Source organism: Oceanimonas doudoroffii, from assembly GCF_002242685.1.
Classification (GTDB): Bacteria; Pseudomonadota; Gammaproteobacteria; order Enterobacterales; family Aeromonadaceae; genus Oceanimonas; species Oceanimonas doudoroffii.
In genome coordinates this window covers 1-57502 of sequence record NZ_NBIM01000005.1, presented here as the reverse complement: position 1 = coordinate 57502, position 57502 = coordinate 1, and the positions used below count along the sequence as shown (strand labels likewise).

Here is a 57502-nt window from a genome sequence, read left to right as displayed (position 1 = left end):
TCTTGTTGTCAAAGGCCAGCTGGCGTTTGAGCTCCTGCTCCATCTGACTGGGCAGGGCGTCGGGGCCAAAACCGAGCAGGGCGATGTCTACCTGGCTGTGAGGAGAGGGCTCGTAAAGCACCTGTACGCCCCATTCCCGCAGCAGGGCGCTGGTGGCCCGGCGGCTGAAGCTGTCTTCCTCCAAATAGAGCACCGTCTTGTCGGCCAGCTCCGCCAGGGGCAGGGGCTCGGCCAGGGGCAGGGCGGCCTTGTCCAGCTCCAGGGTAAAACTGAACACCGATCCCGAGCCCGGCTCGGAATAAAGTTCGATATCGCCCGCCATTTGATGCACCAGCTTCTGGGTGATCACCAGGCCCAGGCCGGTGCCGCCGTAGCGCCGGGAAATGCTGGAGTCGGCCTGATTAAAGGCCTGGAACAGCTGACGGCGCTGGCTTTCGGAAATACCGATGCCGGTGTCCTGCACATGAACGCACAGCCCGGAGCGCTCCGGCTGGCCGGCGGGGCGGGCATCCACCCGCACATCCACGTTGCCCTGCTCGGTAAACTTGATGGCATTGCCCACCAGGTTGTTGAGCACCTGCTGCAGTCGCAGCGGATCCCCCACCAGGCTGTCATGCACGGCGGCGTCCACCCGCAGCGACAGCTCCAGGCCCTTGTCGTGGGCACTGGGGGCGAGCAGGGTCATCACCTCCTGCAGGGTATCGCGCAGGGAGAAGGGGATCTGCTCCATCTTCAGTTTGCCTGCCTCCAGCTTGGAGAAGTCGAGAATGTCGTTGATGATGCCGAGCAGGTTGCGCGCCGACTTTTCAATGGTTTTAAGGTAGTCGAGCTGGCTGCTGGTGAGTTTGGTTTTCTGCAGCTGGCGGGCAAAGCCGATAACGCCGTTGAGCGGCGTGCGCAGCTCATGGGACATGTTGGCCAAAAACTCGGTTTTGACCCGAGCCGCCTCCTGGGCACGTTTCTTGGCCATGTCCAGCTCGATGTTCTGAATCTCGATCTGCTCCAGGGTTTCCCGCAGATCCGAGGTGGCCTGGTCGATGTTCTGCTGCATCTCGTCGTGGTATTCCGACAGCGACTTGGCCATGGCGTTGATGCCGTTCTTGAGCATTTCCAGCTCGCCGGTGAACTCGCCGCTGACGCGAGTATCGAGCCGGCCTTCCCGAATCTTGTAGACGGCGCTCACCATGTCGGTGATGGGCTGGGACACCCCCTTGATCAGGCGTACCCCGAACAGGGCGCTGAGGCAGACGCCGAGCAACACGATAAGGCCGGCAAAGAAGGTATCGCGATAGTGCAGCAGCATGGCCGAGTCGTCGGTAAGCTGCATGGCGACATAGCCGATGGGGCGGGCCGAGGATTCTTCCCACGGGGCATCGGCCTGGGGCGCATCGGTGATCACCGGGGTGCGTAGCACGATGCCGTCGTCCCCGGTCTCGACCCGAGTGAGCAGGGGAATGGGGCTGTCCTTGGCCAGCCGCAGCCGGTCGAGGTTGCGGTGATAGTTGGAGGTCACCAGCAGCCGGCCTTCGTCGTCAAACAGGGCGATGGCGCTGACCAGGGGGCTGTTGTTACGGTGAATGCTGCTGAGCAGGCGGTTAAGGGCTTCCCGGTTGCGGCTGGAAAGGGCCAGCTCGCTGGCCAGGGCCAGGGGTTCGATGACGTTGACCCCTTCCTGAATCAGGGCGTCTTCCAGCTGCTGGTAGCGATTTACGGAAAAATAGCTCGCCAGCAGAATGCCGATAACCAGGGTCGGAATGATGGTAAAGGCCAGTACCCGGGCTCGCAGGCCGTATTTGGTCATAGTAGGCTTATGTGGGACAATGCGCATTCGGTAAACAGTAGACTTATGATGACATAGCCGGTTCGAGGGCTCCACGTTTTATGGTTCAGTTCTTCAAGGTTAAAAAGCCCGCGACGCCGGCGAAAGTGCCGCTGGATGTGCAGATTCTGGAACTCAATGGTCACGGCATGGGCGTGGCCCGCCACGGCGGCAAGCCATTGTTTGTGGCCGGTGTCCTGGCCGGCGAGCAGGTGCGGGTCAGGCTCACCGCCCAGAACAGCCGCTACGCCACCGCCACCCTGCTCAAGGTCCTCAAGGCCTCACCCGATCGGGTCAAGCCCTTTTGCTCCCATGTTTTCGACTGCGGCGGCTGCAACCTGCAGCATGCGCCCCTTGCCCTGCAGCGGGAACTGAAACAACGGGCGGTGCAGCAGCTGTTTGGCCGCCACGGTATGGCCGATCTGCCCGAGCCGGAGTGGCTGCAGGGCGCCGGTGAAGGCTACCGCCGGGTGGCGCGGCTGGCCATTCGCCGCGACGGCAAGGGCGTGGCCCTGGGCTTTCGTCGCTCCCAGTCTCACGAGTTGGTAGAGGTGTCCCGCTGCGGCGTGCTCAGACCGGCGCTGTCGGCCCTGGTGGAGCCGCTGCGGCAGCTGCTGAACCGGCTGCAGGGCCAGCGTCTGCTCGGGCACCTGGAGCTGTACGATGCCGAAGAAGGAGTGGCCCTGCTGCTGCGCCACAAGGACAGCCTGTCGGCAACGGATCTGGATGCGCTGCTGGCCTTTGCCCAGCAGCAAAACCTGGCGCTGTTTTTGCAAGATGATACCAAGCGACGCCCTTTACATGTTCCATTTTCGCTTTATTATCAGGTAGATAATGTAAGGGTGTCGTTTACGCCTGGGGACTTTATTCAGGTCAACGGTGCCCTTAATGAGGGCATGGTGCACCAGGCCATTGACTGGCTGGCCCCGAATCCTGGCCAGCCGGTGCTGGATCTGTTCTGTGGCGTGGGCAATTTCAGCCTGCCCCTGGCCGCCGCCGGCCATCCTGTGGTGGGCGTGGAAGGGGTCATGGAAATGGTGGAGCAGGCCAGGGGTAATGCCGAAGACAACCGGCTGACAGCGGCCCGCTTCTACCGGGCCGATCTGGCCGCCGACTTTACCGGCGAGCCCTGGGCGGCGGAAGGCTTTGACCGCGTGTTGATCGATCCGGGCCGGGCTGGTGCCGAACGGGTCATGCCCTACCTGGCAAAACTCGCACCACAGCGGCTGTTGTATGTCTCGTGCAATCCGGCCACCCTGGCCCGGGACAGTGAAGTGCTGCTGGCCGCCGGCTATCGCATCACGCGGCTGGGGTTGATCGACATGTTCCCCCACACCGCACACTGTGAGGCGATGGCCTTGTTTGAACTCAGTTAAGGGACATTTATGGTTGCCGTGCGCGATACCCATCTCAAGTCGACCTTTTGCCTGCAGGAGTGGGCCGAGGGGCTGCCGCTGGACGCCAATGAGCGGACGCGGCTGAAAGCGGTTTATGAATACTGCCAGCGACTGGAGCTGTGTGAGCAGGCCTGTACCCGGTTGCAGGCCCAGGGAGTAGAAATGGTCGGCATTCTGCTGACCCTGAGCATGGACACCGACACCCTAAAATCCGCACTGCTCTATCCCTTTCATGAATACGGCGCGCTCGGCGGCGAACGGGTGCGGGAAGACTTTGGCGATGACATTGCGCGGCTGCTGCAGGGGGTGGCCGACATGGAAGCCATTCGCTCCCTGCAGCACCTGCACGGCGACAAGGACAACGAAGCCCAGGTCGACAAGGTACGGCGCATGCTGCTGGCCATGGTGGAAGACGTGCGTGCCGTGGTGATCAAGCTGGCCGAGCGCATCACCTGCCTGCGTGAGGTCAAGGGCGCCGACGAAGAAACCCGCGTGCTGGTAGCCAAGGAAATCGCCAACATCTACGCGCCCCTGGCCAACCGGCTGGGCATCGGCCAGCTCAAATGGGAGCTGGAAGACCTGTCGTTCCGTTATCTGCACCCGGACACCTATAAGCGCATTGCCCGGCTGCTGGACGAAAAACGGCTGGCGCGGGAAGCCTATATCAGCGACTTTGTTGCCAGCCTGCGCCATGCCCTGCATGAGGCCGGGGTCGAGGCCGAGGTCTATGGCCGGCCCAAGCACATCTACAGCATCTGGCGCAAAATGCAGAAGAAGAACCTCGACTTCGACGAGCTGTTCGACGTGCGCGCGGTGCGGGTGGTGACCCACCGGCTGCAGGACTGCTATGCGGCCTTGGGCATAGTGCACACCCAGTGGCGCCACATTCCGCGGGAATTCGACGACTATGTCGCCAATCCCAAACCCAACGGCTATCAGTCCATTCATACCGTGGTGCTGGGGCCGGAAGGCAAAACCGTGGAAATTCAGATCCGCACCGAGCAGATGCACCAGGATGCCGAGCTGGGCGTGGCGGCCCACTGGAAATACAAGGAAGGCGCCGCCGGCGGCAAGCAGGGCGGCTACGAGGAAAAGATCGCCTGGCTCAGAAAACTGCTGGCCTGGCAGGAAGACATGGCCGAAAGCGGCTCCCTGGTGGACGAACTGCGCAGCCAGGTGTTTGAAGACAGGGTCTATGTGTTCACTCCCAGGGGGGACGTGGTCGACATGCCCGCCGGCGCCACCCCCCTCGACTTTGCCTACTATGTGCACAGCCAGGTCGGGCATCGTTGCATCGGTGCCAAGGTCGACGGCCGCATCGTGCCTTTTACCTATCAGCTGCAGACCGGCGATCAGGTTGAAATCATTACCCAGAAGCAACCCAACCCCAGCCGTGACTGGATGAACCCCAGCCAGGGTTTTCTGCGCACCAGCCGGGCCCGCTCCAAGGTGGCGACCTGGTTCAAGAAGCAGGACAGGGACAAGAACATTCATGCCGGTCGCGAGCTGCTCGACAAGGAGCTGGAACGGCTGGGGCTGACCTTCTCCCAGGTCGACAAAAAGGCGCTGGAGCGCTTCAATGTCACCAGCCTGGACGATCTGCTGGCGGGCCTGGGGGGCGGCGACCTGCGCATCAACCAGTTGCTCAACCACCTGCAAAGCCAGCACAACAAGCCCACCAGCGCCGAGCAGGACGAGCAGGTGCTGCGGGAGCTGGAACAAAAGGCGGCGAAAAAGCCCCAGGACAACAAGCCGCGGGGCCACATTGTGGTGCAGGGGGTGGGCAACCTGCTCACCAATACCGCCCGTTGTTGCCAGCCCATTCCCGGGGACGAGATCATCGGCTTTATTACCCAGGGGCGGGGCATTTCGATACACAGGGCCGACTGCGACCAGCTCAAGGAGCTGGCCGCCCAGCACCCGGAGCGCATGGTGGAAGCGGTGTGGGGCGAAGACAACGGCGGCGGTTACCAGCTGACCATGCGAGTGGTGGCCAATGATCGTTCCGGCCTGCTGCGCGACATCACCACCATACTGGCCAATGAAAAAATCAATGTGATGGGAGTCAACAGTCGCTCCAACCGCCGGCAGCAGACCGCCACCATCGACATGGAGCTGGAAGTCTACAATATCGATACCCTGAGCCGCACCCTGGCCCGAATCAGCCAGTTGCCGGATATTCTGGAAGCCCGGCGACTGTAGGGGCCGGCTTCACCCAGCCGGCACCGGCGCACATTTTTAAGGGAAACGCATGGAACAACATCAATATTCGCTGGCCGATCTGCTGACCATAATGGCGGCGCTCAGGGATCCGGAAAGTGGCTGCCCCTGGGATCTGAAGCAAGACTTCGCCAGCATAGTGCCGCACACCCTGGAAGAAGCCTATGAGGTGGCCGACACCATTGCCCGCCAGGCCTGGGAGGAGCTGCCCGGCGAGCTCGGTGACCTGCTGTTTCAGGTGGTGTTTTACGCCCGTCTGGGGGAAGAGCAGGCCCGCTTCAATTTTGCCGATGTGGTGCAGGCGGTCAGCGAGAAGCTGGTCAGCCGCCATCCCCATGTGTTTGGTCAGGCCCGTTTTGACGACGAGGCCGCCATCAAGGCCAACTGGGAAGCCACCAAGGCCGCAGAGCGCAAGGAACGAGATGCCTCGGCCACCAGTGCCCTCGACGACATTCCCCTGGCGCTGCCGGCGCTAACCCGGGCCCACAAAATGCAAAAGCGCTGCGCCGCCGTGGGCTTTGACTGGCGCGAGCTGCCACCGGTGGTAGACAAGATTCGGGAAGAGCTGGACGAGGTGATGGAGGAAGTGAACCGGCCCGAGCACGATGCGGATCGCATCGCCGACGAGCTGGGGGATCTGCTGTTTGCCACCGTCAACCTGGTACGCCACCTCAAGCAGGAGCCTGAAAGTGTGTTGCGCCGTGCCAACGACAAGTTCGAGCGCCGCTTTCGTGGCGTGGAGCAGCTGCTTGCCGCCGATGGCAGGAGCAGCCGAGATTGCTCCCTGGAGGAGTTGGACGGCTACTGGAACCGGGTTAAGCGCGGCGAGGCCTGATTTCGCTCAATCTTTGGCACTGCCGGCCGATAACCGCCAGAGAGAGGAGGTGCCATGAAATATTTGCCCCTGTTGCTGTTGTGTGGCTGCCTGTCGGTCACTGCCGAGGAAGCCGTACCTGCGGCCGCTGCCACCGAGCTGCACGCGCTTCAGGCCGTGCCCCTGTACGAGGAAAGCGAGCTGATCACCCTGATCAACCACAATCGCCATCTGCAGCGGGTGCGGGATCAGGACGACTGCCAGCTGGTACAGGACATTGAGGCCAGGGCCGAGGTGTTACGGCTGCCGTCCTACCAGTTTCTGTGGGGCGACATGCTGGCCTGGGGAGTGTGTGTGCCCTCGGAGCCGCGCCGGGGCATCGACATGATGTGGGCGGCGGCTCGTCAGGGCCTGCCGGCGGCGTTGGAGCAACTGGGCCGTTACTATTATGAAGGCACCCTGGTACAACAAAACCGGGGACGGGCAGCGCCCCTGATGCAGGAAGCCGCCAGCCTGGGCTTTGAAAAGGCCCAGTTCATCTGGGCTGCCTGGCTGCTGGAGGGGGCCGGCAGCCCGCTAGATTATCCTCAGGCCTACCTCTGGCTGAAACAAATCGTGACCGACGATCAGGGCAAATACCGTCGGGCCGAGCAACTGAGTGCGGGGCTCGCCAAACGCATGCCGCCGGCCCGAGTGCGGGAGCTGGAGGCCCAGTTGCTGTACTGAGCCGGGCGTCATGACATTTAATGTCAGCCGGTCCATGAATGTGTATCATGTATATATATTCGCCCCCTGAATTCGGACTCGACCATGAAGCTGACCACCTATACCGATTTTGGCCTGCGGGCCCTGATGTACCTGGCTACCCTGCCAAGGGGAGAACTCACCAGCGTGGCCAGGGTATCGGCGCTCTATGATGTGTCCCGCAACCATATGGTCAAGGTGATCAATCAGCTGGCCCGGGAAGGGTATGTGGAGGCGTTGCGGGGCAAAAACGGCGGCATTCGGCTGGCGCGCGCGCCCAGGGACATCAATGCGGGCAAGGTCATTCGGCTGCTGGAGCACAATCTCAGGGGCATTGACTGTGGCAGTCCGGCCTGCCCGCTGGTGCCGGCCTGCCGGCTGCGCGATGCCCTGGCCGAGGCCATGGAAGCCTTTTTGCAGGTGATGGAAGGCTACACCCTGGCGGATCTGGTCGATAACCGCAAGGAGCTGATGGTGATCTTCAGTACACTGGAAGCGGACCGCCGGCCCGGTGAGCCGGCCGCCTGAGCCGCAGGCTCAGGGCTGGTAGTAACTCGGTTGCACCCGTACCTGCTTGATCACGTTATTTTCCACTTCCAGAATTTCAATCGGATAGCCCGCCACCCTTAGGCCGATATTGGCCTCGGGAATGTCTTCCAGGTATTCCAGTATCAGGCCGTTAAGGGAACGGGGGCCGTCGGTGGGGAGATTCCAGTTCAGCTCCTTGTTCAGATCCCGAATGCTGGCCGAGCCTTCAATCAGGTAGGAGCCATCGTCCTGGGGCTTGATCTCGTCGCTCAGGGTAGGGCTGATGGTGGTGGTGAAGTCACCCACAATCTCTTCCAGAATGTCATCCAGGGTGATTAGGCCCTGAATATCGCCGTATTCGTCGACGATAAGACCGATGCGTTCCTTGTTGCGCTGAAACTTGAGCAGCTGCACGTTCAGGGGGGTGGCCTCGGGAATGAAATACACCTCCCGCGCCGCCCGCATCAGGCTGGGCTTACTCAGCTCTTCCCGGCCCAGCAGGCGCAGGGCGTCCCGGGCGTGAATAAAGCCCAGGGCGTCGTCGATGTTGTCCCGGTACAGCAGCACCTTGGTATGCGGGCTCTGCAACAGGCGGCGGTTGATGCTCTTCCAGTCCTGGGTGATGTCGATGCCGTAGATTTCGTTGCGCGGAACCATGATGTCGTCCACCGTCACCTTTTCCAGGTCCAGGATCGACACCAGCATGTCCTGGTGGCGCCTGGGGATCAGGGCGCCGGCCTCGTTGACGATGGTGCGCAATTCTTCCGAGCTGATGGCGGTGTCTTCCCCGCCCTGAGGATTGATACGGAACAACGCCAGCAGGCCGTTGGAAATGGCGTTGATGGCCCACACCGCCGGATAGAGCAGCACCATCAGCGGCCGCAGAATAATGGAGGCGGGAAAGGCAACCTTTTCCGGATAGAGCGCGGCCAGGGTCTTGGGGGTGACTTCCGAAAAGATCAGCACCGCCAGGGTCAGGCCTATGGTGGCCACGGCCACGCCATAGTCACCAAACAGCCGAATGGCCAGCAGGGTGGCGATGGCCGAGGCCAGAATGTTGACCAGGTTGTTGCCGATAAGGATAAGGCCAATCAGGCGATCCGGGCGCGACAGCAGCCGCTCCACCCGGGTGGCGGCCTTGTGACGGCTTTGTACCAGGTGCCGCAACCGGTAACGGTTGAGCGACATCATGCCGGTTTCGGAGCTGGAGAAAAAGGCGGAAACAAACAGCAATGCAATCAGGATGCCGGTAAGCGCACCCGTCGATATGTCGTCCAAACAGACCGTCCTGTGTAAAAAACCTGATCAATTTCTACGAGTTTGCCGAAAGCCTGTCAAGAACCGAGCAGGACTTCCCGCACGAAGCGACTGCCGAAATAGGCCAGGGTCAGCAGCAGGCTGCCGGCCACACTGGTCCAGATCACCTTGCGGCCACGCCAGCCCAGACGGTGGTGGCCCCACAGCAGCCCCACGTACACACACCAGGCAATAATGGTGAGTACCGCCTTGTGTACCTTACCCGGACCAAACATTTCCTGCAGAAAGAACAGGCCGCTGGAGATGGACAGGGTCAGCAATACCACGCCGGCAAAGATCAGCCGGAACAGGTGGCGTTCCAGGGTCATCAGCGGCGGCATGGCGGGCAGGTTGGTGAGCTTGTGTTTTTTCAGTCGGTGATCGAGAAAGCCGAGCAAAATGGCCAGCAGGCAGGCGATCACCAGCAGCGAGTAGGACATCAACCCCAGGCCGATATGCACCACCACTTCCGGACGGGTTTCCAGATACATGCTGTAATGACCCGGCAGCAGGGTATCGGCCACCAGCAACAGAAAGGCAAAGCCGTAGACCACCGGCATCAGCAGCCAGACGTTGAAGCGGGTCACCAGTAGCGACATCAGGCCGGCAATGATCAGGCTGACCAGTGAGGCCACATTCAGCATGCTCAGGTTCTGGCCCGGCACCAGAATGACGGTATCGACCAGCCAGGTGCCGTGCAACAACAGGGCGAACACCGCGGCCAGCAGGCCATAACGGCGGCCATGATTGTGCGGGTTAAACAGGTTGTGCACACAGGCAAAGGCCGCCAACAGGTAAAATGCCATCGCCAGAACAGCAAGCAATTCCATAATGAATGTCAGCCATTTATCGGAAATATAAAAGGAAAGGGCAGTATACCCTCAAGGACTCGCCCATCGCTAGCGGGGTTCGCTTAAGTTCGGCGCGCAACTTGGTTATACTGGTCGCAATTTTCGCCATTTGCGGACGCAGTTCATGTTTGAGAATCTCACCGAAAGACTGTCGCGCACGCTGAAGAACATCAGTGGTCGCGGACGCCTGACCGAAGACAACATCAAGGAAACCCTGCGCGAAGTGCGCATGGCCCTGCTCGAGGCCGACGTGGCCCTGCCGGTGGTGCGCGAGTTCGTCAACCGGGTCAAGGAGCGGGCGGTGGGCCAGGAGGTCTCCAAGTCCCTGAGCCCGGGCCAGGCCTTTATCAAGATCGTCAACGCCGAGCTGGTGGCGGTGATGGGCGAGGCCAACGAGGCCCTCGATCTGGCGGTGAGTCCGCCGGCGGTGGTGCTGATGGCGGGCCTGCAGGGTGCCGGTAAAACCACCTCGGTGGGCAAGCTGGCCAAATACCTGAAGGAGCGCCACAAGAAAAAGGTGCTGGTGGTCAGTGCCGACGTCTACCGCCCGGCGGCGATCAAGCAGCTCGAGACCCTGGCGGCGGATCTGGAGGTGGAATGCTTCCCCAGTGATGTCAGCCAGAAGCCGGTGGATATTGGCCGCAACGCGGTGGAGCACGCCCGCAAGAAATTCTTTGACGTGGTGCTGGTGGATACCGCCGGCCGCCTGCATGTCGACGAAGACATGATGGCCGAGATCCAGCAGCTGCACGCCGCCGTCGATCCGGTGGAAACCCTGTTCGTGGTCGACGCCATGACCGGTCAGGACGCCGCCAACACCGCCAAGGCCTTCAGCGAGGCGCTGCCGCTTACCGGCGTCATTCTTACCAAGGCCGACGGTGACGCCCGGGGCGGTGCCGCCCTGTCGGTGCGTCATATTACCGGCAAGCCAATCAAGTTCATCGGTATGGGCGAAAAGGTCGATGCCCTCGAGCCTTTCCACCCGGACCGGGTGGCCTCACGCATTCTGGGTATGGGCGACGTGTTGTCGCTGATCGATCAGATGGAACGCTCGGTGGACAAGGACAAGGCCGCCGAGATGGCCCAGAAGCTCAAGAAGGGCAAGGGCTTTGATCTGGAAGACTTCCGTGACCAGCTGGTGCAGATGCGCAGCATGGGCGGTATGATGAGCCTGATGGACAAGCTGCCGGGCATGAATCAGCTGCCCGACAACGTCAAGGATCAGGTCAACGACAAGCTCACCGTGCGCATGGAAGCCATCATCAATTCTATGACGCCCAAGGAGCGTCGCCATCCCGAGTTGATCAAGGGCAGTCGCAAGCGCCGTATCGCCCTGGGCTCCGGCACCGAGGTGCAGGAAGTGAACAAGCTGCTCAAGCAGTTCACCCAGATGCAGAAAATGATGAAGAAAATGTCCGGCAAGGGCGGCATGCGCAAGATGATGAGCCAGATGCAGGGCATGATGGGGCCGGGCGGCATGGGCGGCATGGGCGGCGGCGGCCGTCGCGGCCCGTTCTGAGCCACCACGAATTTGTCGCCGGCCTGGCCGGTGGCAAACACGGGTCGCGCACCCCTTTTGGTTGCATTCTCACCTGATCGGAGTACAATTGCGCGGCTTATTTTAAGCCGGGGTTCGCATTGTTCGCGAACCTTGTTTGTTTCAAGTGAATAGAGGACGGTATGGTAACCATTCGTTTACAACGTGGTGGCGCGAAAAAGCGTCCGTTCTACCAAGTAGTAGTTGCTGACAGCCGCTACGCTCGCGATGGTCGTTTCATCGAGAAAGTAGGCTTCTTCAACCCGATCGCCGCTGGTCAGGCAGAAAAACTGCGTCTGGACCTGGAGCGCATCAACCACTGGGTAGCCCAGGGTGCAAGCCTTTCCGAGCGCGTGGCCAAACTGGTCAAAGACGCTTCCAAAGCCGCTGCCTGAGCCGGCCGGGCGAGGAGTGTAAGGTGAGTGAACCTGTCATAGTAGGCCGCCTGGGCGCCGTTTACGGCATCAAGGGCTGGTTGAAAGTCAACTCCTTTACCGAACAGCCCGATGGCATTTTCGATTATCAGCCCTGGCTGGTAAGAGATGGCAAAGGCTGGCGTGAAATTCAGGTTTCTGGATGGAAGCGCCACAACAAGAGCCTGATTTGCAAACTGGCCGATATCGACCAGCGCGAACAGGCCCAGGCACTGACCGGTGCCGACATCGCAGTCAGCGCCGAGGCTCTGCCCTCGCTGCCGGCGGATGAATTTTACTGGCGCGATCTGGTCGGTTGTCGTGTGAGCAACACTCGGGGTTACGACTTCGGTGTGGTGTCTCAGCTGATGGAAACCGGCTCCAACGACGTGCTGGTGGTCAAAGCCAATGCCAACGATGCATTTGGTCAACGGGAACGGTTGATTCCGTTTCTGGAGCAACAGGTGATCAAGTCCGTGAACATTCAGGACAGGATCATTGAAGTAGAGTGGGATCCGGATTTTTAATCCCGGTAGCCCTGCACGGAGAGAATCATGTGGATAGGGGTCGTCAGCCTCTTCCCGGAGATGTTCCGGGCAGTCAGTGACTACGGGGTCACCGGTAGGGCCGTGAAAGAAGGCCTGCTGACATTTGAAAGCTGGAATCCACGGGATTTCACCCGGGACAAACACCGCACTGTCGACGACAGACCCTACGGGGGCGGACCGGGCATGCTGATGATGGTGCAACCATTGCGCGACGCCATAGCGGCGGCGCGGGCAGCGGCGGGCGAGGGCGCCAAGGTGATTTACCTTTCCCCCCAGGGCCGCAAGCTGGATCAGCAGGGTGTATGCGAACTGGCACAACAGGAAAAATTGATCCTGGTGGCCGGACGTTATGAAGGTGTGGACGAGCGCGTCATTGAAGCCGATATCGACGAAGAATGGTCGGTGGGCGACTACGTGCTCAGTGGCGGCGAATTGCCGGCCATGGTGCTGATTGATGCGGTGGCCCGTCTGGTGCCCGGCGTATTGGGTGACATGGCCAGTGCGGAGCAGGATTCCTTCAGTGAAGGTTTGCTGGATCATCCTCACTACACGCGTCCCGAGCAACTGGAGGGAATGGCCGTTCCCAACGTGTTGCTCAGTGGCAACCACGCAGACATAGCGCGCTGGAGAATGCAGCAGTCATTGGGCCGTACCTGGTCGAGAAGGCCGGAACTGCTTCACAACCTAGCTCTGACTGACGAGCAAGAACAGCTTCTTGCCCAATTTGTCCGCGAACAGCAGGACAAGCAGTAGAGTTTTCAGTTTACCCTAGGTAAGGAAATATCATGAGCAACATCATCAAGCAGCTTGAAGAAGAACAACTGCGCAGCGACATTCCCGACTTTGGTCCGGGTGACACCGTGCGCGTACAGGTACGTGTAGTTGAAGGCGGCAAAGAGCGTCTTCAGGCTTACGAAGGCGTAGTCATCGCCAAGCGTAACCGCGGTCTGCACTCTTCTTTCACCGTACGTAAAATCTCCAGCGGTGAAGGCGTTGAGCGTACCTTCCAGACTCACAGCCCGCTGATCGGCAGCGTGGAAGTGAAGCGTCGTGGCGCCGTGCGTCGCGCCAAGCTTTACTACCTGCGCGACCGCTCCGGCAAGTCTGCTCGTATCAAAGAGCGTCTCGCCACCAAATAAGCCGAACCGGCTGTCGACAAAGGCCCGCATTTGCGGGCCTTTTTGTTTTTTAACCCGTCCTCGTTTCCTGCATTTGATGCTACCTCTGGTTTCCTTTCCGCCAACCTTGCCTTTTGCTTTAGGGCGGAGTGGAGTAAGGTATTTCAATTGTTGCTAATGTAAAAAAGGATTTATTATGCCGATCACCGTATGGGGGCTGGCCATTGCCCAGGCGTTGCTGGCGTCGGGCAATATTCTGCTGGTGTCGGTGTCGGCACTGATCGGTCAGCAGCTGGCCGAACAGGCCTGGCAGATCACCCTGCCGGTGGCCTGCCAGTTCGCCGGCCTGATTGCCGCCACCCTGCCGGCGGCGCATTTGATGCAGCGGCTGGGGCGCAAGGCGGGCTTTGTGCTGGGCAACCTGTTTGGCCTGCTCGGCGCCTGGGTGGCGCTGCAGGGACTGCTGTCGACCAGCCTGGGGCTGTTTGCCGCCGGTACCTTTCTTACCGGGATCGCCATCGGGGTAGGTCAGCAATACCGTTTTGCGGCGCTGGAAGCCTGCGACAGCGGCCAGCATGCCCGGGCCATCAGCCTGGTGATGGCCGGCGGCATACTGGCGGCGGTAATTGGTCCCAACCTGGCGGTATGGTCTCAAGGCTGGCACGACGACAGTGCCTATGCCGGCGCCTTTTATGGCCTGCTCGGCCTCTATGTGGTGGCGCTGCTGCTGATCCTGCTGCTGCCGCTGCCGGCGGCGATCCCGTTGCAACCCGGCGAACGGGTGCGCTCCTATGGTGAATTGTTTCGTCAGCCGCTGCTGCTGGCGGCGGTGGCCTCGGGCATGATTGGCTATGGCATTATGGTGTTGCTGATGACCGCCACGCCCCTGGCGATGGACGGACACCATCATGACTTTCCCGCCACCGCCATGGTCATCCAGTGGCATGTGCTGGGCATGTTTGTGCCGTCCTTTTTTACCGGCCGGCTGATTCGCCGCTTCGGCACCCGCAACGTGATCCTCTGGGGCTGCGGGGCGCTGCTGCTGAGTGTGGCGGTAAACCTGTCCGGCACCGGCTTCTGGCACTACTGGTGGGGACTGCTGTGGCTGGGCGTGGGCTGGAACTTCACCTTTATCGGCGCCACCCACCTGCTGACCTTTAGTTATCGGCCGGCAGAAAAGGCCCGGGTGCAGGGTATCAACGAATTTCTGGTATTCAGCGCCGCCGCCCTTGGCAGCCTGTTTGCCGGCCAGGGGGTAGTGCTGCTGGGCTGGAGTGGCCTGAACCTGTTCGCCGTGCCCTGGATCCTGCTGGTCCTCATGCTGATCTGGCGACTCAATACCCGGGAGCCGGTGGCTGCGTAGGTTGTCAATGAGCGCAGCGAATTGCAACATTTCATCGCTCCCTTTATGTTGCGATTCGCTTTGCTCATCAGCAAGCTACCCCTCACCTATCACGGGCTCAAAGCATAAAATGCCGGGCCAGCAGGGCAGAGGTAAATCCGGTTTTCAGGTAAAAGCCGCGAGGGCGGGTTTGAATGCGGCTGCCATCGGGGCCGATGGCGTCGGTCAGGGCGCGGCCGTTGGCGGCCTTGGGGCGCAGCTGCAGCGCCTGGCCGTGACGGGCGGTGATCTCCTGCACTCGGCCGAGGCTTATCAGCTCCATGATCTCTTCCCAGTCCTGACGCAGCAGCCATTCTTCTTCTTCACTTGGTGTCCACAGCAGCGGCTGGCCTATCAGGCGAGCGCCGGGGGGGGTGTTCCGATCGCCGATTACCGGTACCCACAGCACGCGGGACAACTTGTTGCGCACATTGCTGGTTGCCCAGGTCAGGCCGGCAATATCGAGCAGGGGGGCCACACACACAAAGGTGGTTTCCAGTGGACGGGCGCTGGCGTCCAGCGGAATGGTCTTGAGCTCTACGCCCAGCTCGGGAAAATCCTGCTCGGGCTTGGAACCGGCATGGGCCCCCAGGCTCAGTTCCAGCAACTGACCTATCCAGCCCTTGTCCCGGCGCAGGTTGCCCGGCACCGACAGGCCAAGTTCGGTTGCCAGGGCGGCCAGGGGCTGGCCGGCCAGTTGCCGGGCGCGGTTCAGCAGGGTAGCGACGCTGTCGGGGCGGGAAATGGGGGTGTTCAAAATTTAATCACCTTTTTCGTGGCGGGCCGGCGCCCGAGGGAATGGGGCGGTCGACGATCATATACCCGTTTTACTCAAGTATGAACATGCCGTTGCACAAGCTTATCCACAGAAAAACTGGATAACTGCCCGTCCCTCGTCAAAAACTGCCCTTCCTTGCGTGGGAAAGAAAAAGGCGAGGATTTTTAGTGGAGTCTGCCATGCAAATCTTTCTTCGCTTTGTGGATAACCTTGCGATGATGGATTCTTGAGCTCGAGAACTTATCAACATCAAAACAGGGGCGTTTCGACCTGATCAAAGATCCAGTCCGATCCTGTGTTATGTTTTTAATGTACTGTTTATTAATGTTTTTTTGTTTTTATTTTGATGCTGATCACAGAAGGTATGGTATTGGATGAAAAGTGAGATCGACAGCTATACCGACTTTATCACAGTATTATCCACATGATCTGGGGGAAACGGTGAGGCGTCCGGGCTTTTTTTGTTTATAACTATTGACAAAAACTTGAGTTATTCAGTGAGAACCCCCTGCGCCGCCGCAGGCTTGATTTGCCGGAAATGGGGTAATATGGAACAATCGTGAACATGTGAGATTTTTTGTCTGGTGATTGCGTGATAGATGGTGACGGTTTTCGTCCCAATGTAGGCATAGTGATCTGCAATCGCAAAGGCCAGGTGTTATGGGCCAGGCGCTACGGGCAGCACTCCTGGCAATTTCCCCAGGGGGGGCTGGACGAGGGGGAGACTCCCGAGCAGGCCATGTACCGGGAGTTGTACGAGGAAATCGGGCTGCGTCCCGAAAACGTTACCCTGCTGGCGGTTACCCGGCACTGGCTCAAGTACAAGCTGCCCAAGCGGCTGGTACGCTGGGACAGCAACCCGGTGTGCATTGGTCAGAAGCAGAAATGGTTTCTGCTGCGATTGGACTCGGATCATGAATCACACATCGAATTCGGCTGCCACGGGCACCCGGAGTTTGATGACTGGCGCTGGGTCAGCTATTGGTATCCGGTGCGCCAGGTGGTGTCTTTTAAACGGGAAGTATATCGACGGGTGTTGCGGGAGTTTGCTCCCATCGTCATGGCGGAACAGGGGCGGCATCGTGCCGAACAGGGCCGTCAGCGAACGGAGCAGGGGCGTCGCAGACGTTACCGGTAGTTTCAGGGAGTGCGGCAGTGTTAAGGGAACTGAGAGAAATCGTCCAGCGGGTTACCGCCAGCTCCGATCTGAATGAAGCCATGTCGGAGCTGGCGCAACAGACCCGGCAAGTCATGCGTGTGGACTGCTGCTCCATTTATTTGCGCCGTGGCGACGATCCCGGTTATCTGCTGGCCGCCACCGACGGCCTGGCCCCCGAAGCGGTAGGCCGGGCACGTATTCCTCTGGGCGAGGGTATCGTCGGCCTGATTGGTGAAAAGGAAGAGCTGATCAACCTTGCCGACGCCCAGCATCACCCCAGCTTTAAATATCTGCCCGAAGCTCACGAAGACGCCTTTCGCTCCTTTCTGGGCGCCCCCATCATTCACCAGCGCAAGACCCTGGGGGTGCTGGTGGTTCAGCAAAAACAGGTGCGCCTGTTTGAAGAAGGGGAAGAATCCTTTCTGGTGACCCTGGCGGCCCAGCTGGCAACGGTGATCGCCCATGCCGAAGCCAGGGGTAACCTCAGCTCCCGTAACTGGCACGGCATGCTCAGGGGCCTGGCCGGCTCGCCCGGGGTGGCCATTGGCAAGGCCTGGGTTTGGCGTCCTCGAGTGGAACTGGAGCGGGTACGGGTGCGTCGCACCGAGGACACGCCAGTGCAGCATCAGCGCCTCGACAAGGTGCTGCAGCAGGTTGAAGCCGAGCTGGACGGCATGGCCCTGCGTTTCAAGGAGTCGCCGGCGGGCGAGTCGATGGCGGTGTTTGAGGTGTACCAGTACATTCTCAAGGATCCGGTGTTTATCGGCCTGATTCGGGAAGAGATCGAACACGGCTGGACCGCCGGCAGTGCGGTCAAACGGGTCTGTGAAAAACAGATCGCCCAGTTTGCCAACATGGCCGATCCTTACCTGCGCGAACGCGCCGCCGACATACGGGATCTGGGCCAGCGCCTGCTGACCCGGTTGATCCATGAAGACGACGGGGCCTTGTCCCTGTCCGAGCCCATTATTTTGGTGGCCGACGAAATCAGCGCCACTCTGATCGCCGAGATCCCCCGCAGCAAGCTCAAGGCCATTGTCTCGGCCAGGGGCTCCATTAACTCACACGCCGCCATTCTGGCCAAGGCCATGGGCATTCCGGCGGTGATGGGCATCGATCATTCCTTTGAGCTGCTGGAAAACCGCCAGCTGGTGGTGGACGGCTACACCGGCGAGCTGCTGGTGGAGCCGGCGCCGTCGGTGCTGAAGGAATATCGCCGGGTCATCGCCGAAGAGGCTCAGATGGATGAGCTGTTCGCCACCGTGCGCAAGGAGCAGTCTCGAACCCTGGATGGCGTCCAGGTGTCCTTGCTGCTCAATGCCGGTCTCAGCGCCGACGCCGACGTGGCCATGAACGATGCCGCCGACGGCGTCGGCCTGTTCCGTACCGAAATTCCTTTCATGATGCGGGATCGCTTTCCGTCCGAGCAGGAGCAGGTGCACAGCTACCGCCGCGTGCTGACCAGCTACGTGGGCAAGCCGGTGTGCATGCGCACCCTGGACGTCGGCGGCGACAAGCAGTTGCCTTATTTTCCCATCGTCGAGGAAAACCCCTTTCTCGGCTGGCGCGGCATTCGCCTGACCCTGGATCACCCGGAGATCTTTCTGGTACAGCTCAAGGCCATGCTTCGGGCCAGCATTGGCCTCGACAACCTGTCGATCATGCTGCCCATGGTCGGCAGCCTGGAGGAGGTGAGGGTGGCGCGGCGGCTGCTGGATCGGGCCTGGCGTGAGGTGTCGGCAGAAACCGCCGACGAGCAGGGTATTATTCGCTACCCCAGCCTGGGGGTGATGATAGAGGTGCCTTCGCTGCTGTATCAGCTGACCGAGCTGGCACCCCTGGTGGACTTCTGGTCGGTGGGTACCAATGATCTCACTCAGTATCTGCTGGCGGTGGATCGCAACAATGGCCGGGTGGCCGATATCTATGATTCCCTGCACCCGGCGGTGCTGCGGGCCCTGCAGCAGATCATCGATGCGGCACGCCAGCACGCCCGGCCGGTATCCATCTGTGGCGAGCTGGCGGGGGATCCCATCGGCGTACTGGTGCTGATGGCCATGGGCTATCGCCGCTTCAGCATGAACAACAGCAATATCATGCGCATCAAGTACATCGTGCGGCAGTCCCGGGCCGACGAGTTGCAGAAATTGCTGCAGGAAGCCCTCAGCCACCGCCATGTCGGTGCCTTTAAAGGCATCTTTGGTCGTTACCTGGAAGAGCGCGGCCTCGGCGGCCTGCTGCGGGCGGGGCTGTAGTAAAATTCCTGCTTGGTCAGCACCTGCCGACGCCATGCCGGCGGGCCGCCTGCGCTCCATCTGAGCTGTGCTTTCTTCAAAGCGCGGACGGCTCGCCCCGCAAAGCAGCAATGTTCGTTCATTAACCCCGTGCGGGGATCTTCATTCGAGCAGGAAAGCCACCGTCATTTGCCTTACAATACCCGCTTTCCATTTTTCGGGGTAAGCGCATGTCTGATTCTCACTGGGTGTTTCCCGGCTTTGATCCCATTGCCGTGCAGCTGGGGCCGCTGGCGGTGCACTGGTACGGGCTGATGTATCTGCTGGGTTTTGTGTTTGCCTGGTGGCTGGGCAATCGCCGGGCGGCACAACCGGGCTCCGGCTGGACCAAGGATCAGGTCTCCGATGTGCTGTTCTACGGTTTCCTCGGGGTTATTGTCGGTGGCCGGCTCGGCTATGTACTGTTCTACCAGTTCGACACCTTTCTTGCCGATCCGCTTTACCTCATCAAGATTTGGTCCGGCGGCATGTCGTTTCACGGCGGCCTGCTGGGTGTGCTCACCGCCTTCTGGTTGTTTGGCCGCAAGCACAACAAGACCTTCTTTGCGGTCGCCGACTTTATTGCGCCGCTTATTCCCTTTGGCTTGGGCGCCGGGCGTCTTGGCAACTTCATTAACGGCGAGCTCTGGGGCCGAGTGACCGATGTACCCTGGGGCGTGATTTTTCCCGCCGCCGGCGCCTTGCCCCGGCATCCGTCCCAGCTGTATCAATTCGCCCTGGAAGGGGTGCTGCTGCTGCTGATTCTCAACCTGGCCTGGCGCGTCCGGCCGCCCCGGGGCGTGATCTCCGGGTTGTTTTTGCTGTGCTACGGCCTGTTCCGCTTTGTGGTGGAGTTTGTACGCCAGCCGGATGCCCAGCTGGGCCTTTACCTGGACCTGTTCAGCATGGGCCAGCTGTTGTCGTTGCCGATGATGATCGGCGGCGCCTTGATGTTATGGGCGGCCTGTCGTCGTCCCCATTGGTTTGGTAACGGAGCAAAGACCGCATGAAAGCCTATCTCGAGCTGATGCAACACATTCTTGATCACGGTGAGCACAAGGAAGACAGGACCGGCACCGGTACCCTGTCGGTGTTCGGCTACCAGATGCGCTTTAACCTGGCGGACGGCTTTCCGCTGGTCACCACCAAGAAATGCCACCTCAGATCCATCATTCACGAGCTGCTGTGGTTTCTGAACGGCGACACCAATATCGCCTACCTCAAGGATAACGGTGTCAGCATCTGGGACGAGTGGGCCAGTGACGATGGCGATCTGGGGCCAGTTTACGGCAAGCAGTGGCGCAGCTGGGAAGCGGCCGATGGTCGGGTGATCGATCAGATCAGCCAGGCCCTGGAGACCATTAAAACCAACCCGGACAGCCGACGCATTATCGTGTCGGCCTGGAACGTGGGTGAAATCGACCAAATGGCACTGGCGCCCTGCCATGCCCTGTTTCAGTTTTACGTGGCCAATGGCCGGTTGTCCTGCCAGCTCTATCAGCGCAGCTGTGATGTTTTCCTTGGCCTGCCCTTCAATATTGCCAGTTACGCCCTGCTCACCATGATGATGGCTCAGCAGGCGGGCTTGGCGCCTGGGGACTTCGTCTGGACCGGCGGCGATGTGCACCTGTACAGCAATCACCTGGAGCAGGCCCGGCTGCAACTGGGGCGTGAACCGAAAGCCTTGCCCACCATGCGGCTGGCACGCCGCCCGAACTCCCTGTTTGAGTATGTATATGAGGATTTTATTCTGGAAGACTACCATCCTCACCCCCATATCAAGGCACCGGTGGCCATTTGACAGCTGTTTGTTTGTAAATCAAGCTCTACTTTAGACTAACATTTTATTTTCATCGGTATTAGTGAGTCATTCTGCGCTTTAATTCGATTTTCCCGAGGTGTTGATCAGAAACAACCGATTATTACCTCTGTAACAAGCTGATTACACTCGGGCTGTTCTTTGAGAAGGAGCTCGATTATGTCGCATGTGCTTAAACGCTTTCTGGCCATGGAATCGGCCGGCGGAATACTGCTGATTATCGCCGCCCTGATCGCCATGCTGATGGCCAATACCGGTTTGTCCGGTATGTATCAGGAATTCCTTAATATGCGCATTCAGTTGCGCATCAGTGATCTCAACCTCGACAAGCCGCTGCTGCTGTGGGTCAACGACGGCATGATGGCGGTGTTCTTTTTGCTGGTGGGTCTGGAGGTCAAGCGCGAGATGGTGGAAGGCGCGCTCTCCACCCGCGAAAAGGCCATGTTTCCGGCCCTGGCCGCCATCGGTGGTATGGTGTTTCCGGCGCTGTGGTTTATGCTGCTGAACCTGGGGGAGCCCGCCAACCAGAGCGGCTGGGCCATTCCCGCCGCTACCGATATCGCCTTTGCCCTGGGGGTGATGGCGCTGTTGGGCAAGCGGGTGCCTCTTACCCTGAAGGTCTTTCTGCTGGCGCTGGCGATCATCGATGATCTGGGGGCCATCATCATTATCGCCCTGTTCTACAACCACGGTGTTGATGTGACCGCCATGGCGGTGGGCGCACTGGGCATCGCCGGTCTGGTCTGGCTGAACCGGGCCCGAGTGTGCAACCTGGTGCCCTACCTGCTGCTGGGCTGGATCATCTGGGTCGCCGTGCTCAAGTCCGGCGTGCACGCCACCCTGGCCGGGGTGATTCTTGGCTTCCTTATCCCCCTTTATGGCCACCGCTTTTCGCCCTCCAAGCAGCTGGAGCACTTCCTTCACCCTTGGTGTGCCTTTGTGATATTGCCGTTGTTTGCCTTTGTGAACGCCGGCGTGTCGCTGGAAGGACTGTCCCTGGCGGACCTGACCTCGGCGCTGCCCCTTGGCGTGATGGTGGGATTGCTGGTGGGTAAACCCATGGGCATCTTCCTGGTGAGCTGGCTGTCGGTACGGCTGGGTTATGCCCAGTTGCCGGCGGGGGTGTGTTTTCGTCAGGTCTTTGCGGTATCCGTGTTGTGTGGCATCGGTTTTACCATGTCGATCTTCATTTCGTCGCTGGCCTTTGCGGATCAGGTCCAGTTGGCCAATCTCTCGCGGCTGGGCATTCTGATGGGCTCTACCGTGGCGGCGGTGGCCGGTTATGTCATGCTGAGGCGGGTACTGCCGCAAAAGGAGTCACAACGGCGTAAGGTATCGGTACATACCCAGCTGGTGTAAGCCATGCGCCTGTTCGAAGCAACCGGCCGGGTATAAAATCCCGGCCGGTTTCTTTATGATGGGACATTGAATCCGCGGAGACGGCAGCTTGTCACACCTGAACTACAACCATCTCTATTATTTCTGGATGACCCAGAAAAAGGGCTCGGTCACCAAGGCCGCCGAGGCCCTGTACCTGACCCCCCAGACCGTGACCGGACAGATCCGCCAGCTGGAAGAGCGTCTGGGCGGCAAGCTGTTCAAGCGCAAGGGCCGCCAGCTGGAAGCCAGTGAGCTGGGACAGCTGGTGTTTCAGTATGCGGACCGCATGTTCAGCCTGTCTTACGAGATGCTGGATATCGTCAACTACCGCAAGGAAGATCACCTGGTGTTTGAGGTGGGCATTGCCGACGCGCTGTCAAAGCGGTTGGCGAGCCGAGTGTTGTTGTCGGTGATCCCCAACGACGGCTCCATCCACCTGCGCTGCTACGAGTCGACCCACGAAATGCTGCTGGAGCAGCTCAGCCAGCACAAGCTCGACATGATACTGTCCGATTGCCCGGTGGACTCGGCCCAGCACGCGGGCCTGTTGTCGAAAAAGCTGGGGGAGTGTGACATGGGCTTCTACTGCCGCGAACCGCTGCCGGTCAAACCCTTTCCCGCCTGCCTGGAAGAACGCAAGTTGCTGATCCCGGGCCGGCGCACCGCCATGGGCCGCCAGCTGCGTCACTGGCTGGAGGTGCAGGGGCTGAAACCCCAGATCCTGGGAGAGTTCGACGATGCCGCCCTGATGAAGGCCTTTGGCTTTTTTAACCAGGGAATCTTTGTGGCCCCTGCCATTTACCGGGACGCCATACTGCAGTATCAGCCGGTGATTGAAATCGGCCGCGCCCCCGAGCTGAAAGAGGAATATTACGTGATCTTCGCCGAGCGCATGATCCAGCATCCGGCGGTGAAACGCTTGTGCGAGAGTGACTTCAGCTCGCTGTTCTCCGGCCTCGACGACTTTTCTGCGGTGACGCCACCCGCGACCTTTGACGATGAATTCAGCTGAGAACGCCAGTGTGAACGCAAGCAACGACATGAACATCGAAGGAATGGAGGCCAACGCCGCCCGGGCGGTCAAGCTGCTCAAGGCGCTGGCCAATGAACGCCGGCTGTTTATTCTGTGCCACCTGCTCGACCAGGAGCTGTCGGTGGGGGAGATGAACCGGTTTCTGGGGCTGAGCCAGTCGGCCCTGTCTCAGCACCTGGCGATTTTGCGCAACGACGGGCTGGTGAGCACCCGTAAAGAAGCCCAGACCGTGTATTACTCGCTTAAAAGTGATGAAGTGCGGGAGATGATCGCCCTGCTGCACCGGCTGTACTGCCGGTGAGGAGCTAGGAGTCAGGGGGGGAGGAACAGTTCGCCTCACTCCTGACGCCTATCCCCTCACTGAAAAACGGGCAACAAAAAACCGGCATAAAGCCGGTTTTTTCGATGCCAGAGTAAAGCGCTTACAGGGCTTTGATCTGAGCGTTCAGACGGCTCTTGTGACGAGCGGCCTTGTTTTTGTGGATCAGGCCTTTGGTGGCCATGCGATCCAGCATCGGCTGGGCAGCGTCAAACGCTTTCTGAGCGTTGGCTTTGTCACCGGTGGCGATGGCAGCAATTACTTTTTTCACGTAAGTGCGAACCATAGAACGACGGCTGGCGTTGTGCTTGCGACGCTTCTCAGCCTGAATCGCGCGTTTCTTAGCAGACTTGATGTTAGCCAAGGTATAACTCCTGAATCTGTCTTAGCGAGTGCTCATAAAAGGCCGAGGACTATGCCCTTTTCACCGCTGATTGTCAATTGATTTGTGCAAATAAACACCGCCCTGTGGCGTGGCACAGGGCAGGGGGTTAAACTGTCCGCCGAATTCTAGCAGTATTCACCTGCGTTCAGCAATTTCTTACCGTGAGGTTTTCATTTTGAGCAAGGCGCTGTTGCGGTCGGGCATGATAGTCTCGGCCATGACCCTGGTTTCCCGCGTGCTGGGGCTGGTCCGGGACGTGGTGATCGCCAATCTGATGGGGGCGGGAGCTTCGGCCGACGTGTTCTTTTTCGCCAATCGCATTCCCAACTTTCTGCGCCGGCTGTTTGCCGAAGGGGCCTTTAACCAGGCCTTTGTGCCGGTGATGACCGAATACAAGCAGACCCGCAGTTTCAAGGACACACAGGATCTGCTGGCGGCGGTGTCGGGCACCCTTGGCCTGATTGTGACGGTCGTGACCCTGGTGGGCATACTGGGTTCGGGGGTGGTGACCGCCCTGTTTGGCGCCGGCTGGTTTATGGAATGGCTGCAGGGCGGCCCCGAGGCCCAGAAGTTCGAGCTGGCGTCCCTGCTGCTCAAGATCACCTTTCCCTACCTGTGGTTTATCAGCTTTACCGCCATGGCCGGGGCCATTCTCAACACCTTTGACAAGTTTGCGGTATCGTCCTTTACCCCGGTTTTTCTCAACGTGTGCATCATTCTCGCCGCCTGGTGGCTGTCGCCCCGGCTGGCCCAGCCGGAAATCGGCCTGGCGGTGGGCGTGTTTGCCGGCGGTCTGGTGCAGTTTCTGTTTCAGTTTCCGTTTCTGGCCAGACTCAAGCTGCTGGTGCGCCCGCGCTGGGCCTGGCACCACCCCGGGGTGGTGAAAATCCGCACCCTGATGCTGCCGGCGCTGTTCGGGGTATCGGTGAGTCAGGTCAACCTGCTGTTCGACACCATGCTGGCGTCCTTTCTCGCCACCGGCTCCATCAGCTATCTCTATTACTCGGATCGGCTGCTGGAGTTTCCCCTCGGGCTGTTTGGCATCGCCATCGCCACCGTGATCTTGCCGGCGCTGTCGAGCCGCCATGTGGACGACGCCAGAGACGGCTTTGCCGCCACCATGGACTGGGGTGTGCGCATGGTGTTGCTGATGGGGTTTCCCGCCATGCTGGGGTTGATCGTGCTGAGCGAACCCATGCTGCGGGTGCTGTTTATGCGCGGCGAGTTCGGCATGGAGGAAGTGGCCGCGGCGGGCAAAAGCCTGGTGGCCTATGGCCTGGGACTACAGGCCTTTATGCTGATCAAGGTGCTGGCGCCGGGTTATTACGCCCGCCAGGACACCCGCACTCCGGTGCGCTTTGGCATTATTGCCATGGTCGCCAACATGGTGTTCAACGCCCTGCTGATCTTTCCGCTGGGTTATGTGGGCCTGGCGCTGGCCACGGCCCTGTCGGGGGTGCTCAACGCCGGCCTGCTGGGCTGGGGGCTGCACAGGCGCTCGGTATACAGCCCAAGTCGCACCACCCTGATCTTTATGCTGCAGGTGGCGCTGGCCGGGGCCGGCATGGCGGCGCTGCTGGGGTGGCTGTCGCCGTCGCTGAAAGTCTGGGCGGCCTGGAGCCTGGCGCAAAGCAGTCTGCATCTGCTCGGCTATATCGGCGCCGGCGCCCTCTGTTATGGCGCCCTGCTGCTGCTGCTGGGGGCCCGGCCCCGGCACTTTCGGGTGGTTGAGTAAGTGACCCGGCAGCGGCTTCGATCGCACCGCCGGCCATCAAGGGCTGATCCCGGGGGCCGGCTGAGTTATAATCCGCCGATTTGCAGGGGCCGGCAGCGGAACTTATGGAGCTAATTCGCGGCATTCACAACATCAAACCGTGGCATCGCGGCTGCGTGCTGTCCATCGGCAACTTCGATGGCGTGCACCTGGGGCATCAGGCGGTGCTGCGTGGCCTGGTGGAGCAGGCGCGCCGGCTGGGCGTGCCGGCCTGTGTCATGGTGTTTGAGCCCCAGCCCCAGGAGCTGTTTGCCGGCAAGGATGCGCCGGCCCGGCTGACTCGGTTGCGGGAAAAATATGCCCGGCTGGCCGAACTTGGCATCGACCGCCTGTTGTGTGTGCGCTTTACCGCCGGCTTTGCCGCCCAGAGCCCGGACGACTTTATACGCGGCTTGCTGGTTAACCGGCTGGGGGTGCGCTTTCTGGTGGTGGGCGACGACTTTCGCTTTGGCCGCAACCGGGGCGGCGACTTTAAATTACTGACCCAGGCCGGGCGGGCCTTTGATTTCGAGGTGGTCAGCACTCAAAGCTGGCGCATGGAAAACCGCCGGGTCAGCAGCACCCTGATTCGTCAGGCGCTGGCCGACGATCGCCTGGATGAGGCGGCGCGCATGCTGGGCCGGCCCTTCAGTCTGTGTGGCCGAGTGGCCCACGGCGCCAAGCTGGGCCGCACTATCGGCTTTCCCACTGCCAATGTGGCGCTCAAGCGCCGGGTGATTCCGGTGTCGGGGGTGTACGCGGTGCGGCTGAGCGTGGAAGGGCGAGATTATGCCGGGGTGGCCAATGTCGGCCACAAGCCCACGGTGAACGGCACACGGGCCCTGCTGGAAGTGCACCTGTTTGACTTTGCCGGCGATCTCTACGGTAAACAGGTGGACGTGGCGCTGTGCCACAAGCTGCGAAATGAACAAAAATTCGCTTCCTTTGCGCTGTTGAAGGAGCAGATTCAACGCGATGCCGTCAGGGCCAGACAATGGTTCGGGCTGGCGGTATCAGAACCGAACGGAATGTAGGATCCATGAGCGACTATAAACACACCCTGAATTTGCCCGAAACGGAGTTTCCCATGCGCGGTAACCTGGCCCAACGCGAGCCGGGCATGCTGCAGCGCTGGATTGATGAAGATCTCTACGGCGCCGTGCGTCGCGCCAAGGCCGGCAAGAAGCCCTTTATTCTTCACGACGGTCCTCCGTACGCCAACGGCAACATTCACATTGGTCACTCGGTCAACAAGATCCTGAAAGACATCATCGTCAAATCCAAGGGCCTGTTGGGTTACGATTCCCCCTACATTCCCGGCTGGGACTGCCATGGCCTGCCCATTGAACTCAAGGTGGAAGGCAAGGTTGGCAAGCCCGGCGTCAAGGTGTCCGCCGCCGAGTTCCGCGAGGCCTGTCGTGCCTACGCCAAGGAGCAGGTGGAAGGCCAGAAGGCCGACTTTATTCGCCTGGGCGTGCTCGGCGACTGGGATAACCCCTACCTGACCATGAACTTCGACACCGAGGCCAACATCATTCGTGCCCTCGGCAAGATCATCGACAAGGGCCACCTGCACAAGGGCTCCAAGCCGGTGCACTGGTGTACCGACTGTGGCTCGGCGCTGGCCGAGGCCGAAGTCGAGTACGAAGACAAGCGTTCGCCGGCCATCGATGTGCGCTTTCAGGCCGTTGACGAGGCCGCCGTAGCCGCCAGTTTTGACTGTGCCGAGGGCCATACCGGCAAGGGCCCGCTGTCCGTGGTGATCTGGACCACTACCCCCTGGACTCTTCCCGCCAACCGGGCGGTGGCGTTGCACGCCGAGCTTAACTATGCCCTGGTGCAGGTGGAAGGCGACAACCCCGAGCGCCTGATCCTGGCCGCGGATCTGGTCAAGGACGTCATGGATCGTGCCGGCATCACCCAGTACCACAACCTGGGTTATTGCCAGGGTGCAGGCCTTGAACTGAAGCGTTTTCAGCATCCCTTCTACGACTTCGACGTGCCGGCGATCCTGGGTGATCACGTCACCACCGACTCCGGTACCGGCGCCGTGCATACCGCCCCCGGCCACGGCCAGGAAGACTTTGCGGTCGGCCAGCACTACGGCCTGGAAGTGGCCAATCCGGTCGGCGGCAACGGCGTTTACCTGCCCGACACCGAGCTGTTCGCCGGTCAGCACGTGTTCAAGGCCAACGACGCCGTGGTGGAAGTGCTCAAGGAGCGTGGCGCCCTGCTGCACCACGAAGCCTACACCCATTCCTACCCGCACTGCTGGCGGCACAAGACCCCCATTATTTTCCGGGCCACGCCCCAGTGGTTTATCAGCATGGATCAGGCCGGCCTGCGCGGCCAGGCGCTGTCCGAAATTCAACAGGTACAGTGGGTGCCGGAATGGGGTCAGAACCGTATTGAGTCCATGGTGGAGAATCGCCCGGACTGGTGTATCTCCCGTCAGCGTACCTGGGGCGTGCCCATTGCCCTGTTTGTGCATAAAGACACTCAGGAGCTGCACCCCCGCGCCACCGAGCTGATGGAAGAAGTGGCCAAGCGTGTTGAACAGGCCGGCATTCAGGCTTGGTGGGATCTGGACCCCGCCGAGCTGCTGGGCGAAGAAGCCGATCAGTACGACAAGGTGCTCGACACCCTGGACGTGTGGTTCGACTCCGGCTCCACCCACGCCTCGGTGGTGGACGTGCGTCCCGAATTCCAGGGCCACCCCGCCGACATGTATCTGGAAGGCTCGGATCAGCACCGAGGCTGGTTTATGTCGTCGCTGATGATCTCCACCGCCATGAAGGGTCATGCCCCTTACCGCCAGGTGCTGACCCACGGCTTTACCGTGGACGGCCAGGGCCGCAAGATGTCCAAGTCCATCGGCAACGTGGTCAGCCCTCAGGAAGTGATGAACAAGCTGGGTGCCGACATTCTGCGCCTGTGGGTGGCCAGCACCGACTACTCCGGTGAGATGACGGTGTCCGACGAGATCCTCAAGCGCAGCGCCGACGCCTACCGCCGTATTCGCAATACCGCCCGTTTCCTGCTGGCCAACCTGAGCGGTTTCAATCCGGAAAGCGACATGGTGGCCCCTGAAGACATGGTGGTGATCGACCGTTGGGCCGTCGGCCGCGCCCAGGCCATTCAGCAGGAAATAACCCAGGCCTATGACGAGTACAACTTCCATCAGGTGACCCAGAAACTGATGCAGTTCTGCTCCATCGAGATGGGCTCCTTCTACCTGGACGTGATCAAGGACCGCCAGTACACCGCCAAGGCCGACAGCCAGGCGCGTCGTTCCTGCCAGACCGCCCTCTATCACATTGCGGAAGCCCTGGTACGCTGGATGGCGCCGATCATGAGCTTTACCGCCGACGAGATCTGGGCACTGCTGCCCGGCCAGCGTGAGCGTTTTGTGTTTACCGAAGAGTTTTACGACGGCCTGTTTGGCCTGGCCGAGGGCGAGCAGCTGAGCGATGCCTACTGGGCCGAGTTGCTCAGAGTACGTCAGGCGGTGAACAAGGCGCTGGAAAGCGCCCGGAGCAACAAGGTGATTGGCGGCGCGCTGGAAGCCGACATCACCCTGTATGCCGACGACGCCCTGGCCGGAAAACTGGCGCAACTGGGTGACGAACTGCGCTTTGTGATGCTGACCTCAAAGGTCACCATAGCGCCGCTTTCCGACGCCGCGGACGCCGCCGATACCGAGCTGGCCGGCCTCAAGGTGGGCGTGGCCAGAAGCGAGGCCGAGAAGTGTGGTCGCTGCTGGCACCATGTGGACGATGTGGGCACCATTGAAGGCCATGACGGTATTTGCGGCCGTTGCGTCTCCAACGTGGCCGGAGACGGCGAAGTTCGCCGGTTTGCCTGATGCGGGCCGTGCTGAATACCGGCCTGCGCTGGTGGTGGCTGGCGCTGGTGGCCATTGGCCTGGATCAGCTGAGCAAATGGCTGACCGTGGCCTACCTGGACTACGGCTACCCGGGGGTGGAGATCGCCCCCTTCTTTAACCTGGTGCACGTCTACAATCCGGGGGCAGCGTTCAGCTTTCTGGCCGATCAGGGAGGCTGGCAACGCTGGTTTTTCGCCGCCCTGGCGGTTGCCGTGACCGTGCTGCTCAGTGTGTGGATGTACAAGGCGCCGCGCACCGCGCGCTGGTTGCCGGTGGCTTATGCGCTGATCATCGGCGGGGCCATCGGCAACGTGATTGACCGAATCTTGCTGGGCCATGTGGTCGATTTTCTCGACTTCTACGTGGGCAACTGGCACTGGCCGGCGTTCAACCTGGCCGACAGCTTCATTTTCGTCGGCGCCGCCATGATCATCATCGACAGCTTTAAAAAGGACAGCCCCCAATGAGCAATATCATCGGTCCCAACAGCACGGTTCTGTTTCATTTCACCATCAAGCTGGAAGACGGCTCGGTGGCCGACAGCACTCAGGTACACGGCAAGCCTGCCAGGCTGCAGATGGGTGATGGCAGCCTGACCGACAACTTCGAGGCCTGCCTGCTGGGTCTGGAAAGCGGCGCACAGAAGGTGTTTGAGCTGACCCCGGACGATGCCTTTGGTCCGATCAACCCGGACAATATTCACTATATGGATCGCAGCCGTTTTGGTGCCGATCTGGAGCTGGAAGAAGGCGCCATACTGTCCTTTACCCAGCCCAACGGCGCCGAAATCCCCGGCATTATTCGCGGTGTGGCCGGCGACTCGGTGACCGTGGACTTTAACCATCCCCTGGCCGGCCAGAACGTCACCTTTGAGGTGGAAATCCTGGCCGTCGACGACGAAAACGGAGCCTGATCATGGACATCCTGCTCGCCAATCCCCGCGGCTTCTGTGCCGGTGTGGACAGGGCCATCAGCATAGTGCAGAGCGCCCTGGAAAAATTCGGTGCCCCCATCTACGTACGTCACGAGGTGGTGCACAACCGCTACGTGGTCAACAAGCTCAAGGATGCGGGCGCCATTTTTGTGGACGAGCTGGATCAGGTGCCCGACGACAACATCGTCATCTTCTCTGCCCACGGCGTGTCCAAGGCGGTGCGGGAAGAGGCCAAACGGCGCGGCCTCAAGGTGTTTGACGCCACCTGCCCGCTGGTCACCAAGGTGCATATGGAAGTGCACCGGGCCAGCCGCAAGGGCATAGAGACCATTCTTATCGGTCATGCCGGCCATCCCGAGGTGGAAGGCACCATGGGTCAGTATGAGAGCATGGATGGCGGCATGTATCTGGTGGAAAACCCGGATGATGTGGCGGCCCTGCAGGTCAAGCACCCCGACAACCTCACCTTTGTCACCCAGACCACCCTGAGCGTGGATGAAACCTCGGACGTGATCGACGCCCTGCGAGCGCGCTTTCCCACCATTGAAGGGCCGCGCAAGGACGACATCTGCTACGCCACCCAGAACCGCCAGGACGCAGTGCGGGAACTGGCCGCCAAGGTGGATCTGATGCTGGTGGTGGGATCGCGCAACTCGTCCAACTCCAATCGCTTGCGGGAGCTGGCCGAAAAGATCGGCACCCAGGCACACCTGATTGACTGTGTCGAGATGATCGAGCCGACCTGGCTTGAGAACGTCGCCCGCATCGGCGTCACCGCCGGTGCCTCGGCCCCGGAAGTGCTGGTGCAGGAGGTGATCTCCCACCTGCAGTCCTTGGGCGGCAAGGCCGTGACCGAGCATCCGGGCCGGGAAGAAAACATCGTGTTTGAGGTACCCGCCGAGCTCAAGGTGAAGCAGGTATCCTGACCAAACCGCTGCTTTCTCTGTCGATGGCAGTTAATGTTTAGCGAAAACTGAAGACAGATTTTGTCATCGAACTGTAAACCGCCCGAGAGGGCGGTTTTTTTATTGCCAGCAGCTGGCCGGAGCCTTGCTGCCGTCTCTGGTCAGCGTTAGTGAAGTGCAGGTGGCTGATCCTTGTTTGTCATTTTGCTGGTCGCCTTTGGCAGTGGCGGAAAGGGTATAGTCGCTGCCGGAGACGGTGGCCCCGAAGGTATAGTAGTCGGTGCTGGGAGTACTGATTAGATTCACTGCCGTACTGGTGTAGGAGGGGTGGGAAATTCGCCAGTCTTCCTGGGCCAGTTGCATTTTATACAGGGTTTGTATGGCTTCGATACGCCGGGTTTTTTGCATGTAGGCAGAATAGGAAGGATAGGCCACGGCGGTGATAATGGCCAGCACGGCCACTGTGATCAACAGTTCAATCAGTGTAAATCCCTGGTATTTGGGCATGGGTGCATCCTTGTCTAAACTCATGTTTTACCTCAAGCTTACTTCAGTTTGGGCCACAATGGAGACCTGCCTTTTGAAGGATGCAATTGGCATGATCGGAATACAGCGCGGCCTGACCTTGATTGAACTGCTGATTGGTCTGGTGGTGATGACGCTGCTGACTACCCTGGCCGTGCCTGGCTTTCAGAGCTTGCGTGAGCAATTCACGGTACGCAGTGCTGGCATGGCGATATATGCCGACCTGCAACAGGCCCGCAGTGAAGCCATCAAGCGCAACCGGGAAGTAACGGTGTGCTTCACCAACTCGGGCGCTGCAAACTGGAGCTATTCACTACACGACTCCGATGATTGTACCGGTGATATCATTGAGACTGTGAGCAGTCAGCATTATCCGTATATGGTGCTTACCGCGTCCTATTCTCCCAGCCTCCTCACGTTTGGTCCGAGGCGAAACAGTCTCTCCAGCGGTAATGTGCAGCTTTCTAATGGTAACTATATGATGGAGCTTAAAACCTCCAATACCGGCCGTATCAGGACCTGCTCTGCCGATGATTTGCTAGGAGTCCCATCATGTTAGTGGTTCGAAGCCAGCAGGGAATGACTTTGGTTGAAATGTTGATCTCGCTGGTGGCCGGTTTGCTGGTGGTGGCCGGAGCCCTGTCGCTGTTTTCCTCGGTGATCGTATCCGGAAATACCACCTTGATGTTGTCGCGGTTGAATCAGGATGTTCAAGCGGTAACCGATATGATGGTGCGAGATATTCAAAGGGCGGGATATCACCCTAGTGCTGCTCAAGGAATGAATGGAGATACTTCGGCGGCATTTGCCGCCGAAGCCCTGGTATTTTCCATCACCGATGATATATACGCTTCCAGCGGCGCCAGTGCGCCGGACTGTATTCGTATTAAATACTGGGATGATGGGGAGGTTGTACAGGCGTACCGTTATGACTCTGCAGATAAAGAGCTGCAGTGCCGAAGTACAAGCTCTGCGGGAAAGTGCGATGCTTCCAATGATAAAGCCACCAATATTTCCACTTTATGTAACTCTGGTAGTAACTGGCCAAGGTTTATATCTGAAAGTGAAATTTTGGTTGATGACCTGAGCTTTGAATTGGTGTCGGGCAGCAGTGCCACCGGCATGCGCACCATTCGGCTTAGTCTAAGCGCGTCCCATATCAACCGGCCGGCGTTGTCAGTGAGCCTGCAACGGGAGATCAAGCTGAGAAATGATGGCTACTAACAAGGAAAAAGGTTTTGCCACTTTGACCATCACTCTGGTGTTGGTGTCGCTGCTAGTGGCGGTGTCGGTTTTTATTGGCAAGGTGCTGGTCTCCGACAAGCGCATCACCCTGAACGAAATCGAATATCGGGTGGCTCTGGCGGCGGCGGAAAAAGGCATCGCCGACGCAATGGCAATACTCAAGGTCGATCCGGCTGTGTCCAGTGCCTCGGGCACGCTTGCCACCTCGGCGGCCACGGCTACTTATCAGGTCTCAATAATCCAGGACAGCCCTATTCCCAATGCCTGGCAACTGGAGTCGGCGGCTACCCTTGCCGGTGGCGGGGGTACCACAGTCAGTGTGCAGGTGGTGAGGCGCAGCATACTCAACCCTGCCAACGCAGGGCCGGCGGCGCCCTTGCTGATTGGTGGAGCCAGCACGGGGATCAGTGGCAACATGACGGTGGTGGCTAACCCCAATGGAGGTGGTCCGGGGGTTCCTGTATCGGTCTGGTCCGGGAAGGATATTGCCGGTGGTGGGAGTATGCAAACCTGTCAGTTGGGGGATTACAACGGCTCTGGTTGCACTGATACGCTCAGCACTAAAAGCGGTGGCACCGTGACTTTAGACTCGGATGTGGTGGATAATGATGCCGATTTTCCAACCGATCTGCTCAGCTATGTATTTGGTTTTGGTGACGATGAATGGGAAAAATTGGAAGCCATGGCTACCGCCATCGTATCAAGCTGCAGCAGTATTGTTTCACCTGGTTTTTATATTGTGGAAGGCGCAGGTGACTGTGATATTGATGATATCACCAGCTCAACCGATGAACCGGTTATTGCCTTGGTTAAAGATGCAAATATCGTGGCAAACGGCGGCAACCAGTTTTACGGTCTGCTGTTCTCTTATGATTCCGACCCGATCTCAGCCCCTGGTTACACCTTAAAGTTAAACGGAAATGCCAAAATATTTGGAGCCATTACCACTAACCATGGCGGCGATAACCTCAATGGTACTTTTGATGCGGTCTACGACCAGGGTGTGATCTGTAACTTGAGTTATTGTGATGGCAATACCAGCGGGGGCAGTGGCAGTCCCTTCGTTAAGTTGATGATTATCCCCGGCAGTTGGAAAGACTGGTAACAGGAGACGCCATGAAACGGCAACACGGATTTGGCCTGATCGAAGTCATGCTCGCCTTTATTATTGTGGCGGCCACTGCCGGTACTTTGCTGCAATTGAACAAAAGCTATCTTGAATACAGCCGGGATGGCCGCAGTCGGGAAGTGGCCATGCGTCTGGCGGAATCTAAACTGGACGAGCTGCGTCGGTTTCAGACCCGCTCCGGCTTTGATGCCATCGCCAACGGCAGCGACAGTATCAGTCTGAACGATATCGCCTATGGGCGCAGTTGGGCAGTCACAACGTATTCCTGGAACAGTGTCAGCCTAGACTGGGTTACGCCGTCTTCCAGTGTTCAGGATACCGGTAAAAAGCAGGTGGCTGTGACCGTGAATTGGACCGATGCGGGAGAAGCACACAGCTTTTCTCTGGACTCGGTGATTGCTCCCAACACCCCCACCAGTGGCGGTCCCTTTGGCACCAGTGGCGATAGCTTTGGCTCCGGCAAGGGCGGACCAAAAGTAGCACATACGCCAGGGGCGCTACCGGATGTTATCGCCATGGTCATCGATCCAGGCTCGGGCATTAAACAGGAGACCACCAAGCCGGCGCCTGAAATCAGTAAGAAGGGTAATGATGTTATGGTGAGTTTTGATGCTGTTACCTATGATGCGAGCGGCGACAGCCTGATAAAAAGTGACAGCAGAACGTTATATTGTACCTGTGAAACGCAGAGCGACACCAAGTCCACCAGGAAGCCGGCCGCTCCCATCGCCCTGGCTCAGGGTCTGTATTGGGAAAATGGTGGGCTGGCGGATAAAGGTTGGGGTGATAGCAGTAATGAGAATTGTATAACTTGCTGCAATAACCATTACGATGTGCCTTCCAGTAACCTTTTTGCCGATAATTACAACCAGTTTAACAAGGGGCATATGCATTCAGGGAGCACATATTTTGAGTCCTGCCGGATGTTACGGATTGATGGTTATTATCAGGTCATGCCAGACTGGAATCTGATCTCCCTGAACGTCTTCCCTCCCGGCTATCTGGCAGATGCCACCAATGTCACGCTCTATCAAGGTTATATCAAAAATGTAGTGCAGGCCTATATATCAGAGCTAAAGGCGGGAACGCAAACCGCCGATCACAAGGCGATAAGTTATCCAGACTGGCTGTCTGCCAATGGTACGGCCGAGCAACAGGCTTCCTTTGATGATTTAACCGTTTTATTCTTAGGGTCATCTTATCAATTTGCTGCCCGAGCTGTTTATGTGGATCTTCTGCCTCAGGGTTTGCTGGATAAGGTTGACTTTAACGATGACAACTGGCTTGCCAGAGTCGCATTTAATGATGTGAATGTCACCCTGTTGGCTGACTGGAAGTTGAGTGTGGCAGATGATATTCACCTGGATGTAACCAATGAAAATATCAATACAATCGTTGATCCTGGGAGTGATTACTTTGGTACCTATTCCCGGGGGTATGTGACAGGGGAGCTGATTACATTGCTGAATCTGCCTGTGTCAGTAAGTGCAGAAATGAAACGCTATAATAGTGGCCTGACGGGAGGTAATGCCATATCTGCCTTTGATGGTAGTAATGTATTTACTTCTGCTCTGAATGTGGCGGTGGTAGAGGGTTCAATTTCAGAGGTTACTTTTGATGGAGTGATTCAATGCTTAACTACACAGAATAACAATTCCACCATGGCTGTTTCTTGCTCTAAAAATGACTTCGGAAAAACGGTTGTCACTGTGACAGATGGCCTTGGTGTTAATAGTGACTGTACTGTTGTTAAAGACGCTGATGTGGCGACGGCCCGTTATCAGTGCACAGTTTCGGCTGGGGTGGGGGCAACGGTAACCTTCAGCGAAAATTCAAATAACAGTAACTTTGTGTTTAATGCCGGCACCACTAACCCTAATACTATCAGTTTAAGTACGCTTGATATTACCAGTGGTAATATTCCCTGTGTCTTGCAGATCAGTAAGCACATAACAGATTACGGTGCCGTAACCTGTACACCCTAGGGCCATTGGCCTAAGTCGGTGCTGGTAACTCCGGCGCCTTTTTTTGTATCATGCTTGCAATTTCTGGATAGAACACAGGCAAACCATGTCCTCACATCTCACCCTGGCGCTGGCCCAGCTCAATACGACCGTCGGCGCCATTGAAGCCAATACCCAACTGATGCTGGCTGCCGTCAGCGAGGCGAACGCGCAGGGCGCCGAGCTGGTGCTGTTTCCCGAACTGGCGGTGACCGGCTATCCGCCGGAAGATCTGCTGTATCGCGACGATCTGCACACTCGGGTCGACACCGCCCTGGCCGAGCTGGCTGCCGCCAGCCAGGGCGTCGCCCTGGTGGTCGGCCACCCCTGGCGCGACGGCGGCAGGCTTTACAATGCCGCGTCTTTCTTTTACCAGGGCAAGCTGCTGGGCCGTTATTTCAAGCAACTACTGCCCAATTACGGCGTGTTTGACGAAAAACGCTATTTTGCCGCCGGCACCGAGCCCTGCGTGATCGAGTTCAAGGGGCACAAGCTTGGCCTGCTGATCTGCGAAGACGTGTGGGAGCCGGCTCCCATGGCCGCGGCCAAGGCCGCCGGCGCCGAGCTGGTGCTCAGCCTCAACGCCTCGCCCTATCACAAGGGCAAGGCCTGGATTCGCAAGGATTTGCTGGCCCAGCGCAGCCGCGACAACGCCCTGCCGCTGGTCTACCTCAATCAGGTGGGCGGCCAGGATGAGCTGGTGTTTGACGGCCGTTCCAAGGTGTTCAACGCCGAGGGAGAACTTACCCAAAGCCTGCCGGCCTTTGCCGACGCGCTGGCACTGGTGACCGTTGAGCAGGGCGCGCCCGTGCCCGGTACCATACAACCCGCACTGGAGCCCCTGGCCGAGGTCTATCAGGCGCTGGTGCTGGCGACCCGGGATTACGTCAACAAGAACGGCTTTAACGGTGCCGTGCTGGGGCTGTCCGGCGGCATCGACTCGGCCCTGACCCTGGCCATCGCCGTGGATGCCCTGGGCAAGGACAAGGTGCAGGCGGTGATGATGCCGTTTCGCTACACCGCATCGATCAGCGTGGAAGACGCCAAAGAGGAAGCCGAGCACCTGGGCGTGGAGTTTGATATCGTCTCCATCGAGCCCATGTTCGATGCCTTTATGGGCCAGCTGGCACCCATGTTTGCCGGTACCGAGCGCGACACCACCGAAGAGAACCTGCAGGCCCGCTCTCGCGGCGTGTTGCTGATGGCCATTTCCAACAAACGCCGCCGCCTGGTGCTGACCACCGGCAACAAGAGTGAAGTGGCGGTGGGCTACTGCACCCTGTATGGCGACATGGTGGGCGGTTTTGCCCCCATCAAGGACGTGCCCAAGACCCTGGTGTTCGAACTGTCCCGCTACCGCAATACCCTGGGTTATGTGATTCCGCAGCGGGTGATTGACCGGCCGCCGTCGGCGGAGCTGGCGCCGGATCAGCTCGACCAGGACAGCCTGCCGCCCTATGATGTGCTCGACGCCATTCTCGAGGGATATGTAGAGCAGGACAAATCCCTGGCTGATCTGCTGGCCGCCGGCTTTGATGAAGCCGACGTACGCCGAGTGATCAAACTGGTGGACATCAACGAATACAAGCGCCGCCAGAGTGCGGTGGGGCCGCGTATCACGGCGCGTAACTTCGGCAAGGACAGGCGCTACCCCATCACCTCGGGATTTGGCAAAACTAACTGGTAAAGGAGCCACCGATGAAAAAAATTGAAGCCATTATCAAGCCCTTCAAGCTCGACGATGTGCGCGAGGCCCTGGCCGAGCGTGGTATTACCGGCATGACGGTATCGGAAGTCAAGGGATTTGGCCGCCAGAAGGGGCACACCGAGCTGTATCGTGGCGCCGAATACATGGTGGACTTTCTGCCCAAGGTCAAGCTGGAGCTGGTGGTGCAGGACGAGCTGGTAGAGTCCTGCATTGAGGCCATTGAAAGCACCGCCCGCACCGGCAAGATCGGCGACGGCAAGATTTTCGTGCTCGACGTGGGCCAGGTGATCCGTATTCGTACCGGCGAGCAGAACGAAGAAGCGGTGTAAACTGCGGGAAGGGGAAGCAGTGAAACGGGGCTGGGGGCGAAGGCGTATTCCGGTCCCGAGCCCCTAATCTCCAGTCCCTTGTTTTAACCTTGTGGTTTTTTTGCCACAATGATTGATTGAATTTGAATTGAGGAAGTACGCCCATGCCACTGCTGGACAGTTTCACCGTAGATCACACCCGTATGGGAGCCCCGGCGGTGCGGGTTGCCAAGACCATGGCCACGCCCCACGACGACACCATTACCGTGTTTGACCTGCGTTTCTGCCTGCCCAACCAGGAAATCCTATCCGAAAAGGGCATTCATACCCTGGAGCACCTGTTCGCGGGCTTTATGCGCAACCACCTCAATGGCGACGGCGTGGAGATCATCGACATTTCCCCCATGGGTTGCCGCACCGGCTTTTACATGAGCCTGGTAGGCGCGCCCAACGAGCAGCGCGTGGCCGCGGCCTGGAAGGCGGCGATGGAAGACGTGCTCAAGGTGGAAAACCAGTCTCAGATCCCCGAGCTCAACGAGTATCAGTGCGGCACCTATGTGATGCACTCCCTGGACGAGGCCAAGGCCATCGCCCGCAATATTCTCGAGCGGGGCATTGGCATCAACAGCAACCAGAGCCTGGCACTACCGGAAGAAATGCTGAAAAACCTCTAATGCCCGGCGGCTTCCCTCAATCCCAACACGCCCGGTTAATGTCTAACCGGGCGTGTTGTCACTTGTTATTCTTACACTGTTGATATAAACCCTTCATCACAGTGCTCAAACGGACCCTCTTATGTCACAACAACAAGACCCTTTCCAGCAGCGGGAAGCCGAGAAATACGAAAACCCCATTCCCAGCCGGGAATTTATTCTTGAGCACCTCAAGCAGCGCGGCACCCCGGCCAATCGGGACGAACTGTTCGCCGAACTGGACCTGGCCGGCGAGGAGCAGGAAGAAGCCCTGCGCCGTCGCCTGCGCGCCATGGAGCGCGACGGCCAGCTGGTGTTTACCCGCAACAAGTGTTACGCCCTGCCCGACAAACTGAACCTGATCAAGGGCCAGGTGATCGGCCACAGAGACGGCTTTGGCTTTGTGCGCCCGGAAGACGGCGGCGACGATCTGTTCCTGGCCCAGCGCGAGATGGATGCGGTGATGCACGGCGACTATGTGCTGGTGCAGCCCCTGCGCTTTGATTCCCGTGGTCGGCGCGAAGCCCGCCTGGTCAGAGTGCTGGAGTCCCGCAGCCTGGACGTGGTGGGCCGCTATTTTGTGGAAAACGGCGTTAGCTACGTGGTGCCCGACGACAGCCGCATTGCCCAGGACATTCTCATTCCCCAGGGGGAAACCATGGGCGCGCGCATGGGGCAGGTGGTAGTGATCACCATTACCCAGCGCCCGACCAAGCGCATGACCGGCATCGGCAAGGTCATCGAGGTGTTGGGGGAGACCATGGATCCGGGCATGGAAATTCAGATCGCCCTGCGTACCCATGATATTCCCCATGTGTGGCCGGACGCGGTCAAACAGCAGATCGCCAAGCTGACCGAGGAAGTGCCGGAAGAGGCCAAGCTGGGTCGCAAGGATCTGCGCGAGCTGCCGCTGGTCACCATCGACGGCGAAGATGCCCGAGACTTTGACGATGCGGTCTACTGTCAGCCCAAGCGCTCCGGCGGCTGGCGCCTGTGGGTGGCCATTGCCGACGTGTCTTATTATGTGCGGCCGAACTCGCCCCTGGACGACGAAGCCTATCAGCGCGGCAACTCGGTGTATTTCCCCGAGCAGGTGATTCCCATGCTGCCCGAGGTGCTGTCCAACGGCCTGTGCTCCCTCAACCCTCAGGTAGACCGGTTGTGCATGGTGGCGGAAATGACCATCTCCGCCACCGGCAAGCTGTCCGGCTTCAAATTCTACGAAGCGGTGATGAACTCCCATGCCCGGCTAACCTACACCAAGGTGGCGGCCATGCTGGAAGGGGACGAGACCCTGCGGGAGCGTTACGCGCCCTTGGTGCCGCACCTGGAAGAGCTGAACCGCATGTATCATGCGATGAAGGAAGCCCGTCACCAGCGCGGTGCGGTGGAGTTTGAAACCGAGGAAACCCGCTTCGTGTTCAACCCCCAGCGCAAGATCGAGCGCATTGTGCCGCTGGTGCGCAACGACGCCCACAAGATCATCGAAGAGTGCATGATCATGGCCAACGTGGCCGCCGCCCGCTTTATTGAAAAGCAGGAAGCCCACGCCCTGTTCCGCGTGCACGACAAGCCGGGTGAGGAAAAGCTCACCGGTTTCCGCAGTTTCCTCGGTGAACTGGGCCTGGAGCTGAAAGGCGGCCTGGAGCCGGAGCCGGCGGATTACGCCCTGCTGGCCGAGCAGATCAAGGACAGGCCCGACGCCGAACTGATTCAGACCATGCTGCTGCGTTCCATGAAGCAGGCGGTGTATCAGGCCGAAAACAACGGGCACTTTGGCCTGGCGCTGAAGTCCTATGCCCACTTTACCTCGCCCATTCGCCGCTATCCGGATCTGGTGCTGCACCGTGCCATCAAGGCCCAGCTGGCGAAGATGCACGGCGGTGGCAGCAGCAAGACCGGTGGCGTGCCCTACCAGTATGACCAGGTGGCGCCCATGGGCGAACACTGCTCCATGACCGAGCGCCGGGCCGACGACGCCACTCGCGACGTGGCCGACTGGCTCAAGTGCGAATACATGCTGGATCACGTGGGCAGTGAATTCGGTGGCACCATCGCCAACGTCACCGGCTTTGGCTTTTTTGTGCGTCTCGATGAGTTCCACATTGATGGCCTGGTGCATATTTCCAGCCTGCAGAACGACTATTACCAGTTCGATCCGGCCCGTCAGCAGCTGATTGGCGAGAACTTCCGCCGTCGCTACCGTCTGGGCGACAAAATCAGGGTCAAGGTGATGGCGGTGAACCTGGACGAGCGCAAGATTGACTTTGAGCTGGTGGAAGAGGGCCCAAAGGCCGAATTTGACGGCGGCAAGGGCGCCAAGAACCTGAAGTCGCGCAAGCGTGCCAAGCCCACCGGCGGCAAGGGTGGCGACAAGGCCGAGAAAGGCGAAAAGAGTGACAAGCCCCGCTCCCGCAACCGCAGTCGTGGTCGCAAGCGCCGTTAATTAAACCCGGGATGAGGGGCGGTCTGGCCCCTCATCCTCATGCTTCAATCCCGAGAATTTACATGAGTAGTGAACTGATTTTCGGCATTCACGCCCTGAACGCCGCCCTGGAAAATCACCCCGAGAACATTTTGGAAGTCTGGTTGCTCAAGGGGCGGGATGACGCCCGCCTGCAGGACGTACAGTCCCGGCTGCAGCAGGTGGGCGTGCGCGCCCAGCTGGCCAACCGGCAGACCCTGGACGGCAAGGCCGGTGGTGCCCAGCATCAGGGGGTGGTGGCCCGGGTCAAGGCGCAGCCTGCACTGAACGAGGCGGATCTCGATGCCCTGCTGGCCCGCACCGACACGCCGTTGCTGCTGGTGCTGGACGGCGTCACCGACCCCCACAACCTGGGGGCCTGCCTGCGCACCGCCGATGCCGCCGGGGTGCACGGCGTGATCGTGCCCCGGGACAAGTCTGCCGGCCTGACCCCGGTGGCGCGCAAGGTAGCCTGCGGCGCCGCCGAAGTGGTGCCGCTGTTTCAGGTGACCAACTTGTCGCGCACCCTGCGTGCCTTGCAGAACAAGGGCGTGTGGGTGGTGGGCACCGCCGGCGAGGCGGATCACGTAATCTATCAGGCCAAACTGACCGGGCCGCTGGCGCTGGTGATGGGGGCCGAGGGCAAGGGCATGCGCCGCCTGACCCGGGAACATTGCGACGAGCTGGTGAGCATTCCCATGGCGGGCTCGGTGTCCAGCCTGAACGTGTCGGTGGCCACCGGCGTCTGCCTGTTTGAAATGGTACGTCAGCGCGGACAGTAAGACGTAAAACGTAGGTTGTGAATGCGCGTGGCGAATTCACAACACAAGCGGGTAGGGGATAAAAATGCAGAACATCATGGGCCGAATGCGGGCTGACAGTCAGCTGCTGGCTATTTTTTTGCTGGTGCTCGGTAACCTGATGATTTCCTTTGGCGACGTGCTGGTCAAACTGATGGGCCAGAGTCAGATCAGCCCCTATCAGTACGTGTTTCTGCGCTTTACCATGACCTCGCTATTACTGCTGCCGTTCTGGTGGCGGCTGGCCCCGGCGCGCCGAGGCTGGGGCCAGTGGAAAATCCACTTCCTGCGCGGTCACCTGCTGCTGATGGGCTCCGTCTGTGTGTTCGTCAGCCTGATTTATCTGCCTCTGGCCACCGCCAATGCGGTGTTCTACGCCGCCCCCCTGCTGACCCTGCCGCTGGCGGCACTGATAAGCCGGGAACAGGTTCGCCCGGCCACCTATGGTGTCAGCCTGCTCGGCTTTGGCGGCATTCTGGTGGTGCTCAACCCCGCCGAATGGCACTGGGCCGGCTGGGTGGCGTTGCTCACCGCGCTGTCGATGGCGACCAGTAATGTCTTGGTACGTCGGCTGCCGAAAGGGCGCTCGGTGCTGGCCACCCTGTTCATGACTCAGGCGCTGGCCATTCCCGCCAGCCTGGCGCTGGCGCTGCCGGATTGGCAGCCCATTCCCGGCGAGGTCTGGTGGCTGCTGGTGGGCGCCACCCTGGTGGGCATTATCTATCAGGGCATCTGCATCATGGCCTATGCCATGGCCGACGCCAGCAAGATCGCCGCCAGCGAATATTCGGGGCTGATTTTCGTCACCCTGATGGGCATGGTGCTGTTTGCCGAGTTTCCCGACTGGAACGTCTATCTGGGCGCACTTATTGTGATCGCCGCCATCGGATTGCAGCGCAGACTGCGCTGACGCCGTGAGGAGGAAGGAGAGAGGGGTGAGGAGAAAAACAGTTGGAGAGTATTTTCTGAAATTTATTCCTCACGCCTCACGCCTCACCAATATATTCCCTTGCCGCCTGGCTGGTTATCCCTTAAACTACGCCGCCTTGAAATCAGTCATAAAACCCAAGTTCCTTGCCTCCGCTGGTGTGACTGAGCCCGCGCCGAGGCTATAACCCGTAAGGAGCAATCCATGCGTCATTACGAAATCGTATTCATGGTTCACCCCGACCAGAGTGAACAGGTTCCCGGCATGATCGAGCGCTACACCGGCGCCATCACCACCGCCGGTGGTCAGATCCACCGTCTGGAAGACTGGGGCCGTCGTCAGCTGGCTTACCCGATCAACAAGCTGCACAAGGCTCACTACGTTCTGATGAACGTTGAAGCCGACCAGGCTGTGATCGACGAGCTGGAAACCAACTTCCGCTACAACGACGCCGTGCTGCGTAACATGATCATGCGCACCAAGCAGGCCGTTACCGAGCCTTCCGAAATGGCCAAGGCCAAGGAAGAGCGTCAGCCCCGTCGCGACGATGCTCGCGCCGAAGCCGCTGCCGAGTAATTCACGTTTTAGTAGAGGAAGAGAATCATGGCACGTTATTTCCGTCGTCGTAAGTTCTGCCGTTTCACCGCTGATGGTGTTACCGAGATCGATTACAAAGACATCGCTACCCTGAAGAACTACATCACCGAGTCCGGTAAAATCGTACCGAGCCGCATCACCGGCACCCGCGCTAAATATCAGCGCCAGCTGGCTCGTGCGATCAAACGCGCTCGTTACCTGGCCCTGCTGCCTTACACCGATCTGCACAAGTAAGCAGCGGCCTAACTCGTACCTGTAAAGAGGAAAGGTAATCATGCAAGTAATTCTGCTGGATAAAATCGCCAAGCTGGGCGGCCTGGGTGACCAGGTTACCGTCAAGTCCGGTTACGCTCGTAACTACCTGCTGCCCCAGGGCAAAGCAGTACTGGCCACCAAAGACAACGTAGCGGCTTTTGAAGCCCGCCGCGCCGAGCTGGAAGCCAAGCTGGCCGACCAGCTGGCTGCTGCCCAGGCTCGCGCCGACCAGCTGTCTGCCCTGGAAGCCGTTGTTATCGAGTCCAAGTCCGGTGACGAAGGCAAGCTGTTTGGCTCCATCGGTGCCCGCGACGTGGCCGACGCCATCACCGCTGCCGGTGTTGAAGTTGCCAAGAGCGAAGTTCGCCTGTACGACGGCGTACTGCGCAACGTAGGCGAGTACGAAGTGGGTGTGCAGCTGCACGCCGACGTCAAGGCCACCGTCAAGCTGCAGGTAGTTGCTGCCTAAGCCCGATGGTCGCTTGAAAAAACCCGCGCAGGTCGCGGGTTTTTTATTGCCCGCGTTCCGGCTAAAGTGGAATAAACACTGCAGGAGGGCGCACTATGGCAGACTGGATCACCGGACGGGTGAAGGCCCGTAAAACCTGGTCCGACAATCTGTTTTCACTGGTTGTGGACGCCGAGGTGGCCCCCTTCACCGCCGGTCAGTTCACCAAGCTGGCTCTGCACACCGAAGATAAAAAGGTGGCCCGGGCCTATTCCTATGTAAACGCTCCCGGGCAGGACCCCGAGTTTTATCTGATCACCATTCCCAAAGGGCAACTTACTCCCCATCTGGCCGGCCTCAAGGTAGGCGACGAGCTGTTGGTGCAGCGCACCGCCGCCGGCTTTCTGACCCTGGACGAAGTGCCGGCCGGGCGGGATCTGTGGCTGATGGCCACCGGCACCGGAGTGGGGCCTTTTGTGTCCATCCTGGCCGACGGCCGTTGCTGGCAGCAATTCGAAAATATCGTGCTGGTGCACGGCGTGCGCTTTGCCGATGAGCTGGGCTACCGCCGCCGCATTGCCGAGCTCACCGAGGGGCGGACCCGGTTTCAATATCTTCCTTTCGTATCTCGTGAAGACGCCGACGGCGCGCGGGCCGGGCGCATTACCCATGCCATTGCCGATGGCAGCCTGGAGCAAGCCGCCGGCCTGGGCTTTTCGCCCGAACACAGCCGAGTGATGCTTTGCGGCAACCCGCAAATGGTGCGGGACACCATTACCGAGCTGAAAAACAAGGGCCTGCAGAAACACCTGCGCCGCAAACCCGGTCAGATCCTGATGGAGAACTACTGGTAAACATCGTGAGGGGTGAGAAGTAAGGTGGGAGGGGATAAAAAGCTCCTCACTCCTGGCACCTTACTCCTTACAAGATTAGCGGGTGAGCACCATCATCAGGCTGAGCAAGCCGGCCAGCCCCCAGCCCAGCCCCATGATCCAGTAAAACCCCCTGGCACCTTTCTTGATGGGAATGCGGTGATATTGCAGAAATAAAAACCACAGCAGGGCCGGGATCAACGGCAGCAGAAACAATCGGGTCATGGCAATCCCTCAGGGGTTGTCGTCTATGCTTCATTGCACTGTAGCAAGGGCGCGGCATCACGCCAACCGGCTTTCTGACCAGCGTCAGACCGTGGTAATGTGCTGCCTCAACAAGCCTCACATGGAAAAGGAGCCCAACATGAAACAACTGGTGATTTCCGCTTTTGGCGGTCCCGAGCAACTGACATTGGTCGAGGCCGAGCATCCGCCGCTGGCTGCCAATCAGCTGCGCCTGAAAATGCTCTATGCCGGGGTGAACCCCATCGATGCCAAAACCCGGGCCGGCTTGGGCTGGGGCGCCCAGGCCATCAAGGACAGCCTGCCCTGGTCGCCAGGGTTCGAGGTGATGGGTGAAGTGCTGGAAGTGGGCTCCGAAGTGTGCCGTTTCCTGCCGGGGGATCGGGCCTTTGGGTTGGTTCGGGGGGGCGCCTACAGCGAGGAGCTGGTAGTGAATTGCGATGAAATGATGCCTCTGCCCGACGAGGTGCCCGACGACATGGCCGCCGGCCTGGCCCTGGCCGGCACCACCGCCTGGCAAGGGTTGACCAGGCACGGTGCCCTGCAGGCGGGGGAGCGGATACTGATCTCGGCCGCCGCCGGTGGGGTGGGACACCTGGCGGTGCAGCTGGCCAGGGGACTGGGAGCCACAGTGGTGGCGCTGGCATCTTCCGGCAACCATGACTTCGTCAAGGGGCTGGGCGCCGATGAGGTCGTGGACTATCACGATGAGGCGGCAGTCGCGGCCATCGAGCCGGTGGATCTGCTGCTGGATCTGGTGGGGGGTACTTCCGGCGAGTCACTTGTGTCTCAGGTGAAGCCCAGTGGCCGTGTGGTGACCGTGCCCACCATTACCGCCGATAAGGTGATTGCTGCCGCCAAAGCGCGTGGCCTGAATGCCACCGGCATGCTCAAGGAAAGCGATTCGGAGCAGCTGGCCATGCTGGCCAAGGCGGTTGCCGAAGGCCGGTTGCGGGTGGAAGTGAGTCAAGTGTTTGACCTGGCCGACGGCGCCGAGGCGCACCGCCAGATTGAAGCCGGTCATACTCGGGGCAAGCTGTTGCTGCGAGGCTGATCGGTCGTTGTTGCTGATTTAAGGAAACTGCATGAAGTATTGGTCCTTGTTGCTGTTGTTGTGCCCCTTGGCCACCCAGGCGGCGCCCACCCTGGTGGAAAAGGTTGAATCAGGCCAGGACGAGCTGGTTATTCCCTACGAGAAATACCGGCTCGACAACGGGCTGACGGTGCTGCTTAACCCCGATCACTCAGATCCCCTGGTGCACGTGGAGGTGACCTACCACGTGGGCTCGGCCCGGGAAGAGCCGGATCAGACCGGCTTCGCCCACTTCTTTGAACACATGATGTTCCAGGGATCAAAGCATGTGGGGGATCAGGAGCACTTTCGCCTGATCAACGAGGCCGGCGGTACCATGAATGGCACCACCAATCAGGACAGGACCAATTACTTTGAAACCGTGCCCGCCAACCACCTGGAAAAGGTGCTCTGGCTGGAAGCCGACCGCATGGGCTTTCTGCTGGAGGCGGTAAGCCAGCGCAAGTTCGAGATTCAGCGTGACACCGTGAAGAACGAACGGGCCCAGCGTATCGACAACCAGCCCTATGGCCTGGTGGGAGAGCGTATGGACGAACTACTCTACCCGCGGGATCATCCCTACAGCTGGCCCACCATCGGCTATCTGGAAGATCTCGATCGGGTCGATGTGAACGATCTCAAGGCTTTCTTTCTGCGCTGGTACGGTCCCAACAATGCCACCCTGGTGATCTCCGGTGACTTTGACACCGAGCAGACCCTGCAATGGGTGGATAAATATTTTGCCCCCATTCCCGCGGGCCCCGAGGTTGAACGGGCCGAGCCGGCGCCGGCCAAGCTTGAGCGCAATCGCCACCAGACCCTGGAAGATCCGCGCATTCGCATGCCCATGTTGTATCTGTCCTACCCCACCGTCTGGCTGGGGCATCAGGACGAAGCCGCCCTGGACGTGCTTGCCAATGTGCTGGGGGGCGGCAAGAGCTCGCTGCTCTACCAGGAACTGGTAGAAACCGGCAAGGCGGTCAGCGCCGGTGCCGGACACTATTGTTCCGAACTGGCCTGTACCTTCAGTGTGTGGGCCTATGCCAACCCGTCCCGGAACGGTGATCTGACCCCGCTCAAGGAAGACGTGGAGCGCATTATCAACGGTGTGGTGGAGCGTGGCATTCAGGCCGACGACGTGTCCAAGGCGGTGACCGAGTTGCGCGCCGACCTGATCCTTGGTCTCGACAGTGCACAAGGCAAGGCTCGGCAGCTGTCACTGGGCCAGGTGCTGCAGGAAGACCCCCTGTATGCCATCAATGCCTGGCGCCAGCTGGAGAAGACCAGCCCCGATGAAGTCGGCGCCGCCTATGAGCGTTATCTGCAAAACAAGCCCCATGCGGTGCTGAGTGTGGTGCCCAAGGGCAAAACCGAATGGCAGGCGGCGGCACCCGACTATGTGACGCCAGAGCGCAACCTGCCCGAGTGGCAGCATATCGACGAACTGCCCCTGCGCACCGTGCAGGACAACTTTGACCGCAGCCAGATGCCAAAGGCTGGCAAGCCGGTGGCCATTTCGGCGCCGCCGCTGTGGCGGGAGACGCTGGGCGACAATATTCGGCTGCTGGGTACGGTCAATGATGAAATTCCGGCGGTGTCGGTGATCCTGGCTCTGCCCGGTGGCCAGCGCGCCGAGGGTGAGGGCGAAGCCGGTCTGGCTGCGCTCACCGCCGCTATGATGAATCAGGGCACCGAGCGGCTCAGCAACGGTGACTTCAGCGAGGCGCTGGAGCGGCTGGGGGCCAGTATCAGCGTGCGCAACGGCTTCTATACCAACCTGATTGAGGTGACCAGCCTGACCGAAACCCTGCCTCAGACCCTGGCGCTGGTGGAAGAACTGCTGTTTCAGCCTGGCTTGCGCCAGGAGGATCTGGACAAGGTTAAGGCACGACTGCTGGAGTCCATGGCTCAGAGCCGCAACCAGCCGTCCTGGCTGGCCCGCCAGGGCTTTAATCAGCTGATGTATGGCAACAGCCGCCTGGGCCAGCCCGACGACGGCCTGCCCGAACATGTAAAGGACTTCACCCTGGCGCAGGTGAAGGCGTTTTATCAGCGTTATTACAACCCCAAAAACGGCCATGTGATGATCGCCGGGGATCTCACCCCCGAGCAGGCGAAGCAGGACTTTGCCTTCCTCACTCGGTGGCAGGGAGATGCCGCCACACTGCCCGCGGTGAATGTACCCGAGCAGCCCGCCGAACCGGGCATCTATGTGATCGACATGCCGGGTTCGGTGCAGTCGGTGCTGCGTATCGGCCGGCGCGCCCTGCCGGTAGACGCCACCGGTCCCTATTTTTACGGCCAGCTGATGAACTACAACCTGGGGGGCAACTTTAACAGTCGCATCAACCAGAACCTGCGGGAGGACAAGGGCTACACCTACGGCGCCTATTCCTACTTCAGCGGCAACCGTGAGGCGGGGGTGTTTGTGGTGGCCGGGGACGTGCGTGGCGATGCCACCGCCGGCGCCATTGGGGAAATTCTGCTGGAGATGAACCGGTTTGCCGCCGAAGGCCCCACGCCGGCGGAGCTGGCCTACCTCAAGAGCAGCTATTCCCAGCAGGACGCCCTGAGCTATGAAACCCTGGGTAAAAAGGCCGGTTTCCTGCTCAATCTGGCAATGCTGGAGCTCTCTCCCGACTATCTGTCGCAACAGCAACACATTGTGGCCGAGGTGGATGCCGACGCCCTGACCGAGCAGGCTCGGCGCTGGCTGGACCCCGATAAAATGGTGGTGGTGGTGGCCGGCGACAAGGCAAAACTTGAAAAATCGCTGGCACAACTCAATCTTCCAGTGCACGATTTGACTATTAAATGACGGGGCCCGGCCTCCCACGGCACCACTCAGGTGGTGCCGTGCTAACGAGCGAATGACAATGACCAAAACAACAGCCTGCCTGCAGCATCGCCTGCGGGCGTTTCAGCGTTCCGACAAACTGCCGGCCATCAAGGGCATTCGACGCGGCATTGAGCGTGAAAGCCTGCGCATTACCCCCGAGGGTCAGCTGGCACATACGCCCCATCCGCATGTGCTGGGCTCGGCCTTGACCCACGCCCATATCACCACCGACTTTTCCGAGTCCCTGATGGAGTTCATTACGCCGGTATCGGATTCGGTAGAAACCTTGCTGGCCCAGCTCAGTGACATTCACCGTTACACCATGCGTCACTTGGGCGGCGAGCAGCTCTGGCCCCTGAGCATGCCCTGCCTGCTGAAACCCGATGCCCATATTCCCCTGGCGCAATACGGCAGCTCCAACGTGGGTCGTATGAAAACCCTGTATCGCCAGGGTCTGCATCACCGTTACGGCAGCAGCATGCAGGTGATTTCCGGTGTGCACTTCAACTTCTCCATGCCCGATAGTTTCTGGGTGGAGTGGCACGAACTGGAAGGCAACGGCCGTTACCTGCAGGACTTCGTGTCCGATGCCTACCTGGGACTGGTACGCAACTTTTACCGTTTTGGCTGGCTGATCCCCTACCTGTTTGGAGCCTCGCCTGCCCTGTGTGGCTCCTTCCTGCAGGGACGCGAGCACAAGCTGCCCTTTGAACGGCTGGGCAAGGGAACCCTCTACCTGCCTTATGCCACTTCGCTGCGCATGTCGGACCTGGGGTACACCAACAATGCCCAGGCGGGGCTCAATATTTCCCTGGATGGCCTGGATCAGTACGTGGCCAGCCTGCGCCGGGCCATTGGCACCCATGCCCCCGAGTTTTCCCGTATCGGCGTCAAGGTGAATGGCGAGTACCGCCAGCTCAACGACAACGTGCTGCAGATTGAAAATGAGCTTTATGCGCCCATTCGTCCCAAGCGCACCGCCGAGAGCGGCGAGAAGCCGTCCGAGGCGTTGGACGCCAGGGGGGTAGAATACATCGAGGTGCGTTCGGTGGACGTCAACCCCTTCTCGCCGGTGGGCATTGAGTCGGGCCAGATCCGCTTTCTCGATACCTTTTTGCTGTGGTGCCTGCTCACGCCGTCGGCGCCCCTGGGTGAGGAAGAAATCGCCCTTAACCGGCGCAACTTCAACCGGGTGGTGCTGGAAGGGCGCAAACCCGGGCTGATGATGGAAGCATTCGGTGGTGAGGCGCTGCCTATCGCCGAACTGGGTGAGCGTTATTTTGCCGAGCTGGCCGAGGTGGCGGAATTGCTGGATGCCTGCTGTGGCCGGGGTTGTTATCGCAAGGCGCACCAGCAGCAACTGGCGGCCATGCGCGATCCGGAACTGACCCTGTCGGCCAGGGTGCTGCGCGAGCTGAAACAGAATGGCATCGATATTCTGCCCTTTGGGCTCGACCTTTCCCGTCGTTACCGCGAGCACTTCGGTCAGATTTCCCCTCGCTACTGGGATGACAATTACTTTGATGAAGAGGGTGCCCGCTCTCAGGCCCGTCAGCGCAAGATCGAAAGTGCCGATGCGGTCAGCTTTGACGACTTTCTTGCCGCCTATTTCGGACAGCCGGAAAACGGCGCGGCATGAGGGTGGTGTGCCTGGTGCCGTCCTGGACCGAAACCCTGCTTGAAGCCGGGGTTAGGGTGGTGGGGCGTACCCGTTACTGCGTGCACCCTGCAGACAGGGTAAGCGATATCCCCGTGGTGGGCGGCACCAAGGATGTGAACTGGGAAAAGGTAGCGGCACTGGGGCCGGATCTGGTGGTGTTCGACCGGGAAGAAAATACTCGGGCCATGGCCGACAGCTGCCCTTACCCCTGGGTGGCTACGGACGTGACCTCGGTGCAGGCCATGCCGGCGGCACTGGAGCAGCTGGCGCAGGCCCTGGATTGTAAAGCCCTGTGGCACATGGCCGAGCGTTATCGCCACGTGCTGGCGCGTACTTTGGCCTGTGCCAATGAGGATCTGCCGTTGCTGCCCGACGCCGGGGCCAGCGAACCCGCGGTGCTCGGCAGCGAGCGCCCCTGGGTTTATCTTATCTGGCGCAAGCCCTGGATGACGGTAGGGCGAGACACCTTTATTCACTCCCTGTTCGCCCATCTGGGCTATCCACTGCTTACCCCAGGTGAGCGTTATCCGGAAGTAACACAGGACTGGCTGGCGCACCACCAGCCGGTGCTGCTGTGTGCCAGCGAGCCCTATCCCTATGCCGGCAAGCTGACCAGGGTAAGGCAAGAGCTGCAACTGGACGCGGTGCTGGTCGACGGCGAACCCCTGTGCTGGTATGGCATTCGCAGCCTGCGCTTTCTGGAGTCGCTGCCGGACTGACGCCGAGACAATAAAAAACCCGCTAATGCGGGTTTTTTATTGTTTGCCCGAGATGGCTCAGCCGGCCGGATAGTTGGCCTTGAGCACGGCCCGGGCGTTGCTGGCCATGCCGGTGAGGCCGAGCTCATCATAGGCTTGTTGCATGATCTGCAGGGCTGGCTTCAGCTGCTCGGTGTCGGGATAAGACTCCACCACGAACTTGGCGCGGTTGGCGGCGGCCAGCCAGGCCTTGCGCTTGACGTAATATTCGGCCACGGCCAGATCGTGGCGGGCCAGGCGGTTTTTCAGGCTAATCATGCGCGCCTTGGTGTCGGCGGCATACACGCTGTCGGGGTGCTGGCGCAGCAGCTGGCGAAAATCGGCAAAGGCCTGACGGGCATAGCCGGGATCCCGGTCGGCCCGGTCGACGTTGAACAGGTTCTGAAAGAAGTTGTAGTCCGCCGACATATTGGTGAGGCCGCGCATGTAGCGGGCATAGTCGATGCTCGGATGGTTGGGGTTCAGGCGAATAAAGCGGTCGATATTGGCCAGCGCCCGCACCGCATCATCCTGCTTGTAGTAGGCATAGATAAGATCGAGTTGCACCTGGTTGGAGTAGGGGCCGAACGGATAGCGCGCATCCATGGCCTCCAGCAGCTCGGCGGCGCGAATGAAGTTTCCGGCCTGCAGTCGTGCCTGGGCATCCTGATACAGTACTTCCGGCGCTTCATCCGGAACTTCATCTTTTTTGGTGCTGGAGCAGCCGGTGGCGGCCAGCGCCAGGGTCAGTGTCAGGGTGAGCCAGAGGCTTCGTTGTTTCGCCATTGAAAAGTCCATTGTGATTGCAAAATTCGGAAACTGATTAAGCTCAGCGTCAAGAACCGCTAGAATAACCAATTAAATGTTTTTTGGTAACCAGTGGTCTTCATGAGCCAGCATATCGAACTGAACGGCGTGGTCGCCGATCATCAATACGGTCAACGTCTGGACCAGGCGTTGGCGGAAATGTTCCCCGATTATTCCCGTTCCCGCATCAAAACCTGGATTCAGCAGGAACAGGTACGGCTGGACGGCACCGTGGTGAGCAAGCCGCGGGAAAAAGTGCTGCCCGGCCAGCAGGTGGTGGTGAACGCCGAGCTGGAAGACGAGGTGCGGTTCGAGCCCCAGGCCATTGAGCTGAACATCGTCTATGAAGACGACGACATTCTGGTCATCAACAAGCCTGCCGGCCTGGTGGTGCACCCCGGCGCCGGTACCCCGGACGGCACTTTGCTCAACGCCCTGTTGCACCACTGCCCGGACATCGTCGAGGTGCCCCGTGCCGGCATAGTGCATCGGCTCGATAAAGACACCACAGGCCTGATGGTGGTGGCCAAGACGGTGCCGGCCCAGACTCACCTGGTCAGCGCCCTGCAGGCGCGGCACATTACTCGGGAATACGAGGCGGTGGCCATTGGTCACATGACCGCCGGCGGCACCGTGGACGCCAATATCGGCCGTCACCCCACCCAGCGTATTCAGATGGCGGTGGTGCCGAGCGGCAAGCCGGCGGTGACCCATTACCGGGTGATGGAAAAGTTCCGTGCCCACACTCGGCTGCGGCTGCGGCTGGAAACCGGCCGTACGCATCAGATTCGGGTACACATGGCCCATCTCAAGCACCCGCTGGTGGGTGATCCCGTCTACGGTGGCCGGCTCAAGCCGCCCCGGGCCGCCGAGCCCGAGCTGCTGGAGTTTCTCCGTGGTTTCAAGCGTCAGGCCCTGCATGCGGTGATGTTGCGGCTGGAGCACCCCATCAGCGGCGAGATGATGGAATGGCATGCGCCCATTCCCGATGACATGGTCAAGCTGGTGGACGTGCTGCGCGCCGACACCGAGGCCCATCCGGACGATCTGGTATGGATCTGATCCTGCCCGACTGGCCGGCCCCGGCCAATGTCTGTGCCGCTCAGAGTACCCGCACCGGCGGCGTCAGCCAGGCGCCCTGGCACAGCCTGAACCTGGGTTCGCACGTGGGCGATCATATCGCTTCGGTGCGTGCTAACCGGGAGCGGCTGGCGGCCTGCCTTAATCTGCCGTCCGAGCCGGTATGGCTGGAGCAGGTGCATGGCGTTCGCGTGCTCTCGCTGCCGGCGGATAACGGCAACCTGACCGCCGATGCGGCGGTCAGCCGCGTTCCGGGACAGGTATGCACTGTCATGACCGCCGACTGCCTGCCGGTGCTGTTCTGCGATCAGCAAGGCACCGTCGTGGGGGCGGCCCATGCCGGCTGGCGCGGCCTGGCCGCCGGCGTGCTGGAAGCCACCCTGCAGGAAATGGGAGTGGATTCCGAGTCGGTGCTGGCCTGGTTGGGGCCGGCCATCGGACCGGCGGCCTTTGAGGTTGGTGAAGAAGTGCGCGAGGCTTTTGTCACTCACTCCGAGCTGGCGGCCGACGCCTTTGTGCCTCAGGGTGACAAGTGGCTGGCCGACATCTACCACCTGGCCCGACTGCGACTGGCGGCGGCGGGAGTGCATCACATCTATGGCGGTGAGCTTTGCACCGTTTCCGACACTCAGCGGTTTTTCTCCTATCGCCGCGATGGCCAGACCGGCCGCATGGCGTCACTGATCTGGCTGGATTAGCAAAAGCCGATAAAGGCCGGTTGAAAACCGGCCACTCGCCCCCATTCTTAGTATCAGTATTAAAGCCTGCATGCCCGCCTGGCGGGCGTTTCAAGGAGAAAGCTGATGCGTCTTGATCGTCTTACCAGTAAATTCCAGCTCGCCCTGCAGGATGCCCAGTCGACGGCGCTGGGGCGGGATCATGCCTACATTGAGCCGGCCCATTTGCTGCTGGCCATGATTAATCAGGAAGGCGGTACCATACGACCCCTTCTGACGTCTGCCGGCGTTGACGGCAATGCCCTGCGGGTGGAGCTTGACAAGTCCCTCGACCGCCTGCCCAAGGTCAGCGGCGGCGACATGGACGTGCAGGTGTCGCCGGTACTGGGTCGGCTGCTCAACCAGTGTGACAAGCTGGCCCAGCAGCGCAAGGACGCCTATATCTCTTCCGAGTTGTTTTTGCTGGCTTCTCTCGACGACAAGGGGGAGCTGGGCGAGCTGCTCAAGCGGGTCGGGTTGGCCAAGGACAAGCTCACCCAGGCCATTGACGACATTCGTGGCGGCCAGAAGGTGAACGATCCCAACGCCGAGGAAAACCGCCAGGCGCTGGAAAAATACACCATCGATCTCACCGAACGGGCCGAACAGGGCAAACTGGATCCGGTGATCGGCCGGGACGATGAAATACGCCGTACCATTCAGGTGTTGCAACGGCGTACCAAGAACAACCCCGTGCTTATCGGTGAGCCCGGTGTGGGTAAAACCGCCATTGCCGAAGGGCTGGCGCAACGCATTATCAACGGCGAAGTGCCGGAAGGGCTCAAGAACAAGCGCGTGCTGTCACTGGACATGGGCGCCCTTATCGCCGGCGCCAAGTATCGCGGCGAATTTGAAGAGCGACTCAAGGCGCTGCTCAACGAGCTCGCCAAGGAAGAGGGCAGGGTGATCCTCTTTATCGACGAGCTGCACACCATGGTGGGAGCGGGCAAGGCCGACGGCGCCATGGATGCGGGCAACATGCTCAAGCCGGCCCTGGCCCGGGGGGAACTGCACTGTGTGGGCGCCACCACCCTGGATGAGTATCGCCAGTATGTGGAAAAGGACGCGGCCCTGGAACGGCGTTTTCAGAAGGTGCTGATCGACGAGCCTACGGTGGAAGACACCATTGCTATTCTGCGGGGCCTGAAGGAGCGATACGAGTTGCACCACCATGTGCAGATCACCGATCCGGCCATCGTCGCGGCGGCGACCCTGTCCCATCGTTACATTGCCGACCGCCAGCTGCCCGACAAGGCCATTGACCTGATTGACGAAGCCGCCTCCAGCATTCGCCTGCAAATCGACTCCAAGCCCGAGCCACTCGACCGACTGGACCGGCGTATCATTCAACTCAAGCTGGAAGAGCAGGCCCTGCTCAAGGAAGATGATGAAGGCAGCCGCAAGCGCCTGCAGCTTATTCGTGACGAGCTGGATGAAAAAGAAAAGGAGTATGCCGAGCTGGAAGAGGTGTGGACCTCCGAAAAGGCGGCACTGGCCGGCACTCAGCATATCAAGGCGGAGCTGGAGCAGGTGCGCCAGGAGCTGGAAGTGGCGCGGCGGGCCAGTGATCTGGCGCGTATGTCCGAACTGCAGTACGGCCGTATTCCCGAGCTGGAAAAACAACTGGATTTGGCCGCCCAGGCCGAGATGCAGGAGCAGCATTTGCTGAAAAACCGGGTCACCGATGAAGAGATTGCCGAGGTGTTGTCGCGCTGGACCGGCATTCCCGTGGCCAAGATGCTGGAAGGGGAAAAGGAAAAGCTGCTGCGGATGGAAGACAGCCTGCATGAGCAGGTGATCGGCCAGAATGAGGCGGTGGATGCGGTGGCCAACGCCATTCGTCGCAGCCGGGCGGGCCTGTCGGATCCCAATCGTCCGGTCGGCTCCTTTTTGTTTATGGGGCCCACCGGGGTGGGTAAAACCGAGCTGTGCAAGGCCCTGGCCGACTTTCTGTTTGACAGCCGCGATGCCATGGTGCGCATCGACATGTCGGAGTTTATGGAGAAACACGCGGTATCCCGGCTGGTGGGCGCGCCTCCCGGCTATGTGGGCTACGAAGAAGGCGGTTATCTGACCGAGGCGGTGCGGCGCAAGCCTTACTCGGTGATCCTGCTTGATGAGGTAGAAAAGGCACATCCGGATGTATTCAACATTCTGTTGCAAGTGCTGGATGACGGTCGCCTGACCGATGGCCAGGGGCGCACCGTGGATTTTCGTAATACCGTGGTGATCATGACCTCCAATATCGGCTCGGACCTGATCCAGGAGCATAGCGCCTCCCGGGAGTATGACGAGATGAAGTCTATGCTGATGGACGTGCTGGGGCATCAGTTCCGGCCCGAGTTCATCAACCGGATTGACGAAATCGTGGTGTTCCACCCCCTGGCCCGAGAACAGATCAAGGACATTGCCCGCATTCAGTTGCAAGGGTTAATAGGCCGGCTCGAGAGCATGGATTATCAGGTGTCCATCACCGATGCCCTGCTGGACAAACTGGCCTCGGCCGGTTTCGATCCACTGTTTGGCGCCCGGCCGCTCAAGCGGGCGATACAACAAAAGGTGGAAGACCCCCTGGCCCAGGCCATGCTTTCCGGCCGCGTAGTGCCCGGCAAGCCACTGGCGCTGGACGCCGACGACAACGGTCTGGTGTTGAATCAGTAACCGAAAGCCACAACTAGGTAAGTAAGGGAGCAGGCTTGAACTGCTCCCTTACTTTCATTGTACCGAATGAGTGTGGAGGGCTTGCGGCCTTGTGTTGTCAATGTTTCGACGATTTTCTCGCCAGTCACATATGGTGGTAGGGTGAAAATTGAGCAAAAAAGCACGCATGGTTTGTTTTTTGGTCGAATGGTAGTTTTTATTTAAAAAAGCCCTTGCGCAAAATCGGCGGCTCCCTATAATGCGCCCTCACTGACACGGCGGAACACGCCGACGGTCACAAGGGTTGAAACAACACGAAACAAAGTTTGATTCAACGCTTGACGAACACCAAGGATTGCGTAGAATACGCAGCCCTGACCCGCTGAAGGGTCAACGCTCTTTAACAATTTATCAAGCAAACTGTGTGGGCACTCGCAGGATGTT

At 59.8% G+C, this 57502-nt stretch carries 54 protein-coding genes (1 of these 54 cut by a window edge); 45 read left to right on the top strand and 9 right to left on the bottom strand.

The features are described from left to right. Window positions 1–1801, bottom strand: the 5' portion of a protein-coding gene (gene barA, locus B6S08_RS13595) for a two-component sensor histidine kinase BarA (RefSeq protein ID WP_094201358.1). The gene continues 896 nt to the left of window position 1, outside the view; 1801 of the gene's 2697 nt are visible here — the first part of the coding sequence; the start codon lies at window positions 1799–1801; its stop codon lies off the left edge, out of view. 80 nt (window positions 1802–1881) lie between these two features. Here barA and rlmD point away from each other — a divergent pair, with 80 nt between their 5' ends. The 5 genes from rlmD to B6S08_RS13570 all read left to right on the top strand — a co-directional run bounded on the left by rlmD (window position 1882) and on the right by B6S08_RS13570 (window position 7522). Then, a complete protein-coding gene (rlmD, locus tag B6S08_RS13590) occupies window positions 1882–3195 on the top strand; it encodes a 23S rRNA (uracil(1939)-C(5))-methyltransferase RlmD (protein WP_094201357.1) in 1314 nt (437 codons plus the stop codon). 9 nt (window positions 3196–3204) lie between these two features. Continuing rightward, on the top strand, window positions 3205–5418 hold the full coding sequence (gene relA, locus B6S08_RS13585; protein ID WP_094201356.1) for a GTP diphosphokinase: 2214 nt from the start codon (window positions 3205–3207) through the stop codon (window positions 5416–5418). Window positions 5419–5467: 49 nt separating this feature from the next. Continuing rightward, window positions 5468–6271, top strand: coding sequence for a nucleoside triphosphate pyrophosphohydrolase (gene mazG / locus B6S08_RS13580; RefSeq protein ID WP_094201355.1), 804 nt, complete (start codon window positions 5468–5470; stop codon window positions 6269–6271). Window positions 6272–6325: 54 nt separating this feature from the next. Beyond that, complete coding sequence (locus B6S08_RS13575) at window positions 6326–6976, top strand: tetratricopeptide repeat protein (protein ID WP_094201354.1); 651 nt, start codon at window positions 6326–6328, stop codon at window positions 6974–6976. A gap of 84 nt (window positions 6977–7060) precedes the next feature. Continuing rightward, window positions 7061–7522 (top strand): Rrf2 family transcriptional regulator, encoded by a 462-nt coding sequence (locus B6S08_RS13570; protein WP_094201353.1) that lies wholly within the window; start codon window positions 7061–7063, stop codon window positions 7520–7522. Between the two features lie 9 nt (window positions 7523–7531). Here the strand turns inward: B6S08_RS13570 and B6S08_RS13565 are convergent, their stop codons facing one another. Beyond that, window positions 7532–8800, bottom strand: coding sequence for an HlyC/CorC family transporter (locus tag B6S08_RS13565; RefSeq protein WP_094201352.1), 1269 nt, complete (start codon window positions 8798–8800; stop codon window positions 7532–7534). Between the two features lie 56 nt (window positions 8801–8856). Beyond that, on the bottom strand, window positions 8857–9648 hold the full coding sequence (locus B6S08_RS13560; RefSeq protein ID WP_206063657.1) for a cytochrome C assembly family protein: 792 nt from the start codon (window positions 9646–9648) through the stop codon (window positions 8857–8859). Between the two features lie 145 nt (window positions 9649–9793). Here B6S08_RS13560 and ffh point away from each other — a divergent pair, with 145 nt between their 5' ends. The 6 genes from ffh to B6S08_RS13530 all read left to right on the top strand — a co-directional run bounded on the left by ffh (window position 9794) and on the right by B6S08_RS13530 (window position 14648). Next, window positions 9794–11188 carry a signal recognition particle protein gene (gene ffh, locus B6S08_RS13555; RefSeq protein WP_094201350.1) on the top strand — a complete coding sequence of 465 codons (1395 nt, stop codon included), beginning with the start codon at window positions 9794–9796 and terminating at the stop codon, window positions 11186–11188. Between the two features lie 161 nt (window positions 11189–11349). Further along, entirely contained in the window at window positions 11350–11601 is a 252-nt protein-coding gene (gene rpsP, locus B6S08_RS13550) for a 30S ribosomal protein S16 (RefSeq protein ID WP_094201349.1), read from the top strand. Between the two features lie 23 nt (window positions 11602–11624). After that, window positions 11625–12146: a ribosome maturation factor RimM gene (gene rimM / locus B6S08_RS13545; RefSeq protein ID WP_094201348.1), complete on the top strand. Its 522-nt coding sequence runs from the start codon at window positions 11625–11627 to the stop codon at window positions 12144–12146. Between the two features lie 27 nt (window positions 12147–12173). Then, window positions 12174–12920, top strand: a complete 747-nt coding sequence (gene trmD, locus B6S08_RS13540) for a tRNA (guanosine(37)-N1)-methyltransferase TrmD (protein ID WP_094201347.1) — start codon at window positions 12174–12176, stop codon at window positions 12918–12920. 32 nt (window positions 12921–12952) lie between these two features. After that, complete coding sequence (gene rplS, locus B6S08_RS13535; RefSeq protein WP_094201346.1) at window positions 12953–13306, top strand: 50S ribosomal protein L19; 354 nt, start codon at window positions 12953–12955, stop codon at window positions 13304–13306. 175 nt (window positions 13307–13481) lie between these two features. Beyond that, window positions 13482–14648 (top strand): MFS transporter, encoded by a 1167-nt coding sequence (locus B6S08_RS13530; protein ID WP_094201345.1) that lies wholly within the window; start codon window positions 13482–13484, stop codon window positions 14646–14648. A gap of 97 nt (window positions 14649–14745) precedes the next feature. Here B6S08_RS13530 and mutH read toward each other — a convergent pair whose 3' ends face one another. Then, window positions 14746–15423: a DNA mismatch repair endonuclease MutH gene (gene mutH / locus B6S08_RS13525; RefSeq protein WP_094201344.1), complete on the bottom strand. Its 678-nt coding sequence runs from the start codon at window positions 15421–15423 to the stop codon at window positions 14746–14748. 613 nt (window positions 15424–16036) lie between these two features. Here mutH and rppH point away from each other — a divergent pair. From rppH to B6S08_RS13490, 7 genes are all read left to right on the top strand, one after another. Next, the gene (gene rppH / locus B6S08_RS13520) at window positions 16037–16582 is read left to right on the top strand and encodes an RNA pyrophosphohydrolase (RefSeq protein ID WP_094201343.1); all 546 of its coding nucleotides are present in this window, start codon (window positions 16037–16039) and stop codon (window positions 16580–16582) included. 17 nt (window positions 16583–16599) lie between these two features. Further along, window positions 16600–18858, top strand: coding sequence for a phosphoenolpyruvate--protein phosphotransferase (gene ptsP, locus B6S08_RS13515; RefSeq protein ID WP_094201342.1), 2259 nt, complete (start codon window positions 16600–16602; stop codon window positions 18856–18858). A 209-nt stretch (window positions 18859–19067) separates the two neighbouring features. Further along, window positions 19068–19886 (top strand): prolipoprotein diacylglyceryl transferase, encoded by an 819-nt coding sequence (gene lgt / locus B6S08_RS13510; RefSeq protein ID WP_094201341.1) that lies wholly within the window; start codon window positions 19068–19070, stop codon window positions 19884–19886. Next, the gene (gene thyA / locus B6S08_RS13505; protein ID WP_094201340.1) at window positions 19883–20677 is read left to right on the top strand and encodes a thymidylate synthase; all 795 of its coding nucleotides are present in this window, start codon (window positions 19883–19885) and stop codon (window positions 20675–20677) included. Before lgt ends, thyA begins: the two co-directional genes overlap by 4 nt. Before the next feature lie 177 nt (window positions 20678–20854). Further along, a complete protein-coding gene (nhaA, locus tag B6S08_RS13500) occupies window positions 20855–22054 on the top strand; it encodes a Na+/H+ antiporter NhaA (protein ID WP_094201339.1) in 1200 nt (399 codons plus the stop codon). Between the two features lie 88 nt (window positions 22055–22142). Then, window positions 22143–23087: a transcriptional activator NhaR gene (nhaR, locus tag B6S08_RS13495; RefSeq protein WP_094201338.1), complete on the top strand. Its 945-nt coding sequence runs from the start codon at window positions 22143–22145 to the stop codon at window positions 23085–23087. A gap of 28 nt (window positions 23088–23115) precedes the next feature. After that, entirely contained in the window at window positions 23116–23409 is a 294-nt protein-coding gene (locus B6S08_RS13490; protein WP_094201337.1) for an ArsR/SmtB family transcription factor, read from the top strand. Between the two features lie 121 nt (window positions 23410–23530). On the opposite strand, the gene rpsT is transcribed toward B6S08_RS13490, so the two are convergent. Further along, window positions 23531–23791, bottom strand: coding sequence for a 30S ribosomal protein S20 (gene rpsT / locus B6S08_RS13485; RefSeq protein ID WP_094201336.1), 261 nt, complete (start codon window positions 23789–23791; stop codon window positions 23531–23533). 196 nt (window positions 23792–23987) lie between these two features. Here rpsT and murJ point away from each other — a divergent pair, with 196 nt between their 5' ends. The 6 genes from murJ to ispH all read left to right on the top strand — a co-directional run bounded on the left by murJ (window position 23988) and on the right by ispH (window position 31311). Further along, window positions 23988–25547, top strand: a complete 1560-nt coding sequence (gene murJ, locus B6S08_RS13480; RefSeq protein ID WP_094201335.1) for a murein biosynthesis integral membrane protein MurJ — start codon at window positions 23988–23990, stop codon at window positions 25545–25547. Window positions 25548–25651: 104 nt separating this feature from the next. Next, entirely contained in the window at window positions 25652–26599 is a 948-nt protein-coding gene (gene ribF / locus B6S08_RS13475) for a bifunctional riboflavin kinase/FAD synthetase (RefSeq protein ID WP_094201334.1), read from the top strand. A gap of 5 nt (window positions 26600–26604) precedes the next feature. Continuing rightward, the gene (ileS, locus tag B6S08_RS13470) at window positions 26605–29430 is read left to right on the top strand and encodes an isoleucine--tRNA ligase (RefSeq protein ID WP_094201333.1); all 2826 of its coding nucleotides are present in this window, start codon (window positions 26605–26607) and stop codon (window positions 29428–29430) included. Continuing rightward, window positions 29430–29918 (top strand): signal peptidase II, encoded by a 489-nt coding sequence (lspA, locus tag B6S08_RS13465; RefSeq protein ID WP_094201332.1) that lies wholly within the window; start codon window positions 29430–29432, stop codon window positions 29916–29918. The genes ileS and lspA overlap by 1 nt, the downstream gene beginning before the upstream one ends. Next, on the top strand, window positions 29915–30364 hold the full coding sequence (gene fkpB / locus B6S08_RS13460) for an FKBP-type peptidyl-prolyl cis-trans isomerase (RefSeq protein WP_094201331.1): 450 nt from the start codon (window positions 29915–29917) through the stop codon (window positions 30362–30364). Before lspA ends, fkpB begins: the two co-directional genes overlap by 4 nt. Before the next feature lie 2 nt (window positions 30365–30366). Beyond that, a complete protein-coding gene (gene ispH / locus B6S08_RS13455) occupies window positions 30367–31311 on the top strand; it encodes a 4-hydroxy-3-methylbut-2-enyl diphosphate reductase (protein ID WP_094201330.1) in 945 nt (314 codons plus the stop codon). A gap of 99 nt (window positions 31312–31410) precedes the next feature. Here the strand turns inward: ispH and B6S08_RS13450 are convergent, their stop codons facing one another. After that, window positions 31411–31821 (bottom strand): type IV pilin protein, encoded by a 411-nt coding sequence (locus tag B6S08_RS13450; RefSeq protein WP_240919698.1) that lies wholly within the window; start codon window positions 31819–31821, stop codon window positions 31411–31413. 67 nt (window positions 31822–31888) lie between these two features. Between B6S08_RS13450 and B6S08_RS13445 the strand changes: the two genes are divergently transcribed. The 14 genes from B6S08_RS13445 to B6S08_RS13380 all read left to right on the top strand — a co-directional run bounded on the left by B6S08_RS13445 (window position 31889) and on the right by B6S08_RS13380 (window position 45246). Then, a complete protein-coding gene (locus tag B6S08_RS13445; RefSeq protein ID WP_094201478.1) occupies window positions 31889–32374 on the top strand; it encodes a GspH/FimT family pseudopilin in 486 nt (161 codons plus the stop codon). Continuing rightward, on the top strand, window positions 32368–33039 hold the full coding sequence (locus B6S08_RS13440) for a PilW family protein (protein WP_245849866.1): 672 nt from the start codon (window positions 32368–32370) through the stop codon (window positions 33037–33039). The genes B6S08_RS13445 and B6S08_RS13440 overlap by 7 nt, the downstream gene beginning before the upstream one ends. Next, window positions 33029–34165, top strand: coding sequence for a PilX N-terminal domain-containing pilus assembly protein (locus B6S08_RS13435; protein ID WP_169716407.1), 1137 nt, complete (start codon window positions 33029–33031; stop codon window positions 34163–34165). Before B6S08_RS13440 ends, B6S08_RS13435 begins: the two co-directional genes overlap by 11 nt. A gap of 11 nt (window positions 34166–34176) precedes the next feature. After that, a complete protein-coding gene (locus B6S08_RS13430; RefSeq protein WP_094201326.1) occupies window positions 34177–36174 on the top strand; it encodes a type II secretion system protein in 1998 nt (665 codons plus the stop codon). A gap of 85 nt (window positions 36175–36259) precedes the next feature. Continuing rightward, window positions 36260–37879, top strand: coding sequence for an NAD+ synthase (locus tag B6S08_RS13425; RefSeq protein WP_094201325.1), 1620 nt, complete (start codon window positions 36260–36262; stop codon window positions 37877–37879). An 11-nt stretch (window positions 37880–37890) separates the two neighbouring features. Then, window positions 37891–38229: a nitrogen regulatory protein P-II gene (glnB, locus tag B6S08_RS13420; protein ID WP_019936040.1), complete on the top strand. Its 339-nt coding sequence runs from the start codon at window positions 37891–37893 to the stop codon at window positions 38227–38229. Window positions 38230–38372: 143 nt separating this feature from the next. Further along, window positions 38373–38882 (top strand): S-ribosylhomocysteine lyase, encoded by a 510-nt coding sequence (gene luxS, locus B6S08_RS13415; RefSeq protein WP_094201324.1) that lies wholly within the window; start codon window positions 38373–38375, stop codon window positions 38880–38882. A gap of 121 nt (window positions 38883–39003) precedes the next feature. Next, window positions 39004–41346, top strand: coding sequence for a ribonuclease R (gene rnr / locus B6S08_RS13410; RefSeq protein WP_094201323.1), 2343 nt, complete (start codon window positions 39004–39006; stop codon window positions 41344–41346). Between the two features lie 62 nt (window positions 41347–41408). Further along, on the top strand, window positions 41409–42146 hold the full coding sequence (gene rlmB / locus B6S08_RS13405) for a 23S rRNA (guanosine(2251)-2'-O)-methyltransferase RlmB (protein ID WP_094201322.1): 738 nt from the start codon (window positions 41409–41411) through the stop codon (window positions 42144–42146). A 64-nt stretch (window positions 42147–42210) separates the two neighbouring features. Beyond that, on the top strand, window positions 42211–43074 hold the full coding sequence (locus tag B6S08_RS13400) for a DMT family transporter (RefSeq protein ID WP_094201321.1): 864 nt from the start codon (window positions 42211–42213) through the stop codon (window positions 43072–43074). Between the two features lie 222 nt (window positions 43075–43296). Then, window positions 43297–43668, top strand: a complete 372-nt coding sequence (gene rpsF / locus B6S08_RS13395) for a 30S ribosomal protein S6 (RefSeq protein WP_014291459.1) — start codon at window positions 43297–43299, stop codon at window positions 43666–43668. 27 nt (window positions 43669–43695) lie between these two features. Further along, window positions 43696–43923, top strand: coding sequence for a 30S ribosomal protein S18 (gene rpsR, locus B6S08_RS13390; protein ID WP_014291460.1), 228 nt, complete (start codon window positions 43696–43698; stop codon window positions 43921–43923). Window positions 43924–43963: 40 nt separating this feature from the next. Continuing rightward, complete coding sequence (gene rplI / locus B6S08_RS13385; protein WP_094201320.1) at window positions 43964–44413, top strand: 50S ribosomal protein L9; 450 nt, start codon at window positions 43964–43966, stop codon at window positions 44411–44413. A 95-nt stretch (window positions 44414–44508) separates the two neighbouring features. After that, a complete protein-coding gene (locus tag B6S08_RS13380) occupies window positions 44509–45246 on the top strand; it encodes a ferredoxin--NADP reductase (RefSeq protein WP_094201319.1) in 738 nt (245 codons plus the stop codon). Window positions 45247–45321: 75 nt separating this feature from the next. Here the strand turns inward: B6S08_RS13380 and B6S08_RS18430 are convergent, their stop codons facing one another. After that, on the bottom strand, window positions 45322–45489 hold the full coding sequence (locus tag B6S08_RS18430; protein WP_165661949.1) for a hypothetical protein: 168 nt from the start codon (window positions 45487–45489) through the stop codon (window positions 45322–45324). A 139-nt stretch (window positions 45490–45628) separates the two neighbouring features. Here B6S08_RS18430 and B6S08_RS13375 point away from each other — a divergent pair, with 139 nt between their 5' ends. The 4 genes from B6S08_RS13375 to B6S08_RS13360 are packed head-to-tail and all read left to right on the top strand — an operon-like array spanning window position 45629 to window position 51797. After that, on the top strand, window positions 45629–46561 hold the full coding sequence (locus tag B6S08_RS13375) for an NADP-dependent oxidoreductase (protein WP_094201318.1): 933 nt from the start codon (window positions 45629–45631) through the stop codon (window positions 46559–46561). Window positions 46562–46592: 31 nt separating this feature from the next. Further along, on the top strand, window positions 46593–49397 hold the full coding sequence (locus B6S08_RS13370) for a M16 family metallopeptidase (RefSeq protein ID WP_094201317.1): 2805 nt from the start codon (window positions 46593–46595) through the stop codon (window positions 49395–49397). 58 nt (window positions 49398–49455) lie between these two features. Beyond that, the gene (gene gshA / locus B6S08_RS13365; protein ID WP_094201316.1) at window positions 49456–51057 is read left to right on the top strand and encodes a glutamate--cysteine ligase; all 1602 of its coding nucleotides are present in this window, start codon (window positions 49456–49458) and stop codon (window positions 51055–51057) included. Next, window positions 51054–51797 carry an ABC transporter substrate-binding protein gene (locus tag B6S08_RS13360; RefSeq protein WP_094201315.1) on the top strand — a complete coding sequence of 248 codons (744 nt, stop codon included), beginning with the start codon at window positions 51054–51056 and terminating at the stop codon, window positions 51795–51797. Before gshA ends, B6S08_RS13360 begins: the two co-directional genes overlap by 4 nt. A gap of 57 nt (window positions 51798–51854) precedes the next feature. Here B6S08_RS13360 and B6S08_RS13355 read toward each other — a convergent pair whose 3' ends face one another. Next, window positions 51855–52601 (bottom strand): outer membrane protein assembly factor BamD, encoded by a 747-nt coding sequence (locus B6S08_RS13355; protein ID WP_094201314.1) that lies wholly within the window; start codon window positions 52599–52601, stop codon window positions 51855–51857. 102 nt (window positions 52602–52703) lie between these two features. Between B6S08_RS13355 and rluD the strand changes: the two genes are divergently transcribed. From rluD to clpB, 3 genes are all read left to right on the top strand, one after another. Beyond that, window positions 52704–53684, top strand: coding sequence for a 23S rRNA pseudouridine(1911/1915/1917) synthase RluD (rluD, locus tag B6S08_RS13350; protein ID WP_094201313.1), 981 nt, complete (start codon window positions 52704–52706; stop codon window positions 53682–53684). After that, window positions 53675–54400, top strand: coding sequence for a purine nucleoside phosphorylase YfiH (yfiH, locus tag B6S08_RS13345; protein ID WP_094201312.1), 726 nt, complete (start codon window positions 53675–53677; stop codon window positions 54398–54400). Before rluD ends, yfiH begins: the two co-directional genes overlap by 10 nt. 105 nt (window positions 54401–54505) lie before the next feature. Further along, window positions 54506–57079 (top strand): ATP-dependent chaperone ClpB, encoded by a 2574-nt coding sequence (gene clpB / locus B6S08_RS13340; protein WP_094201311.1) that lies wholly within the window; start codon window positions 54506–54508, stop codon window positions 57077–57079. A gap of 233 nt (window positions 57080–57312) precedes the next feature. Here the strand turns inward: clpB and B6S08_RS18490 are convergent. Beyond that, window positions 57313–57502 (bottom strand): hypothetical protein (locus B6S08_RS18490; RefSeq protein ID WP_211284221.1); only part of this gene is annotated, 190 nt, incomplete at its 5' end.

Excerpts from the sequence above, each read along its gene's own strand:
- ribF (WP_094201334.1), top strand. The coding sequence starts at position 25,652 with ATGGAGCTAATTCGCGGCATTCACAACATCAAACCGTGGCATCGCGGC.
- B6S08_RS13370 (WP_094201317.1), top strand. The coding sequence starts at position 46,593 with ATGAAGTATTGGTCCTTGTTGCTGTTGTTGTGCCCCTTGGCCACCCAG.
- rpsF (WP_014291459.1), top strand. The coding sequence starts at position 43,297 with ATGCGTCATTACGAAATCGTATTCATGGTTCACCCCGACCAGAGTGAA.
- B6S08_RS13570 (WP_094201353.1), top strand. The coding sequence starts at position 7,061 with ATGAAGCTGACCACCTATACCGATTTTGGCCTGCGGGCCCTGATGTAC.
- rlmB (WP_094201322.1), top strand. The coding sequence starts at position 41,409 with ATGAGTAGTGAACTGATTTTCGGCATTCACGCCCTGAACGCCGCCCTG.
- B6S08_RS13445 (WP_094201478.1), top strand. The coding sequence starts at position 31,889 with ATGATCGGAATACAGCGCGGCCTGACCTTGATTGAACTGCTGATTGGT.
- B6S08_RS13490 (WP_094201337.1), top strand. The coding sequence starts at position 23,116 with ATGAACATCGAAGGAATGGAGGCCAACGCCGCCCGGGCGGTCAAGCTG.
- rluD (WP_094201313.1), top strand. The coding sequence starts at position 52,704 with ATGAGCCAGCATATCGAACTGAACGGCGTGGTCGCCGATCATCAATAC.
- lspA (WP_094201332.1), top strand. The coding sequence starts at position 29,430 with ATGCGGGCCGTGCTGAATACCGGCCTGCGCTGGTGGTGGCTGGCGCTG.
- lgt (WP_094201341.1), top strand. The coding sequence starts at position 19,068 with ATGTCTGATTCTCACTGGGTGTTTCCCGGCTTTGATCCCATTGCCGTG.
- rpsR (WP_014291460.1), top strand. The coding sequence starts at position 43,696 with ATGGCACGTTATTTCCGTCGTCGTAAGTTCTGCCGTTTCACCGCTGAT.
- rplS (WP_094201346.1), top strand. The coding sequence starts at position 12,953 with ATGAGCAACATCATCAAGCAGCTTGAAGAAGAACAACTGCGCAGCGAC.
- rpsP (WP_094201349.1), top strand. The coding sequence starts at position 11,350 with ATGGTAACCATTCGTTTACAACGTGGTGGCGCGAAAAAGCGTCCGTTC.
- B6S08_RS13430 (WP_094201326.1), top strand. The coding sequence starts at position 34,177 with ATGAAACGGCAACACGGATTTGGCCTGATCGAAGTCATGCTCGCCTTT.
- B6S08_RS13530 (WP_094201345.1), top strand. The coding sequence starts at position 13,482 with ATGCCGATCACCGTATGGGGGCTGGCCATTGCCCAGGCGTTGCTGGCG.
- ispH (WP_094201330.1), top strand. The coding sequence starts at position 30,367 with ATGGACATCCTGCTCGCCAATCCCCGCGGCTTCTGTGCCGGTGTGGAC.
- ileS (WP_094201333.1), top strand. The coding sequence starts at position 26,605 with ATGAGCGACTATAAACACACCCTGAATTTGCCCGAAACGGAGTTTCCC.
- ffh (WP_094201350.1), top strand. The coding sequence starts at position 9,794 with ATGTTTGAGAATCTCACCGAAAGACTGTCGCGCACGCTGAAGAACATC.
- trmD (WP_094201347.1), top strand. The coding sequence starts at position 12,174 with ATGTGGATAGGGGTCGTCAGCCTCTTCCCGGAGATGTTCCGGGCAGTC.
- B6S08_RS13435 (WP_169716407.1), top strand. The coding sequence starts at position 33,029 with ATGGCTACTAACAAGGAAAAAGGTTTTGCCACTTTGACCATCACTCTG.
- B6S08_RS13575 (WP_094201354.1), top strand. The coding sequence starts at position 6,326 with ATGAAATATTTGCCCCTGTTGCTGTTGTGTGGCTGCCTGTCGGTCACT.
- gshA (WP_094201316.1), top strand. The coding sequence starts at position 49,456 with ATGACCAAAACAACAGCCTGCCTGCAGCATCGCCTGCGGGCGTTTCAG.
- B6S08_RS13355 (WP_094201314.1), bottom strand. The coding sequence starts at position 52,601 with ATGGCGAAACAACGAAGCCTCTGGCTCACCCTGACACTGACCCTGGCG.
- yfiH (WP_094201312.1), top strand. The coding sequence starts at position 53,675 with ATGGATCTGATCCTGCCCGACTGGCCGGCCCCGGCCAATGTCTGTGCC.
- B6S08_RS13450 (WP_240919698.1), bottom strand. The coding sequence starts at position 31,821 with ATGAGTTTAGACAAGGATGCACCCATGCCCAAATACCAGGGATTTACA.
- B6S08_RS13400 (WP_094201321.1), top strand. The coding sequence starts at position 42,211 with ATGCAGAACATCATGGGCCGAATGCGGGCTGACAGTCAGCTGCTGGCT.
- B6S08_RS13380 (WP_094201319.1), top strand. The coding sequence starts at position 44,509 with ATGGCAGACTGGATCACCGGACGGGTGAAGGCCCGTAAAACCTGGTCC.
- B6S08_RS18430 (WP_165661949.1), bottom strand. The coding sequence starts at position 45,489 with ATGACCCGATTGTTTCTGCTGCCGTTGATCCCGGCCCTGCTGTGGTTT.
- B6S08_RS13375 (WP_094201318.1), top strand. The coding sequence starts at position 45,629 with ATGAAACAACTGGTGATTTCCGCTTTTGGCGGTCCCGAGCAACTGACA.
- B6S08_RS13360 (WP_094201315.1), top strand. The coding sequence starts at position 51,054 with ATGAGGGTGGTGTGCCTGGTGCCGTCCTGGACCGAAACCCTGCTTGAA.
- B6S08_RS13425 (WP_094201325.1), top strand. The coding sequence starts at position 36,260 with ATGTCCTCACATCTCACCCTGGCGCTGGCCCAGCTCAATACGACCGTC.
- glnB (WP_019936040.1), top strand. The coding sequence starts at position 37,891 with ATGAAAAAAATTGAAGCCATTATCAAGCCCTTCAAGCTCGACGATGTG.
- B6S08_RS13560 (WP_206063657.1), bottom strand. The coding sequence starts at position 9,648 with ATGGAATTGCTTGCTGTTCTGGCGATGGCATTTTACCTGTTGGCGGCC.
- mazG (WP_094201355.1), top strand. The coding sequence starts at position 5,468 with ATGGAACAACATCAATATTCGCTGGCCGATCTGCTGACCATAATGGCG.
- B6S08_RS13440 (WP_245849866.1), top strand. The coding sequence starts at position 32,368 with ATGTTAGTGGTTCGAAGCCAGCAGGGAATGACTTTGGTTGAAATGTTG.
- relA (WP_094201356.1), top strand. The coding sequence starts at position 3,205 with ATGGTTGCCGTGCGCGATACCCATCTCAAGTCGACCTTTTGCCTGCAG.
- thyA (WP_094201340.1), top strand. The coding sequence starts at position 19,883 with ATGAAAGCCTATCTCGAGCTGATGCAACACATTCTTGATCACGGTGAG.
- rplI (WP_094201320.1), top strand. The coding sequence starts at position 43,964 with ATGCAAGTAATTCTGCTGGATAAAATCGCCAAGCTGGGCGGCCTGGGT.
- rnr (WP_094201323.1), top strand. The coding sequence starts at position 39,004 with ATGTCACAACAACAAGACCCTTTCCAGCAGCGGGAAGCCGAGAAATAC.
- nhaA (WP_094201339.1), top strand. The coding sequence starts at position 20,855 with ATGTCGCATGTGCTTAAACGCTTTCTGGCCATGGAATCGGCCGGCGGA.
- rlmD (WP_094201357.1), top strand. The coding sequence starts at position 1,882 with ATGGTTCAGTTCTTCAAGGTTAAAAAGCCCGCGACGCCGGCGAAAGTG.
- fkpB (WP_094201331.1), top strand. The coding sequence starts at position 29,915 with ATGAGCAATATCATCGGTCCCAACAGCACGGTTCTGTTTCATTTCACC.
- clpB (WP_094201311.1), top strand. The coding sequence starts at position 54,506 with ATGCGTCTTGATCGTCTTACCAGTAAATTCCAGCTCGCCCTGCAGGAT.
- luxS (WP_094201324.1), top strand. The coding sequence starts at position 38,373 with ATGCCACTGCTGGACAGTTTCACCGTAGATCACACCCGTATGGGAGCC.